This is a genomic window from Sphaerisporangium sp. B11E5, assembly GCF_039871875.1.
GTDB lineage: Bacteria > Actinomycetota > Actinomycetes > Streptosporangiales > Streptosporangiaceae > Sphaerisporangium.
Genome location: NZ_JBDPMD010000063.1, coordinates 1 through 49,486, shown reverse-complemented (window position 1 = coordinate 49,486; position 49,486 = coordinate 1). Strand labels below are relative to the sequence as shown.

34 protein-coding genes and 2 pseudogenes are annotated in these 49,486 nt (G+C 71.3%); 16 read left to right on the top strand and 20 right to left on the bottom strand.

Going from position 1 to position 49,486, the window contains the following annotated elements:
- Positions 1–198, bottom strand: a pseudogene (locus ABGB17_RS35005) (LacI family transcriptional regulator); the annotation flags it as partial.
- A 556-nt stretch (positions 199–754) separates the two neighbouring features.
- Here ABGB17_RS35005 and ABGB17_RS35000 point away from each other — a divergent pair.
- The gene (locus tag ABGB17_RS35000; protein WP_347637932.1) at positions 755–3,499 is read left to right on the top strand and encodes a beta-L-arabinofuranosidase domain-containing protein; all 2,745 of its coding nucleotides are present in this window, start codon (positions 755–757) and stop codon (positions 3,497–3,499) included.
- A gap of 58 nt (positions 3,500–3,557) precedes the next feature.
- Here ABGB17_RS35000 and ABGB17_RS34995 read toward each other — a convergent pair whose 3' ends face one another.
- Positions 3,558–5,288, bottom strand: a complete 1,731-nt coding sequence (locus ABGB17_RS34995; protein ID WP_347637930.1) for a lectin — start codon at positions 5,286–5,288, stop codon at positions 3,558–3,560.
- A gap of 1,045 nt (positions 5,289–6,333) precedes the next feature.
- Between ABGB17_RS34995 and ABGB17_RS34990 the strand changes: the two genes are divergently transcribed.
- The 3 genes from ABGB17_RS34990 (at position 6,334) to ABGB17_RS34980 (ending at position 11,219) form a co-directional block, all read left to right on the top strand.
- Positions 6,334–7,428 carry a cellulose binding domain-containing protein gene (locus ABGB17_RS34990; protein ID WP_347637928.1) on the top strand — a complete coding sequence of 365 codons (1,095 nt, stop codon included), beginning with the start codon at positions 6,334–6,336 and terminating at the stop codon, positions 7,426–7,428.
- Between the two features lie 27 nt (positions 7,429–7,455).
- Positions 7,456–9,492 (top strand): family 43 glycosylhydrolase, encoded by a 2,037-nt coding sequence (locus ABGB17_RS34985; protein ID WP_347637926.1) that lies wholly within the window; start codon positions 7,456–7,458, stop codon positions 9,490–9,492.
- 302 nt (positions 9,493–9,794) lie between these two features.
- Positions 9,795–11,219 carry a non-reducing end alpha-L-arabinofuranosidase family hydrolase gene (locus ABGB17_RS34980; protein ID WP_347637934.1) on the top strand — a complete coding sequence of 475 codons (1,425 nt, stop codon included), beginning with the start codon at positions 9,795–9,797 and terminating at the stop codon, positions 11,217–11,219.
- A gap of 142 nt (positions 11,220–11,361) precedes the next feature.
- Here ABGB17_RS34980 and ABGB17_RS34975 read toward each other — a convergent pair whose 3' ends face one another.
- On the bottom strand, positions 11,362–11,571 hold the full coding sequence (locus ABGB17_RS34975) for a hypothetical protein (protein WP_347637924.1): 210 nt from the start codon (positions 11,569–11,571) through the stop codon (positions 11,362–11,364).
- Positions 11,572–11,694: 123 nt separating this feature from the next.
- On the opposite strand from ABGB17_RS34975, the gene ABGB17_RS34970 reads away from it, so the two are divergent.
- From ABGB17_RS34970 to ABGB17_RS34960, 3 genes are all read left to right on the top strand, one after another.
- A complete protein-coding gene (locus ABGB17_RS34970) occupies positions 11,695–12,342 on the top strand; it encodes a PadR family transcriptional regulator (RefSeq protein WP_347637922.1) in 648 nt (215 codons plus the stop codon).
- A gap of 160 nt (positions 12,343–12,502) precedes the next feature.
- Positions 12,503–13,708, top strand: coding sequence for an NAD(P)/FAD-dependent oxidoreductase (locus tag ABGB17_RS34965; protein ID WP_347637920.1), 1,206 nt, complete (start codon positions 12,503–12,505; stop codon positions 13,706–13,708).
- 131 nt (positions 13,709–13,839) lie between these two features.
- Positions 13,840–14,991 carry an endo-1,4-beta-xylanase gene (locus ABGB17_RS34960; protein ID WP_347637918.1) on the top strand — a complete coding sequence of 384 codons (1,152 nt, stop codon included), beginning with the start codon at positions 13,840–13,842 and terminating at the stop codon, positions 14,989–14,991.
- Positions 14,992–14,998: 7 nt separating this feature from the next.
- Here ABGB17_RS34960 and ABGB17_RS34955 read toward each other — a convergent pair whose 3' ends face one another.
- The 4 genes from ABGB17_RS34955 to ABGB17_RS34940 all read right to left on the bottom strand — a co-directional run bounded on the left by ABGB17_RS34955 (position 14,999) and on the right by ABGB17_RS34940 (position 20,381).
- Positions 14,999–17,731, bottom strand: coding sequence for a hypothetical protein (locus tag ABGB17_RS34955; protein WP_347637916.1), 2,733 nt, complete (start codon positions 17,729–17,731; stop codon positions 14,999–15,001).
- A gap of 325 nt (positions 17,732–18,056) precedes the next feature.
- Positions 18,057–19,316: a hypothetical protein gene (locus ABGB17_RS34950; protein WP_347637914.1), complete on the bottom strand. Its 1,260-nt coding sequence runs from the start codon at positions 19,314–19,316 to the stop codon at positions 18,057–18,059.
- A gap of 110 nt (positions 19,317–19,426) precedes the next feature.
- Positions 19,427–19,591, bottom strand: coding sequence for a hypothetical protein (locus ABGB17_RS34945; protein ID WP_347637912.1), 165 nt, complete (start codon positions 19,589–19,591; stop codon positions 19,427–19,429).
- Positions 19,592–19,940: 349 nt separating this feature from the next.
- On the bottom strand, positions 19,941–20,381 hold the full coding sequence (locus tag ABGB17_RS34940; protein WP_347637910.1) for an SRPBCC domain-containing protein: 441 nt from the start codon (positions 20,379–20,381) through the stop codon (positions 19,941–19,943).
- 1,131 nt (positions 20,382–21,512) lie between these two features.
- On the opposite strand from ABGB17_RS34940, the gene ABGB17_RS34935 reads away from it, so the two are divergent.
- A complete protein-coding gene (locus ABGB17_RS34935; RefSeq protein ID WP_347637908.1) occupies positions 21,513–22,511 on the top strand; it encodes a LacI family DNA-binding transcriptional regulator in 999 nt (332 codons plus the stop codon).
- Between the two features lie 57 nt (positions 22,512–22,568).
- Here ABGB17_RS34935 and ABGB17_RS34930 read toward each other — a convergent pair whose 3' ends face one another.
- The 3 genes from ABGB17_RS34930 to ABGB17_RS34920 all read right to left on the bottom strand — a co-directional run bounded on the left by ABGB17_RS34930 (position 22,569) and on the right by ABGB17_RS34920 (position 26,562).
- Positions 22,569–23,918, bottom strand: a complete 1,350-nt coding sequence (locus tag ABGB17_RS34930) for a cellulose binding domain-containing protein (protein ID WP_347637906.1) — start codon at positions 23,916–23,918, stop codon at positions 22,569–22,571.
- A gap of 335 nt (positions 23,919–24,253) precedes the next feature.
- On the bottom strand, positions 24,254–25,705 hold the full coding sequence (gene nhaA / locus ABGB17_RS34925) for a Na+/H+ antiporter NhaA (RefSeq protein WP_347637904.1): 1,452 nt from the start codon (positions 25,703–25,705) through the stop codon (positions 24,254–24,256).
- A gap of 197 nt (positions 25,706–25,902) precedes the next feature.
- Positions 25,903–26,562 (bottom strand): hypothetical protein, encoded by a 660-nt coding sequence (locus tag ABGB17_RS34920; RefSeq protein ID WP_347637902.1) that lies wholly within the window; start codon positions 26,560–26,562, stop codon positions 25,903–25,905.
- A gap of 247 nt (positions 26,563–26,809) precedes the next feature.
- On the opposite strand from ABGB17_RS34920, the gene ABGB17_RS34915 reads away from it, so the two are divergent.
- A complete protein-coding gene (locus ABGB17_RS34915) occupies positions 26,810–28,834 on the top strand; it encodes a sensor histidine kinase (protein ID WP_347637900.1) in 2,025 nt (674 codons plus the stop codon).
- Positions 28,827–29,519, top strand: coding sequence for a response regulator transcription factor (locus ABGB17_RS34910; protein ID WP_347637898.1), 693 nt, complete (start codon positions 28,827–28,829; stop codon positions 29,517–29,519). Before ABGB17_RS34915 ends, ABGB17_RS34910 begins: the two co-directional genes overlap by 8 nt.
- Here ABGB17_RS34910 and ABGB17_RS34905 read toward each other — a convergent pair.
- The 9 genes from ABGB17_RS34905 to ABGB17_RS34865 form a co-directional block, all read right to left on the bottom strand.
- On the bottom strand, positions 29,485–30,861 hold the full coding sequence (locus ABGB17_RS34905) for a nucleotide pyrophosphatase/phosphodiesterase family protein (protein ID WP_347637896.1): 1,377 nt from the start codon (positions 30,859–30,861) through the stop codon (positions 29,485–29,487). The two genes, ABGB17_RS34910 and ABGB17_RS34905, sit on opposite strands and share 35 nt — an antisense overlap.
- The gene (eboE, locus tag ABGB17_RS34900) at positions 30,858–31,985 is read right to left on the bottom strand and encodes a metabolite traffic protein EboE (protein ID WP_347637894.1); all 1,128 of its coding nucleotides are present in this window, start codon (positions 31,983–31,985) and stop codon (positions 30,858–30,860) included. Before eboE ends, ABGB17_RS34905 begins: the two co-directional genes overlap by 4 nt.
- Positions 31,985–32,842 carry a TatD family hydrolase gene (locus tag ABGB17_RS34895; protein ID WP_347637892.1) on the bottom strand — a complete coding sequence of 286 codons (858 nt, stop codon included), beginning with the start codon at positions 32,840–32,842 and terminating at the stop codon, positions 31,985–31,987. The genes eboE and ABGB17_RS34895 overlap by 1 nt, the downstream gene beginning before the upstream one ends.
- Positions 32,842–33,441: an EboA domain-containing protein gene (locus ABGB17_RS34890; RefSeq protein WP_347637890.1), complete on the bottom strand. Its 600-nt coding sequence runs from the start codon at positions 33,439–33,441 to the stop codon at positions 32,842–32,844. Before ABGB17_RS34890 ends, ABGB17_RS34895 begins: the two co-directional genes overlap by 1 nt.
- Entirely contained in the window at positions 33,438–34,295 is an 858-nt protein-coding gene (locus ABGB17_RS34885; RefSeq protein WP_347637888.1) for a sugar phosphate isomerase/epimerase family protein, read from the bottom strand. Before ABGB17_RS34885 ends, ABGB17_RS34890 begins: the two co-directional genes overlap by 4 nt.
- Positions 34,292–35,140, bottom strand: coding sequence for an SCO3242 family prenyltransferase (locus ABGB17_RS34880; RefSeq protein ID WP_347637886.1), 849 nt, complete (start codon positions 35,138–35,140; stop codon positions 34,292–34,294). The genes ABGB17_RS34885 and ABGB17_RS34880 overlap by 4 nt, the downstream gene beginning before the upstream one ends.
- 150 nt (positions 35,141–35,290) lie before the next feature.
- Complete coding sequence (locus ABGB17_RS34875) at positions 35,291–36,442, bottom strand: inositol-3-phosphate synthase (protein ID WP_347637884.1); 1,152 nt, start codon at positions 36,440–36,442, stop codon at positions 35,291–35,293.
- Positions 36,443–36,479: 37 nt separating this feature from the next.
- The gene (locus tag ABGB17_RS34870) at positions 36,480–37,538 is read right to left on the bottom strand and encodes an ABC transporter substrate-binding protein (RefSeq protein ID WP_347637882.1); all 1,059 of its coding nucleotides are present in this window, start codon (positions 37,536–37,538) and stop codon (positions 36,480–36,482) included.
- Between the two features lie 291 nt (positions 37,539–37,829).
- Entirely contained in the window at positions 37,830–39,041 is a 1,212-nt protein-coding gene (locus tag ABGB17_RS34865) for an ROK family transcriptional regulator (protein ID WP_347637880.1), read from the bottom strand.
- Between the two features lie 307 nt (positions 39,042–39,348).
- On the opposite strand from ABGB17_RS34865, the gene ABGB17_RS34860 reads away from it, so the two are divergent.
- The 6 genes from ABGB17_RS34860 to ABGB17_RS34835 all read left to right on the top strand — a co-directional run bounded on the left by ABGB17_RS34860 (position 39,349) and on the right by ABGB17_RS34835 (position 49,310).
- Complete coding sequence (locus tag ABGB17_RS34860; protein WP_347637878.1) at positions 39,349–40,629, top strand: ROK family transcriptional regulator; 1,281 nt, start codon at positions 39,349–39,351, stop codon at positions 40,627–40,629.
- A gap of 216 nt (positions 40,630–40,845) precedes the next feature.
- A complete protein-coding gene (locus ABGB17_RS34855; RefSeq protein WP_347637876.1) occupies positions 40,846–46,056 on the top strand; it encodes a ThuA domain-containing protein in 5,211 nt (1,736 codons plus the stop codon).
- A 118-nt stretch (positions 46,057–46,174) separates the two neighbouring features.
- Positions 46,175–46,804, top strand: coding sequence for a hypothetical protein (locus ABGB17_RS34850; protein ID WP_347637874.1), 630 nt, complete (start codon positions 46,175–46,177; stop codon positions 46,802–46,804).
- 93 nt (positions 46,805–46,897) lie between these two features.
- Positions 46,898–47,935, top strand: a complete 1,038-nt coding sequence (locus tag ABGB17_RS34845) for a hypothetical protein (RefSeq protein WP_347637872.1) — start codon at positions 46,898–46,900, stop codon at positions 47,933–47,935.
- A gap of 77 nt (positions 47,936–48,012) precedes the next feature.
- Positions 48,013–48,693, top strand: a complete 681-nt coding sequence (locus ABGB17_RS34840) for a hypothetical protein (protein WP_347637870.1) — start codon at positions 48,013–48,015, stop codon at positions 48,691–48,693.
- Positions 48,690–49,310, top strand: coding sequence for a hypothetical protein (locus tag ABGB17_RS34835; protein ID WP_347637868.1), 621 nt, complete (start codon positions 48,690–48,692; stop codon positions 49,308–49,310). The genes ABGB17_RS34840 and ABGB17_RS34835 overlap by 4 nt, the downstream gene beginning before the upstream one ends.
- Here ABGB17_RS34835 and groEL read toward each other — a convergent pair.
- Positions 49,307–49,486 (bottom strand): annotated as a pseudogene (groEL, locus tag ABGB17_RS34830) (chaperonin GroEL); the annotation flags it as partial. The gene ABGB17_RS34835 and the pseudogene groEL sit on opposite strands and share 4 nt — an antisense overlap.

Genomic DNA, 49,486 nt, shown 5'->3' with positions numbered 1-49,486 from the left:
CGCCTTCGCCGACTCCTGCACCGACTTGGTGTTCGCGGTACGCCACCCGCTCTCCGCACCCACCTGGGAGAACCCCATCGTGATCGTGCCGTCACCGGACGCCGCACCACCGGCGCTCGCACCGGTGGCGCCGCCACCACCGCCCCCGCACGCGGACACGGAGGCGGCGAGCGCGCCGGCGAGGAGGAATATGGACATCTTTCGCAACATGCCGGGGGGTGTCCTTTCTTGTGACCTCTGACGAGGACCTCGGCGCTCAAAGTCGCCGTGGATGAACTGTGAGCGCTAACAGAACTGGAGGTCAAGAGGCTTTCCGTCACAACAGAGTCACGAGATCCTCTCGGGGGAGTCGCACTGTTAGCGATAACGTCACTCGGCGGCAGATGGTGAAACTTTCATCGAAATGCGGGCGAGGCGGGGGCCGGCACAACTACGGAGACCAGCGGATCCGCGGATGGCCCGAGGGATGCCCTGGGCGGCAGACTTCCGGTGTCGGGACCCCCGGGGCGGGTGTCACGGCGACTCGCGATGTGGTTCGCCCGGAGAGTGGGAGGGCTCAGCGCGGGCCTTGACATGTTTCGCGGGGATTTCGAGACTGTCTCCATTCCCGCGCCGAAGCGCGGCCGGCCACACCGATCCGTGGCCGGCAGGCGCTTGATCATGCGAGCCCGATGATCAGAGTACAGAGCGATCTTCGACGGCGCTGAATGTTAGCGCTAACAATAGATCCTGCCTTCCCGTCTCAGGAGGTCAAGTGCCGTCCTCACCCCTCAGCCGCCGTCAACTCTTCCAAGCCGCTGGTGTCGCCGTGGTCGCCACCACGGCCGCCCAGGCCATCGGCACCCCCGCGGCCCAGGCGGCGGTCGTCCCCCCTGCCCGCTCCGACATCGGTGTCTCGGCGTACGGGTTCGACCCCGGCCAGGTGCGGCTGACGGCCAGCCGCTGGATGGACAACCAGAACCGCACGCTCGCGTACCTGCGGTTCGTGGACGTCAACCGGCTGCTGTACGTCTTCCGGTCCAACCACAGGCTGTCCACCAACGGCGCCGCGGCCAACGGCGGGTGGGACGCCCCGTCGTTCCCCTTCCGCAGCCACATGCAGGGGCACTTCCTGACCGCGTGGGCCCAGGCTTACGCCGTGCTCGGCGACACGACGTGCCTGGACAAGGCCAACTACATGGTCGCCGAGATGGCCAAGTGCCAGGCCAACAACGGCGCCGCGGGGTTCAACACCGGGTACCTGTCCGGTTTCCCCGAGTCCGAGTTCACCGCGCTGGAGGCGCGCACACTGAGCAACGGCAACGTGCCGTACTACGCCATCCACAAGACGCTCGCCGGCCTGCTCGACGTGTGGCGCTACACAGGGAACACCCAGGCCAGGACCGTGCTCCTCGCGCTCGCCGGCTGGGTGGACTGGCGCACCGCCCGGCTCAGCTCCAGCCAGATGCAGTCGATGCTCGGCACCGAGTTCGGCGGCATGAACGCGGTGCTGACCGACATCTATCAGCAGACCGGTGACGGCCGGTGGCTCACCACGGCGCAGCGGTTCGACCACGCCGCGGTGTTCAACCCGCTGGCGTCCGGCAACGACCAGCTCAACGGCCTGCACGCCAACACCCAGGTACCCAAGTGGATCGGCGCGGCGCGGGAGTACAAGGCCACCGGCACGACCCGCTACCGCGACATCGCCACCAACGCCTGGAACATCACCGTAGGCGCGCACACCTACGTCATCGGCGGCAACAGCCAGGCCGAGCACTTCCGGGCCCCCAACGCGATCGCCGGGTACCTCACCAACGACACCTGCGAGCACTGCAACACCTACAACATGCTCAAGCTGACCCGCGAGTTGTGGCTGCTCAACCCCGACCGGGTGGCGTACGTGGACTTCTTCGAGCAGGCGCTGCTCAACCACGTCATCGGCGCGCAGAACCCCGCCGACGGCCACGGGCACATCACGTACTTCACGCCGCTGCGGCCGGGCGGCCGCCGGGGCGTGGGCCCGGCGTGGGGCGGCGGCACGTGGAGCACCGACTACAACTCGTTCTGGTGCTGCCAGGGGTCGGGGGTGGAGGTCAACACGAACCTGATGGACTCCATCTACTTCCACAACGGCAACACGCTGACGGTGAACCTGTTCATGCCGTCGGTGCTGAACTGGTCGCAGCGCGGCATCACGGTCACGCAGACCACGTCCTTCCCGGTGAGCGACACCACGACCCTGCAGGTCACCGGCAACGTCAGCGGATCGTGGACGATGCGCATCCGCATCCCGGGCTGGACCAGCGGGGCGACCATCAGCGTCAACGGCACCCAGGAAAGCGTCTCCACCACCCCGGGCACCTACGCCTCCCTGACGCGCACCTGGACCTCGGGTGACACCGTGACGGTGCGCCTGCCCATGCGGGTGGTCATGAAGGCCGCCAACGACAACCCCAACGTCGCGGCGATCACCTACGGCCCGGTCGTGTTGTCGGGCAACTACGGCAACAGCTCGTTGTCGGCGCTGCCGTCCCTCAACACCGGCTCCATCACCCGGACCAGCACCTCGGCGCTCGCCTTCACCGCGACGGCCAACTCCGCCACCGTCAACCTCGGGCCGTTCTACGACGCCCACGGGCACAACTACACCGTCTACTGGAACGCCACCGGCGGGGGCGGCGGCGGGAACGCGAGCTTCCGGCTGGCGAACGGCGCCAGCGGCCTGGTGCTGGGCATCCAGAACATGTCCACCGCCGACGGCGGCCTGGCGCTGCAGTGGACCGACAACGGCACCGCCGACCACAACTGGGAACTGATCATCGACGGTAACGCGGTGCGGTTCCGCAACGTCAACAGCGGCAAGGTGCTGGGCGTGGAGAACATGTCCACCTCCGACAACGCCCGCGTCCTGCAGTGGGCCGACAACGGCACCGCCGACCACCGCTGGACCCTGGTGGACGTCGGCGACGGCTCACAGAAGATCCGCAACGTGAACAGCGGCAAGCTGCTCGGCATCCAGAACGGCTCCACGTCCAACGGGGCCCAGGCCGTCCAGGACTCCGACAACGGGAGCGCCGACAACCAGTGGCGGTTCGTCCCCAACGGCGCCCGGCGCATCCAGAACCTGGCGAGCGGCCTGGTGCTGGGCGTGCAGGACATGTCCACCGCCGACGGCGGCCTGGTGGTGCAGTGGGCCGACAGCGGCACCACCGACCACCTGTGGACCGCGGTGGTCGACACCGGCGGCTACCTGCGCCTGCGCAACTCCAACAGCAGCAAGGTCCTCGGTGTGGAGAACGCCGCCACCGCCGCCGGCTCCCGGATCGTCCAGTGGGCCGACAACGGCACCAGCGACCACCGGTGGCGCCTGCGGTACGGCTCCAACGGCTACTTCCGCATCCAGTGCGCCAACGGCGGCAGAGTACTCGGCGTCAGCGGCGGCTCCACCGCCCAGGGCGCCCAGATCGTGCTCGCCGACGACGGCACCGCGAGCGACCGCCTCTGGCGTTTCGTCTGAGGACGGTACGGCCTTCGCCGGAGCGGTCGGGGCGCTCCGGCGAAGGGGGGCCGTTGGGTCAGACGCGGGTCCAGCGCTGGTTGGCGCCGCCGTTGCAGGACCAGATGACGAGTTTGGTGCCGTTGGCGGTGGCGTTGCCCGGCACGTCCAGGCACTTGTTCGCGCCGACGGCGGTGATGGTGCCGTCGGAGTTGAGGCGCCATCGCTGGTTGGTCTGCCCGTTGCAGTCCCAGATGACGACCTGGGTGTTGTCGGCGGTGCCGCGGTTGTAGACGTCCAGGCACTTGGAGCCGTAGACACGCAGCTCGCCCGCGGCGGTCGTCGTCCAGCGCTGGTTGACCTGGCCGTTGCAATCCCAGATCTGGGCCTGCGCGCCGTTGGCCTGGGAGCCACCGCTGACGTCCAGGCACCGGCCCGACCCCACGCCCCGGAGCGCGCTCGTGGTGGGCTGCGGGGCCGAGGAGGAGGCGGTGACCAGCAGCAGCACCGCCTCACGGGCCGGCACCGTGGTCGTGTAGCTGCCGTCGAACGTGCCGGCGTCGGTGCCGGTCCACAGGTTGCGCACCGTCCCGGTGCCGGCGAGGCCGAGGTCGGACCAGCGGGCGGTGATGGACGCCGCCGAGGTGGTGCGGTTGAGCAGGAGCACGGCCCGGCGGTTGGTGCCCGACAGCACCTTGCTGTACACCTGGCGTCCGCTCTGGTCCTCGGCCACCTTGACGCCCTGCCGCGACAACTCGTCCTGGTCGACGGCCAGCACCTCACGGTTGGTGAGGATGGCCCGGGTCTCGGCGCTCATGGTGGCCAGATTGTTGCCGGCCAGCAGCGGGGCGCCGGAGATGGCCCACAACCCCAGGTGGGTGCGGTTCTGCGCGGCCGAGAAGCCGGGCATGCCGGCGATGAGCATGTCGGGGTCGTTGTAGCGTCCCGGGCTCTGGGCGCTCGGGTGCTGGGCGGAGTCGAAGTTGGCGAGCACGCGGTCCATCGACGGGGTCTGCCCCCAGTAGATGATGTCTCCGCTGGTCCGCCACATCGTGGACATGCTCGGCGCCCAGTCCCACGGCGCGTTGACGCCCCAGTTGCATATCGACAACACCATCGGCCGCCCGGTCTGCGCGGTCACCCGGGCGATGGCGTCGCTGATCGCCTGATAGGTGCTGCGCGGGTCGAGCCCCTCGGCCTGCCCGCCGCACCAGTCGACCTTGACGAAGTCGAAACCCCACCGGGAGAACTGCAGGAAGTCCTGGTCGTAATGACCCTCGCTGCCGCTCCCCGGCGCCGCCGGCCGTCCGGTGGGGTAGTAGTAACCACAACCGTCGCGGCCGGCGTCGGTGTAGATCCCCGCCTTCAGGCCCTTGCTGTGGATGTAGTCGGCGATCGCCTGCATGCCGCCCGGCCACTCGTTGGTGTCCACCGTGATGTTCCCGGCGGCGTCCCTGGTGCCCTGCCACCACCCCTCGTCGATGTTGACGTACTGGTACCCGGCGTCCCGCATGCCCGAGGACACCATCGCGTCCACCTGGGCCTTGATGACGTTGAAGTTGATCTGAGCCGCGAAGGTGTTCCAGGACGCCCAGCCCATCGGCGGCACCGTCACCGGGGACAGCGCGAGCGCGGCGGCGGCCTGGGCGGGCGCCGCCGCCGCCGAGGCGGGGCTGGTGCTTCCGAGAACCACTCCGGCGGAGGCCACCGTGAGGATCAGGAGCTGAACGGCCACGAGGAACCGCCGCCCGGGGAACGTGTCCGTGACACCTGTGAGGGTCCGCCGCCATGCGGCGCTACGTCGTGACATGTGGATTCTCCTCGTCATGTGCGTGCACGCTCAGGGGCGCTGTTGAGGACGGCGTCGTCGGCGGGTTTCTTGTCGTGGTTGCCGTCGAGGAGCAGGGGGGTGCGGCATGCCTGAGCCTCCACTGCGTTCGAAGTTCGTGAGAGAACATGCGGGGAAGACGCGCGGGGACGGCACGGCCTCGTCGCGGAGGGCGTGCGGCATTCACGGGCGTCGTGGAAGTGCGGCTCCTGCCGCTCACCACCGACCCCGGCAGGAAAGAGGCCGCTTGGGCCTCAGTGTGGAAATGTCCCAGAAACGTGTCAAGGCCATCACGGGATGGCCGCCGTCGAGCGGGCGGGACCGGCGGCCGGGCGGCGTGGCGGTGGGGAGCCTGGTCACGGGGGATCAGAGACGGCCGCGCGCCGCGGGGGATCGTCGCCGTGGATGAACGTTTCATCACCGCGCCGCTCTCGCCTCGTGCGGCCGGATCCCCGTCGGAGCAGATGAGCGTGTGCCCGGCGGGCACGGGTGCCGGGACCCGGGATCGTGGGCCTTGACGGCGGTCCGCTGCTTCGTATTAGCTCCGCGCACCACCACCTTGCCGCCGGGCGAAAAGGAGCAATCGGACAGCGAGCAAGATGTTAGCGCTAACACCTCGAAGACTCCCAAAGACCCAGGACCGGACCGTCCCGACCTCGGCCCGGTCCGGTGCCCGCAGGAGCCTCGGGACGGCACCGAGCCGCGACCTTCCCCCCTCACCCCGGGCGCAGGATCGGCCGCCGAATCGGATCGGTCACCGATCGCTGCCTTGGAGGATTTCCATGTCCACGTGGAATGTTTCACCGCCGTCCGGCGCCGGCTCGCCACGGTGTCGCGGGCGCTGCGCGTCTCCGTGCGCACATGGAGGGCAGACGGGCGCCGGCGTGCCGCGCCCGGCCCACGGGCACCGGGCCGTACGCCGCGCGCCGCGGTCCGGTGCGTCCGCCCGCACGGAGGGCCGGTACCTCATGTTAGCGCTAACGCCGGTTCTCGCCGGGTGTTCCGCGGCGCCGGGGAGGGCGTGAGCGTGCGCACATGGAGGCGATGGCCGGCCGCCGTCCTGCTGGCCCTGGCCCTGGCGGTGACCGGCACCGCGCTGGAGGCCGGCACCGCGAGCGCGGAGTCCAACGGCGGGGTGCGGGTGATGCCGCTGGGTGACTCGATCACCGAGGGCACGCAGGTGCCGGGCGGGTACCGCATCGGGTTGTGGCAGCGGCTGGTGGGGGGCCGGTACACGGTGGATTTCGTGGGGTCGCAGTTCAACGGGCCGTCCAGCCTGGGGGATCATGACCATCAGGGGCATCCGGGGTGGCGTATCGATCAGATCGACGCGAACGTCGTGGGCTGGTTGCGTACCCAGAACCCGCGGACGGTGCTGGTGCACATCGGGACCAACGACGTGCTGCAGAACTACAACGTCGGTGGGGCGCCGGGGCGGTTGTCCACGTTGATCGACCGCATCACCGCGACCGTGCCGAACGCGGACGTGTTCGTCGCGACCATCATCCCGCTGTCGAACTCCGGTCAGGCGGCGGCGGCGCGTACCTTCAACGCGGCCATTCCCGGGATCGTGCAGAGCAAGGTGAACAGCGGCAAGCGGGTGCACCTGGTCGACATGCACGCGGCGCTGACCACGGGCGACCTCATCGACGGCGTGCACCCGACCGCGGGCGGCTACGACAAGATGGCCGCCACCTGGTACCGGGCCCTGCAGTCGGTGCCCGGCAGCATCGGCCAGCCCGGCGGGAGCACCCCGACGCCGACCCCCACGCCGACCCCGACCCCCACGCCGACGCCGACCCCGACCCCCACGCCCGGCGGGAGATCGTGCACCGCCACGTACGCGATCACCGGTCAGTGGGGAGGCGGCTTCCAGGCCGCGGTGACCGTCACCGCCGGCGGCGCTCCCATCTCCTCCTGGACGGTGACCTGGCGGTTCGCCGACGGCCAGACCGTCGCTCAGTCCTGGAACGCCGCGATCAGCAGCAGCGGGGCCGCCGTCACCGCGCGCAACGTCGACTACAACGGCGCGCTCGGCGCCGGCACGAGCACACAGTTCGGCTTCCTCGGCGCATGGAACGGCACCAACAGCGCGCCGGTGCCGTCCTGTACCGCGGCCTGACCCCGACCCATCCGCTGGAGGATCACAATGCGCCTCACTCGATACCGCCGCAGGCTCGCGGCCGTGGTCGCGGCCGCGCTGATCGCGCTCGGAGTCGTGAACGCGGTCTCGGCGAACGCCGCCGCCGGATGCCGGGTCACCTACACGGTGACCAACCAGTGGCAGGGCGGTTTCGGCGCGAACGTCGTCATCGACAACCTCGGTGACCCGATCAGCGGCTGGCAGCTGACGTGGGCGTTCGCCGCCGGGCAGACCGTCACCCAGTTGTGGAACGGGACCGTCGCCCAGTCAGGTACCCAGGTCACCGTCACCGCCGCCTCCTACAACGCGAGCATCCCCACGAACGGCAACGTCTCGTTCGGCTTCAACGGCTCCTGGACCGGCAGCAACCCCGTGCCGTCGAGGTTCGCGCTCAACGGCACGACCTGCACCGGCACCACCGACCCGTCCCCGACCCCGACGGTCAGCCCGACCCCGACGGTCAGCCCCACGCCGACGGTCACCCCCACCCCGACGCCGACGCCGACGCCGACCCCGACGGGCCAGGGGCCGTGGCCGCCGTCGTCGCAGTTCTCCAACCCGGTGTTGTGGGAGGACCTCGCCGACATCGACATCTTCCGGGTGGACGACACCTTCTACTACTCCGCCTCGACGATGCACTACTCGCCGGGCGCTCCCGTCCTGCGCTCCTACGACCTGGTCAACTGGGAGTTCGCCGGCCACTCGGTGCCCAAGCTGGACTTCGGGTCCAAGTACGACCTGAACGGCGGCCGCGGCTACGTGCGGGGCATCTGGGCGTCGTTCCTGAACTACCGCAAGAGCAACCGGACGTTCTACTGGGGCGGCTGCATCGACTTCGACAAGACCTACATCTACACCGCGTCGTCCGTCGAAGGCCCCTGGAACAGGCTCACCACCATCAACGGCTGCTACTTCGACGCCGGTCTGCTCATCGACGACAACGACAAGATGTACGTCGCCTACGGCAACACCACCATCAACGTGGCGGAGCTGTCGGCGGACGGCCGCACGCAGGTCCGCAGCCAGCAGGTGTTCCAGACCCCGTCGAACATCGGCACGCTTGAGGGCTCACGCTTCTACAAGATCAACGGCAACTACTACATCTTCCTCACCCGCCCCGCCAACGGCCAGTACATCCTGAAGTCCACCAACGGCCCCTTCGGCCCGTACACCCTGCGGCAGGTCCTGCTCGACCTGCCAGGCCCGATCTCCGGTGGCGGCGTGCCGCACCAGGGCGGCCTGGTGCAGACCCAGAACGGCGCCTGGTACTACATGGGCTTCATCGACGCCTACCCCGGCGGCCGTGTGCCGGCGCTGGCGCCGGTCACCTGGACGTCCGACGGCTGGCCGGTGCTGCAGACCGTCAACGGCAGGTGGGGGGCGCAGTACCCCTACCCCAACGTGCCGCGACCGCCACGCCAGGTGAAGGCCCCCACCGGGGTGGACACCTTCGCCGGCACGCAACTCGGCCCGGAGTGGGAGTGGAACCACAACCCCGACACGTCCAGGTTCTCGGTGAACAACGGCCTGACCCTGCAGACCGCCACCGTCACCAATGACCTGTACAACGCACGCAACACCCTCACCCACCGGATACTCGGCCCGAGCTCGACCGCGACCATCGAGCTCGACTTCTCCGGCATGCGGGACGGCGACCGGGCCGGGCTGGCGATGCTGCGCGACTCCTCCGCCTGGATCGGGCTGAGACGCGACGGCACCACGACCCGGGTGGTGATGACGAACGGTCTCACCATGGACGGCAACTGGAACACCACAGGCACGGGCACCGAGGCGGCGAGCGCCTCGATCTCCGGCACCCGGATCTGGTTGCGCGTCAACGCCGACATCCGTCCGGGGACCGGCAGGCAGGCACGCTTCTCCTACAGCACCGACGGGGTGAACTTCACCACCCTCGGCCCCGCCTTCACGATGGGCAACGCCTGGCAGTTCTTCATGGGCTACCGCTACGCGATCTTCAACTACGCCACGCGCTCGCTCGGCGGCGCCGTCAACGTCAGCCGGTTCACGCTGACCACCCCCTAGCCCCATTTTCCGCACATCGCCCTCGACGACCTGCACGGATCGCTCACCGCACCGAATATCACAGAACACCTGACCAGGGACATTCGGGCTCGTGCGGAAAACAGGCCCAGCCCCGCAACAGGAGCCGGCCGGCAGGCCCGGCCGGCTCCGCCGCAACCCGCCGTGCTCGCACGACGGGCTGTTCGTCCCCGATAGAAGGAGAAGGAATGATCAACCTGGGCAACGTCCCGCGGGTACTCCCGCGGCGGCGTGGCCGGCGGTCGTTGATCGCCGTCCTCGTGACGGCGATCCTCACCGCCACCATGCTCACCCTCGGCACGCAGTCGTCGTCGGCGGCGACCGTCGACACCAACGCCTGGTACGTGCTGGTCAACCGCAACAGCGGCAAGGCCCTGGACGTGTACAACCTGTCCACGGCCGACGGTGCTCGTATCACTCAGTGGACGCGTAACGACGGCACCAACCAGCAGTGGCAGTTCGTCGACTCCGGTGGCGGCTACTACCGGCTGAAGTCCCGTCTGTCGGGCAAGGTGCTCGACGTCTACAACTTCTCCACCGCCAACGGCGCGGCCATCGTGCAGTGGAGCGACCTCAACGGCACCAACCAGCAGTTCCGCCTGGCCGACTCGGCCGGCGGGTACGTGCGGCTGATCAACCGCAACAGCAACAGGGTGATGGAGGTCCAGGGCGCCTCCACCGCCGACGGCGGCAACATCGTGCAGTACGACGACTGGGGCGGCAACAACCAGCAGTGGCAGCTCGTCCAGGTCGGCGGCGGCACCCCCAACCCGACGCCGACACCGACGCCGACCGGCACGTGCCCGCTTCCGTCGTCGTACCGCTGGACCTCCACGGGCCCGCTGGCGCAGCCGAGGTCGGGCTGGGTCTCGCTGAAGGACTTCACCGTCGCGCCGTACAACGGCAGGCAGCTGGTCTACGCGACCACGCACGACTTCGGGACGAGATGGGGTTCGATGAACTTCAGCCCTGTCTCGAACCTGACCGAACTGGGCACGGCCAGCCAGAACGCCATGAACACCGGCACCGTCGCCCCCACCCTGTTCTACTTCGCCCCCAGGAACATCTGGGTGCTGGCCTACCAGTGGGGTTCGAGCAAGTTCTCCTACCGCACCTCGAGCGACCCCACCAACCCCAACGGGTGGTCGGCCGAGCAGCCGCTGTTCACCGGCAACATCTCCAACTCCAGCACCGGACCCATCGACCAGACCCTGATCGCCGACGGCCAGAACATGTACCTGTTCTTCAACGGCGACAACGGCCGGGTCTACCGGGCCAGCATGCCGATCGGCAACTTCCCCGGCAACTTCGGCTCCAACTACACCACGATCATGACCGACACCACCAACAACCTGTTCGAGGCGGTCCAGGTCTACAAGATCCAGGGCCAGAACCTCTACCTCATGCTCGTGGAGGCCATCGGCTCGCAGGGCCGCTACTTCCGCTCGTTCACCGCCACCAGCCTCGGCGGCACGTGGACCCCGAACGCCGCGACCGAGAGCAACCCGTTCGCCGGCAAGGCCAACAGCGGCGCCACCTGGACCAACGACATCAGCCACGGTGAGCTGATCCGCGTCAGCGCCGACCAGACCTTCACCGTCGACCCCTGCAACCTGCAACTGCTCTACCAGGGCCGCAGCCCCAGCTCCGACGGCGTCGACTACGGCCTCCTGCCCTACCGGCCGGGCCTGCTGACCCGTCAACGCTGACGGCGTGACACCGGTCCGGCCCGGGACGTACGCGAGTCCCTGCCGGACCCGTTCCACCGGCTGACACGGCTCCCCGGTGCTCCCGTCGCGAAGGCGGGGGCACCGCGGGACCCGTGCTCGGCCGCGCCCATCCGGCCGCCGCTCATCGCGGCGGCTTTCGTATGTCCTGCCACTGCTCCACGACCTTCCGGAAGGCCTCGCTCAGCAGGTGAAGAAGCTCGGCGGAGGACGCGAAGCGGGCGCCCGCCGGGGTCGCGACCCCGAGGATCTCGGCTCCGCGTTGCGACGCGGCCGCCGGCGCGTCGTTCCATGCCCCAGCCGACGTGCTGCCCAGGCGATCGACGGCTGACACCCGGGTCACGCCCCGGCGGAGCCGGCGGTGACCCCGGGACGTCCGCGGACGCTCTGTTGCCAACGGAATAGTCGTCTACGTATACTCGTCCACAAGTAGTCGTGGACGAGGCAGGTGAGGGCGATGGCGAAACGGCGGAAGGTCGGCAACCTGCTGGCGCTGGCCGTGTTGTCGGCCCTCGTCCAGCGGCCCATGCACCCCTACGAAATCGCCGCGGCACTGCGGGGGTGGGGCAAGGACCAGGACATGGACCTCAAGTGGGGGTCGTTCTACACAGTCGTCCGGAACATGGACAAGCACGGTCTGATCGCGGCGGTGGAGAGCGTGCGGGAAGGCCGGCGGCCCGAGCGCACCGTCTACCGCATCACGGACGCCGGGCACGCGGAGATGGTGGACTGGGCGGCCGAGCTGGTCTCCACCCCCGCGCGGGAGCACCCGCACTTCCGCGCGGGGTTGTCGGTGCTCGCGGTGCTGCATCCGGACGAGGTGACGCGGTTGTTGCGGCGGCGGCTGGAGCTGCTGGAGCACGACGTCACGGCCGCGCGTGACACGCTCGCGGAGCACCTGAAGACCCTGCCGCGGCTGTTCCTGGTGGAGCTGGAGTACGACCTCGCCATGCGGGAGGCGGAAGCGGCATGGGTGCGTTCGCTGGTCGCGGAGCTGACCTCGGGCGAGTACCCGGGGCTGGACCTGTGGCGGAGCGCGCACGAGACCGGTGAGATGCCGGCGGAGCTGACCGAGCTCGCGGAAAGGACGCGCGCCACGGAATGACGTACGCGGCCCCGGCGCGGTGCGCCAACACCCCGCCGGGGCCCTTACCTCGAACCGCGCCCGGGAAGGCATCTCGGCGCGAGGCGGCAACCTGAGGATATCCGGGTTCCCTCCCAGGGCCGGTTCGGTCACACGAGAACCGATCATCAGGGAGAGCACCATGACCACAGTCAGGACGGCCCTCGTCATCGGCGGCGGCATCGCCGGCCCGGTGGCGGCACTGGCGTTGCGCAAGGCGGGCATCGCGGCCACCGTGTACGAGGCGTACCCGAGCGCCGCGGACGGCGTCGGCGGCACCTTCGCGCTGGCGCCGAACGGCCTCGCGGCCCTGCGTGTCCTCGGCCTGGACGAGGCCGTACGCGCGATCGCCACCCCCATCACCCGGAACGTCCTGGCCGTCGGCTCCAGGCGCTTCGACCTGCCCGTCGTGCCCGGCCTGCCGCCGCTGCAGGTGGTGCACCGCGGCGCGCTGCACCGCGTGCTGCACGACCACGCCACCGCCGGCGGCGTGGCCGTCGAGTACGGCAGGCGCCTGGCCGACGTGCGCGAGACCTCCGACGGCATCACCGCGATCTTCGACGACGGCACCACCGCGACCGCCGACGTCCTCGTCGGCGCCGACGGCATCCGCTCCACCGTCCGCGGGCTCATCGACCCCGGCGCCCCCGGCCCCGACTTCACCGGCCTGCTCGGCTTCGAGGCCGTGGCACGCCACGAGACCGGCGCCGACCCCGGCACCATGACCTTCACGTTCGGCAAGGGTGGCTACTACCTGTACTGGCCCGAGCCGGGCGGCGGCACCCGCTGGGGCGTCAACCTGCCGCAGGAACACCCGATGACCCTCACCGAGGCGCGTGCCGTCCCGTCGTCCGAATGGATGCGGAAGCTGCGCGCCGCCTACGCCGCCGACACCCCCGGCCGCGACCTCATGCTGACCAGCGACCCCGCCGCTCTCCAGGTGGTCGGCTCACTGCAGATCATGCCCCCCGTGCGCCACTGGCACCGCGGCCGCATGGTCCTCGCCGGCGACTCGGCCCACGCCCCCTCCAACAGCTCCGGCCAAGGCGCCTCCCTGGCCCTGGAGAGCGGCATCCAACTGGCCCGCTGCCTGCGCGACCTCCCCGACATCCCCTCCGCCTTCACCACGTACGAACGCCTCCGCCGCCCCCGGGTGGAGAGGATCGCCGCCCGCGCCGCCCGCATCAACCACGCCAAGGCCCCCGGCCCCGTGACCAGGACCCTGGTCCCCCTCCTGATGCCCCTCATGCTGAGGACCGTCATGAAGCCGGAGAAGACCCTCGCCCCCGAACAGCGCTACGTCATCGACTGGGACGCCCCGGTGTCGTCCGGCCCGGCGCCGCGCTGACCTCTGCTGTCGTCGGCGGCGAGCGCGAAGCTTGACGGTCATGGATGTGGTACGTAGCTTCGCAGTGATGTTCAGGCACCGCTGGTAGCCGCTGACGGCACCTCCCCGTCCCCCTCGTGAAGGAGTCAGCGATGAAGGTGACACGCCTGGCGGCGGTCTTCGTGAGCGTGTCGGCGCTGCTCGTGTCGGGCGCGTCGCAGGCCACGGCCACGACGCCGCGCAGTGGTGAGCCCTCTGACGAGACGATCAGCGCGCAGTGGCACGGATGGGCGAAGGCGCCGCTGCGGCGGGTGGCGCCGAAGGGGTTCCGGGTCGGGGCGGCGGCCGCGGGAGGCGGGCACCACCTGGAGCAGGACTATCCGGACCCGTTCACCTTCGACCGTGTGTACCGGCGGGCACTCGACACCCATTTCAGCTCCCTCACGCCGGAGAACCAGCTCAAATGGGAGTTCGTGCACCCGGAGCGCGATCGGTACGAGTTCGGGGCGGCGGACGCCATCGTGCGGTTCGCGCGCGAGCACGGCCAAGCGGTGCGCGGGCACACGCTGCTCTGGCACAGCCAGAACCCGGCGTGGCTGAACGAGGGGAACTTCGGCGCCGACGAGTTGCGCGCGATCCTGCGCGACCACATCCGCACGGTCGTCGGGCGGTACAAGGGCAAGATCCACCAGTGGGACGTCGCCAACGAGATCTTCGACGGCAACGGCAACCTGCGCACGGCCGAGAACATCTGGCTGCGCGTCCTCGGTCCGGGCGTCATCGCCGACGCCTTCCGCTGGGCCCACCAGGCCGACCCCAAGGCGAAGCTGTTCCTGAACGACTTCGGCGCCGAGAACATCAACGCGCGAAGCGACGCCTATCTGAAACTCGCCCAGGAACTGAGAGCCGCCGGCGTGCCCGTCCACGGCTTCGCCGTCCAGGCCCACCTGAGCCTGCCGAGCCCGTTCCCCGCCACCATGGCCGCCAACCTGAAGCGGTTCGAGGACGCCGGCTTCGAGACCGCCGTCACCGAGCTCGACGTGAGGATGCCGCTCCCGGGCGGCGCCGGCCCGACCCCCGAGCAACTGGCCACCCAGGCCGACTACTTCCGTCAGGCCCTGGAGGCGTGCCTGAGCGTCGAGCGCTGCAACTCCTTCACCGTCTGGGGCACCATCGAGAAGTACTCCTGGGTCCCCATCTTCTTCCCCGAACAGGGCCAGGCCACCATCCTGTGGGACGACTACCGGCCCAAGCCCGCCTACCACGCCCTCCAGTCCACCCTGGCCGCCGCCCGGCGGCGGTGACGGGAGTTCACCAGGCCCGGTGGTGGGCGGCGACGACCACGTAGTTGTCGCCGGTGCTGGTGACCTGGAGGTCCCACGCCTGCCGGGTGCTCTGGACCCGGCAGTAGAGGAAGGGGTGGCCGGCGCGGGGGACGCGGGCGGCGCAGGCGGCGGGGGCACGCGCGGCCTCGGAAAGAGCGGCGGGGGCCGCGCGGAGCAGGGTCCACACGCCGAGGGTGTAGCCGGGGAAGGCGGGCACGGGTCGTGTGCCGCCGAGGAAGGCCGCGCCACGGGTCGCGCGTCCCGCGTTCGCGGCGTCGAACAGCGCGTCGACCGCACGCGCGGCCTCCTCCTCGTGGTGGAGCGGGCCGCCGCTGTCCCTGGCCATCCCGCCGGGGACCGTGGCCGCCGGGACCTGCCGCTTCGCGCAGTCGTCCCCTTCGAACCCACCGGGCGACGCGGAGTAGCCGCCGCCGTAGCCGACGAGCCGCAGGGTCATGTCGCGCACACGCAGGGCGTAGTAGAAGGACGCCGAGCGCACCCCGTACGGCTCGGCCGTGACGAGCGTGGTCACCAGCAGGCGGCCGGTTCCCGTCGAGACGCAGCCGGCGTGATGCCCGGCGCCTCCCGGCGTGACGAGGAACATCCTGCCCGCGTTGTGGCCGTTGCCGTACCGGATCGTCTGGAGAGTGCCCTCGTCGCTGAGCCCCGCCGGCATCGACGTGCCGCCCACGGTGACGGCGAACTGCTGCCGCGGCGAATCGCCGAGCCGGTCCGCCACGGCCGACAGCGCGGGCCCGCCGGGCAGGGAGGGGGTGCCGGGGTCCCAGACGCGGACGTGTCCCGTGGCGAGGTAGGCGGTACCGCGCACCGGGAGACCCGCGGCGCTCCACAGGACCAGCCGGTCGGTGGCGCGGTCGCCGTCGAGGTCGGCGTCCACGGCTGTCAGGCAGGTGAGAGGCGTGGAACCCGGCGCGTTGACGGGCGGCGTGAGACCGTACGGCGGGACGCACGCCCCGGCGGGGAGTGCCTTCGCCTGCTGTGCGGTCATGCGCGCAGGCCAGGAGACGTACGCGGGGGAGGAGCCGGTCCGCGTCAGGCGGACGAGGCTCACGACCACCTCGGCCGCGCCGGCCGCCCGCGCCGACACCTGGAAGGCCAGGTCGACGTACCCCAGTACCGGCAGCCGTTTGAGGATCCCGAGGACCCCTCGCAGCCATCTGACCGCGGCGGTCGTGCTGGTCACCGAGGAGGGCATGAACACCACGACGAGCCGCGCCAGCAGTTCCGGGTCCGCCAGGACCTTCCCCACCGCACCGGCGAGGAACCCCAGGTCGCCGCCCTGGCCAGGGAGCGGGACGGAGACGCGCGCGGCGAGCCGGTCGAGCAGGACCCGCTTCTCCGGGCTGTCCGGCGACGACAGGTCGAGGGCGAGGTCGCGGTTGAGCATCAGGCCGGCGATCGGCAGGACGGCGTGGTTGAGGAAGGTCAAGCCGCGGCTGTACGCCTTCGGCCTGCTGAGGTCGAACCCCGCGGGCACCCCGGTCTCGTCGCCCCACGCGACGGAGTAGTAGGACGGGGCGGTCCTGATCGTGGCGCCACCCGGGCGGATGATCTCGAACAGCTTCCTGATCTGGCTCTCGGTGAACGAGCCGGGGTCCTGGCAGGGCGGGAAGCTGATGTCGAAGAGGTCCAGGGCCGCGCAGCCGCCGGTCCTGGCGAGGCGCAGCAGCCCCTGGCCGGCGTCGGCGAGGACGGCCAGCACGATCTTTTCGAGGCTGGGAACGATGACCGTCTCGCCCGGTACGGCGCCGAGCGTGGCGGCCGGAGGTCTGCCGCCCTCGTAGAAGAACGCGACCGAAGGGCTGTCGTTGGTGACCTCGGTGGTCACGCCGTCCGAGCACACGGTGAACGGGGACGGCCGCGCGGAGGCCGCCGCGTCGAAACGCCACCTGGGCAGGGCGCACGACCCGGCGCCGGGCGGCGCGGGGGAGGTGGGGCGTGCGGCCCTGGCGGTGCGGGCGCCGAGCGCGAGTGCGCCGCCCCGGGGTGGCCGCCGCGCGCACGTGGCGGTCGCGCCGGGGTCGCGCGGGCGTTCCCCGGTGTCGATCGCGTGCGCGATGTCCGCCATCTGCCCCTGGAGCGCGCAGACCACGGCGGCCTGCCGGTCGAGTTCCTCCCGGTCGCCACGTGGATCGGGGGGCCGCACCCCGCCGCCGGCCCGCGGCTCCTCGGCGAGGCGTTCGCACAGCAGGTCGGAGTGCTGGGCGACGACGGACTGCGCCGCCCCCGTACGGGCGAGGGCGTCGAGGAAGCCGACCGAGAGCGCGTCCGGGCGGGTCATCCAGGGCGTGAGCAGCGTCTGCCCTATGCTCGCCGCCTCGCAGTCGGCGACGAACCTCGGCGGGGTGAAACCCGGCAGGGACCAGATCGGCACGACCGCGAGCGGCTGGTCCGATGCGTCGAGGACCACCGCGAGACCACCGGTGTTCCGGGCGATGTCGATGTCGGCCCACGGTCTCCCCGGCGGCCCGCCGGCCGGGCGCCACGAGAGATCGCGGGTCACGCCGCCTGCCGTGATTCTCGCCGCGTGTCTCGTGGCGTCGCCGAGGTCGACGAAGATCCTGCGTCGCTCGGTCTCCGTCTCCTTCCACCCGGTGACCGGGCCGGCCGGGCCGAGGGCGTTCGAGGTCCCGTCCGGGGGCCCGCCGCCACGTCCGTCCCACACCGCGACGCCGCCTCCGGCGACGACCGCGAGCACGAGCGCGACCGCGATGATTCCTCGCCGGCCGTCCCGCCGCCTGGCCGTGCCGGGCGGCGCCAGAGGGCGCGGAGTTCTCAGGTCGACGGGAACGGAGGGTGGCCGAGGGCGGCCGTCCGTGGGACGAGGCGAATCATGAGCGCCAGTGATTTGTCCGGATAATTCTGTGTGCCGCTTCAAGGGAGAAGTGTCCAGTTCCATTGGCCCGCCCCGCCTCACGAAACCCGCCATCAGCCCCGAAACGCCGATGAGCAATTGTTCCTGTGATCCGTGGCACGTGACAACGGCCCGCGTCCCGAGCGGGACGCGGGCCGGTGAGCGGGGGTCAGGCGACGAGGACGCGGTCCGGATGCGCCTTGCGCCTGCGGCGCGTCCTGGCCAGGCTGCGCATCCACATCACGACGCCGCCGCCGTTGTACAGGGTGAACAGCAGGGAGATCGACAGCATGTCGAGCACACCGAAGCCGGACTCCTGCGAGCCGGTGAAGAGGAGCGTTCCCAGCAGGCCGCCGTAGTAGATCATCAGGGGGATGGTGATGAAGACCAGCGACGCGACCGCGGCCAGGCGGCCCACCACCCACAACACCGCGTACAGGCGGATGGCCCACATCTCCTTGCGCTTGACACCGGACTGGTCGATCCGCACGGGGGACCGGCGGATCCTGCGCCACAGGTTCAGCAGGTACGCCTCGGTGTCGGCCATCAGGCTCCGGGTGTTGAGTGCGATGGCGACGGCGTAGTACAGGTCCGTGCGGACGAACATGTAGCACTGCACGATGAAGCGGATCAGGTAGCTGAACACCAGGGCGTTCAGGATGACGCGCACCGGTTCGGGCAACGGGGCGATGCCGGTGAGGTCGAGCCACAACACGATGAGCAGTGTGGACATGGCCGTCAGATCGAACAGCACGCCGGCCACCACGGCGAGCAGGCGTTTGCGTCTCGGCAGCAGCCAGACACCGGACATGTCGGTCTGCCCGACGATCAGGTAGAGCTGGTTGCCGATCTCGATGCGGGCCTTCACCCCCAGGCTGCGGGTGGCGAGCACGTGCGCGAGTTCGTGCAGGAACACCGTCGCCATCGACACCACCGACAGCGCCACGATGTACATCCAGTAGTGGTCCTTGAACTGCAGGGCGGTCTGGTCGGGCATCAGCCCCGGGGTGGTGGCCGCCAGCCAGACGCCCGTCAGGATGACGGCCCCGCCGAGCAGCAGGACGGGCGCGTTCACCAGGCGCCGGGCGGCCTTCTGCGACACCCAGTCCAGGTTCCACCACCTCTGGCGCTCCTGCGTCACCGGGGCGGGGACGTCGCCGGCGGCCTCGGCCGGGTTCACGAACCCCTCCTCGGCCAGGGCGTCGAGGAACGGCTCGATGTCGGGGGACTCCTGGTGCTTGTCCTCGTACCGGCGGACGGTCTCGCCGACGGTGCGGCCCTGCGCCAGCGAATCCAGGATGTCCAGGCCCTCGACGGGGATGGAGAGGTACACACCGCGCCGGTCGTCCCCGATCACGGCCGTGTCGCCGTCCCGTCGCGACTGATAGGGACGCACCTCGACCGGCGCGTCAGGTGGGAAACGGTTCATGGCTGTGCCCTTCGGGAGGCGGGCCGAGTGAGCGGACGGCGAGGAGCGGGCGACTGGCAGGAGGCGGGAGCCCTGGTCCGGGCTCCCGCCCGCTTGAGTGGAACGTTCCGTCAGGTCGTGGGCTGGACGACGCAGACGTCCACCGGAGAGCTGGCCTTGACCGACTCCAGCCGGCGCACGGGCAGGCTCTTCTTCTTGATCATCTTGTACACCTCCTCCACCTTGTCGTGCGCGAACACCGGCCGGTAGCCGGACGGTGGCGCCGGACCGCCCACGACCCGGAAGTGAACCGCGAACGCACATTTCCATTTCTCATCTGGTTTCTCCTTCCCGTTCGCCGTGGCGCGGTGAGATCAGATTGCCGGGTAGGGGGATACCCCTACATCTTTGAAAATGCTGGACGGCCTTTGTCAGGCTGCAGTAAATAGGGCCGGTCGTCCACGCGGGCGACAAAAGCCTTAGTCCTGACCGGTCTTTTTTGATTTGACGGGACAATGCGTCACGCGGCGGCTTTCGCCGTTGTACACTCACGCGCCGTGCGCCGCCGAAACAGCAAGCGATCTCCGCACACGTGAAAGGCCCGTGGGATGACTCATCCCACGGGCTCTTTGTGCGTCTCGGTGGCTACGAGGCGGGGCGGTGCCCCTCCGCTCTCTCCTTGAGTGCCTGGTTGAGCTGGGCGAAGCCCTTCTCCGACTGGTCCAGTGTCCGCTTGAGGGGGAGGACCAGCAGGCCGGTGAACGTCTCGCTGTGACGGAGGCGGGTGCCCGTGCCGGCCGGTTCGAGGACGAAGTCGTGCCGTGCGGACAGGAGCCAGGGCTTGCCGGCGGTGCCCAGCCAGCGAAGGTGGCGTCCTGGTTCGGCGATCCGCACCGTCGGGTGGTGGGTCGACGCCGTGCCGCCGGGTGGGCGGATGTCCAGTGTCAGGGTGGTGCCCACGGTGGCCTCGCCCTCGGCGCGGATGACGAAGGGGTTCCACTCCTCGTATCGGCTGAAGTCGGTGAGGACGGCCCAGACCTCCTCGGGGGCGGCCGCGATCTCGATCGAGGAGTCGATGACTCGCATGTGATCTCGCCTTCCGGTCCGTGCCCGCCGCGTCTCACACATGATCGGGCGGACCGGTCAAGGACGGCAACCGCCGGGTGCCGGGGCGGTCATGGACAGCCGCTGGTCGTAGCCGGGTGTTGGCGCTAACACGCGCGGTGTCCGACAGGGGAGGCGCGGGTTGCGGACGTGTGCGCCCGCGGTGGGCCCGGTCTGCCGCGGACGGGTGGGGCGCGCCGGCGTCCCGCCGTGCGTGCGCCCGGGGGCGCGCCGCCGGGCGCCGGTGAAACACTCCACGTGAGCACGGAGAACCTCCACATCGAAGATCCGTGACCGCATCCGGTTCCGGCGGACGGGCCGCGCCCTGGTGAGAGGGGTGGTCGCGGCACGGTGCCGGTCCGGGGCTCCGCTGGGGCGTCCGGCCGGCCGGCGTGGTCCGGACGTCTTCGCGAGAGACAATTTGTTAGCGCTAACAAACAGGTCGTCGGATAGCTGCTCCTCTCCTTCGCCGGAAGGTGGTGGTGCGCGGAGCCAATCCGACACGGCCGACCCCCGTCAAGGCGCCGCTCCCGGCCCGCCTCCCGGGGTGCCGCCTCCCGGCACGGCCTCATCTGGCCTTACAGGCGTTCGAACGCGCCGCGTGGGTGCGGCACGGCGGTGAAACATTCATGGACGGCGACGATCTCCTGTGCCCGCCGGCCGGGTCGCCGTGGATCACCTGTGACCAGCCTCGCCACCGCCGCCGCGTCCGGCCGGGGCCCGGACCGGATCCGCCGCGACCGTGTGAGGACGGCCTTGACATGTCCCGGCCGGATTTTCACACTGAGTCCCCAAGCGGCCTCCTCCTGCCGGGTTCGGTGGTGAGCGGCAGGAGACGCACCTCCGCGACACCGGTGAACGCCGCACGCCCTCCGTGACGCGGTCATGCCGTCATCCTCGGCGCTTCCCCGCATGTTTCTCGCTCCGCTGCGGTGGAGGCGGTTCAGGCATGCCGGAAAACGCCTTGCACCCACCCCGTGACCGGACGGCCGCCGTACGGCCCGTGACCCGCGACGGCGGCGCCGGTCCGCGTCCGACCACCCCCCGTGGTGTCCTCGCCGGGACGACCGGGACCGTCCCGGCGAGGACCCGCACCCCATCAGGGAGCGCGAGATGAACATCTCCGAGATCGCCCGCCGCGCCGGAGTGGCGCCGAGCACCGTCTCCTACGCACTCAGCGGCAAGCGGTCGGTCTCCGAGGCGACCCGGCACCGCATCCTGTGCGTCATCGAGGAACTGGACTACCGGCCGGACGCCGCCGCCCGCGCGTCGAAGGAGGGCCGCACCCGTGCCCTCGGCCTGGTCCTGCCGTCCGCGGGCCCGCACCCCGCGGGCACACCACTCGGTTTCGTCGCCGGGGTGGTCGAGGCCGCGACCTATGCCGATCTCGACGTGCTGCTGTTCCCGGCCGGCGGCCACGACCGCTCCCTCGGACGGATCGCCACCGGCCGCCGCGTGGACGGCGTCATCCTGGCGGAGGTCCGCCTGGAGGACGAACGGGTCGACCACCTGCGGCAGGCCGGCCTGCCGTTCGTCGCCATCGGCCGGACCGCGGCCCCGGACGGCATCTCCTGGGTCGACCTCGACCACGCCACGGTCGTCGCCCGGTGCGTGCACCGGCTCGCCGACCTCGGACACCGCCATGTCGCGCTCATCAACCGTCCCGCCGGGGAACTCGGCGCCGGCCCGGCCGGCCGCGCCCTGGCGGGCTTCACCGAGGCGGCGCTGCGCCGGGGACTGACGGGTGTGGACCTCCACTGCGACGACGACGCGTTCGCCGGCGCGGAGTGCATGGAACGCCTGCGCGCACAGCACCCCGGCGTCACCGCCGTCGTGGTCGCGAACGAAGCCGCCCTGCCGGGTGTCCAGCGGGCCCTCGACCGGTCCGGCGTCGCCGTGCCGCGCGATCTGTCCCTCATGGGTGTCGTGCCCCGGAGTCCCGCCGAGGCCTTCCGGCCGCCGCTGACCGCCGCCGACCTCCCGGCGGACCTCGGGGCGCACGCCGTCAAGCTGCTGCTCGAACGCCTCGCCAGGCCCGAGGCCCCGCCCCGGCATCTGCTGATCAGCCCGCCGATCACGGCGCGCGCCACCACCGGCCCCGCACCCGCCTGACCGCCCGGCAGAACACGCCGGGCGGCCAGGGCGCCTGTCGATCGTGAGGAGCGCCGGTCAGACGCTGATCCGGCCGGCGCCGGCGCCGGACGTCACGATGGACTTCACCTGCGAGGGGGTGTCACAGGTGTAGGGGTAGGGGATGGAGGCGACGCTGCCGCCGGTCTGGCCGGCGCCGGAGCCGGTCATGTGGTTGTTGCGCGCCACCAGGGAACCGGGGCCGGAGTCGCCCTCGCCGAGGTGGTAGGGGTCGCCGGTGTTCTCGAAGTAGTTGCACTCGACCAGCACGCCGGCGCCCTCGGTGGAGGCGACGCCGTACCCGCCGACGTTGCGGTAGTAGTTGTTGTAGACGTGCACCGGGTTGCCGAAGCGGACTCGCGGGTGGCGCTGGTTGGTGCCGTCGAAGTAGTTGTGGTGGTAGGTCACCCGCAGGCGGCCGCGGTCCTCGCCGCCGTTGTCGTCGCTGTGGCCGAGCAGCATCGTCTTGTCGTGGCTGTGGACGTGGTTCCACGAGACGGTGACGTAGTCGCTGGCCCGCTTGACGTCGATGGCGCCGTCGTAGCCGTTGGACAGGGTGTTGTGGTCGATCCACACGCGGGTCGAGTACTGCACGTTGATGGCGTCGTCGTTCCAGTTCCGGAAGGTCAGGTTCCGGATGATGACGTTCGACGCCTCTGAGACGTTCAGGCCGCAGCCGGAGATGACCGCGCCGGAGTTGCCGACGATGGTCTTGTTGGAGCCGACGCGGATCATGCCGGAGCAGGAGATGGTGCCCGACACCCGCACGACCGCCGGGTTGGTGCCGCTCGCCGCGCTGGTCAGCGCCGAGGAGCTGGTGACGGTGGTGGCGGAGGCGTTGCCGCCGCCGGTGGTGCCGCCGCCCTGGGTGGCCCAGCCGACCAGGCCGGTGGGGGGCGGCCCGGGGGTGCTCGTCGGGGTGATGCTCGGGGTGGGGCTGGGCGAGGTGCTGGGGGAGGTGCTGGGGGAGCCGGTGACCGAGCCGGTGCAGGTCACGCCGTTGAGGGTGAAGGCGGAGGGCACGGGGTTGGAGCCGCTCCAACTCCCGTTGAAACCGATCGTGGTGGAGGCGTTGGTCGCCAGGCTCCCGTTGTAGTCGACGTTGACGGCGGTGACCGTGCTGCCGCTCTGGGAGAAGGTCGCGTTCCAGCCCTGCGTCACGGTCTGCCCGGCGGTGAACGACCACCGCAGTTGCCAGGAGCTCAGCGGGTCACCGAGGTTGGTGACGGTGATGCTGGCCCCGAACCCCCCGTTCCACTGCGAGGCCACCGCGTAGGCGACCCGGCAGCCGGCGGCGGCCGACGCCTGGACCGCGATGAGCCCCGTGACGAGGCAGAGAGCGGCGGCCGCGCCGCCGAGTACCGCCAGGATTCGTCGTCGTGCGGACATGCGTGCTCCCTTTCGATGAGGTGCCGGTCCTCCATCGCCACGAACGCGGGGACGGACCCCGATCGCGGCCTCCTGAATGCTCACGATGAATGGATGTGAGCGCTAACAAAATGACGGCAGTGGCCCTGTCGTCCAAGGCAGTCACAATTAAGCTGGGGAAATATACGATGGAAACGGCCGGCTGTCCGGCACGCGAGGCGCGATAATCACGGCGCTAACATCGCCGATTTCCCTGCACCGTACTGAACGGGCCGTCGTGAGTCAACGAAACCCTCCCCGGGGGACGGCGGATGTGGGCCCCCGGCGAGGAAGAAGCCCTGTGCCGATTGAAACGTTCAGTGCCGGTGCGGGGCGGGCGTGCCGTCCTGGCCGGGGCCGGCGGCCTCGGCCAGGTGAATGCGCCGGTAGACGCGGGCGCGCAGCCGCAGGATGACGGCGGCCAGGGCGGCGGCGGCCAGGGAGCCGGCGAGGACGGCGACCTTGACCCGGGCGTCGGCGACGCTCGCCGCGCCGAAGGCCAGCTCGCCGATCAGCAGCGAGACGGTGAAGCCGATGCCGGACAGGACGGCGAGCCCGGCCATGTCGATCCAGGCCAGCCCCTCGTCCAGGGTGGCACGGGTGTAGCGGGCCACCAGCCATGTCGCGGTGAGGATGCCGATCGGCTTGCCGACCACCAGGCCGGCCATGACGCCGAGCGCGACCGGGTCGGTCAGCGCGCCGGCCAGGCCGCCGAGGCCGCCGAGAGCGACCCCGGCCGAGAAGAAGGCGAAGACGGGAACGGCGACGCTCGCCGAGATCGGCCGGAACCGGTGCTCGAAATGCTCGGCCAGCCCCCGCTCCGCACCGCTCTCCCGCGCCCCGGGTTCCGTACCGCCCTCCTGAGCCTCAGTTTCCGCACCGTCCCCCCACGCCTCACGTTCCCCACGGCCCACGCGCTCCCCGAGGTCCGCACGGCTCTCCCCCGCCCCGGGCTCCTGTGCCTCCGCCTCGGTCTCACCCTCACGTGCCGTGGACGGCGCGGGAGGTACGGGCACGGTGAGTGCGAGGAGCACGCCGGCCACGGTGGCGTGCACGCCCGAGGCGTGCACCAGGGTCCAGGTGGCGGACGCCAGGGGGAGGAGCAGCCACCAGGACCGCACCCGCCGCTGGACCAGCAGGGCGAACACGGCCAGCGGCACGGCGGCGGCGAGCAGCGGGAGCACCGCCAGGTGGGTGGTGTAGAAGGTGGCGATGACGGCGATGGCGATCAGGTCGTCCACCACCGCCAGGGTCAGCAGGAAGGTGCGCAGCCCGGCCGGCAGGTACCGGCCGATCACCGCCAGCACGGCCAGCGCGAAGGCGATGTCGGTGGCCGTGGGGATCGCCCACCCGCGGGCGGCGCCCCCGCCGGCGATCGCCAGGTAGACCGCCGCGGGCACGAGGACCCCTCCGACGGCGGCGGCCACCGGTACCGCCGCCCGCCGCGCGTCGCGCAGGTCCCCGGCGACGAACTCCCGCTTGAGCTCCAGCCCCGCGACGAAGAAGAAGATCGCCAGCAGCCCGTCCGCCGCCCAGGTCCCGAGGTCCAGATCGAGGTGAAGCGCGGCGGGCCCGACCCGGACCGCACGCAGCGCCTCGTACGCCCACCCCCATGGCGAGTTCGCCCACACCAGCGCCACCAGCGCGGCGGCCAGCAGCAACGCCCCGCCGATGGTCTCCTTGCGCAGGATGTCGGCGATCCGCCGGCCCTCCGGCCATGTGCTCCTGGCGAGCAGACGGGGACCGCGGTCGAAGGAGGTGCGGGGCATGGAGCTCCTCTGCTCGGGATCGGGTCGTTCACCCGCCGACCAGACTTCCCGGCACCCCTGCCGACAACGTATCAGGACGCGTGAAGACGCAGGCAGCGCGGTCCCCGGAACCATTGATGACCTGGGCGGATCACTCACCGTGCCGGACGGCGCATGGCGTCTGACCCCGGACATCGGGGCTCGTGCGGGAAACAGGCCTAGACGTCGTCCCGCGCCGGCACCAGCTCCGGGCGCAGGGCGAGCAGGACGCCGAGGGTGGCGTAGCCGACGAGGAGGTGGCCGCCGCCGACCCAGGTGGCGGCGTCTTCGCCGGCGATCATCGACGCGGGGATGGTGATCACGGCCCAGGACTCGGCGACCAGCGGCCACCAGCGCAGAGCGCCGCGCCAGCGGGCGGCGAAGGCCAGCTTGATCCCGATGACCAGCATGCCGAGCATGGACAGCGGCCAGAAGAGGTCCAGGATCGCGAGAGCCAGGCTGTCCTGCGCGGGATCGGGCAGCACGCCGTGCAGGAGTGACCACACGCTCGCCAGGCCGAGGAGCACCAGCTCGACCTTGAGCATGGCCCGCGCGGCCCGTGACGTGCCCGTGGCCCGGGTGCGGATCTGCACGGTCAGCAGGGCCAGCACCCCGATCTGGAACGCGAGCCCGGCCAGGTCGCCGATGCGTTCCTCGGTGCCGTCACCGGCGACGCCGAGCATGAAGATGCTCGCCGCCCAGATGAGCGTGCCCGCGGTGAGGGTGAGGCCCAGCCCGCGCACCGTCCCCGGCGTGAGGGACGGCCTGCCGTGCGCGGGTTCCCGTGCCGGGAGGTCGGTACGGGCCGTGGCCGGGGTGGTGCTGACATGGGGGTCCATGATCACTCCTGTCGTGCCGGCGCCGTTCACAGGCCGGGATGTCGCTGTCCGGGGCCGCTTGCGGGGCTGGGTGGTCGCTGTCCGGGCCCGCCTGTGGCGCGCTGTTCGTGCCGGCGCCGGTCGTGGCGTCGGTCGTGACGCCAATGGTGCGGACGGGTGATCCCAGGCGGGCAGAGGCGGGTGTCCCTGCTCTCCGCGGGACACCGGTCCCGGGACATCGGGACATGAATCGGGTGTAATTCGTGGCGTGAGGAACAACGGCCTGGCGTGGTGGCTCGCGGCGGCAGGCGCGGCCGTCGCGGTCGTCACCGTGGCGGTGGACGTGCGCACGGCCGGGGTGGCGATTCCGGCGGCGAGCGGGCTGGAGCCGGGGTGGCCGTCGGCGCTGTGCGGTCTCGCGCAGCTCGTGCCCGGCGTCCTGCTGCTGCGGAAGTTGCCGCGCCACCCGGTGGCGTGGGTGCTGGCCGTGTTCGGGTCGTTGTGGCTGCTGGACGGGCTGGCGGTGAGCTGGGCGGCGTACGGCGTGTACGTTTCGCCCGGCCTGCCGGGGGCGTCGGCCGGGTACTGGTACTACTCGCGGTTCGGCGCGTCGCTGACGCTCGGGCTGCCGCTGCTGATCCTGCTGTTCCCTGACGGCCGGCTGCCCGCGCGGCCGGTGTGGCGCCGGCTGTCGGTCGTCAGCCTGGCGCTCACCGGCCTGATGTGGGGGCTGCTGATCGTGGCGCCCGTCGCGGTGATGGAGCGTTTCCACTCGGTGGTGCTGCCCCCGGAGATCGCCCGCCTGGACCTCGACCCGTTCTCGCTCGCGCTGCCGTACACGGTCTGGGAGCCGGCGCTGCGGATCGCGTACGGGGCCGTGCTGGTGAGCCTGGTGGTGCCGTGCGCGGTGACGGTGCACCGCTACCGGGCCGCGGACGCCGAGCGGCGCGCCCAGATCAAGTGGCTGATGTGGGCCGCGCTGATCGATCTCGTCGTGCTGCTGCCGTTCCGGGTGCCGCCGTCGATCCCGGCCGTGCTCCTCGGGCTGGCCGTCGCGCTCACCTCGGCCGCCGTGGTGGTCGCGGTCACCAAGTACCGGCTGTACGACATCGACCGCCTGCTGTCGGTCACCGTCGCCTACGGCGTGCTCGCGGCGCTGGTCGTGCTGGTGGACGTCGCGGTGTTCGCGCTCGCGGGCAGCGTGCTCGGGGAACGCGACTCCGCGCTCGCCGCGCTCGCCATCGTCGCCGTGGTGTACGCGCCGCTGCGCACGTGGCTGAGCCGCACGGCGCGGCGCCTGGTGCGCGGCTCCCGCGACGACCCGTACGCCGCGGTCTCCACACTGGCGGCGCGGCTGGAGCTGGTGACCGATCCGGACGAGCAGCTCGTCGCGGTGGCCACGACCCTCGCCGAGGCGTTCCGGCTGTCGTACGTGCGGGTGGAGATCGAACGGCCGGGTGGCGCGCGTTCTGTGGTGGAGCACGGCGCGCCGCGCGGGCCGTCGGTGTCGCTGCCGGTGGCCTACCGGGGCGAGGCCGTGGGCCGGCTGACCTTGTGCGGCGCCGACCTGACCGAACGCGACCAGCGGCTGCTCGGCGATCTCGTACGGCAGGCCGCCGCGGCGGTCCGGGCCGTCGAGCTGAGCACGAGCCTGCGGCGCATCCGCGCCGAGCTGGTGCTCGCACGCGAGGAGGAGCGCCGCAGGATCCGGCGCGACCTGCACGACGGCCTCGGCCCGAGCCTCGGCGCGGTGGCGCTGCGCATAGAGGCGGCGCGCAACCTCGCCGGCGGCGCGCCGGAACAGGCCGAACGCATCCTGGAGCAGGCGGTGTCGGAGATCGGCGGCGTGCTCGCCGACGTGCGCAGGCTCGTGCACGACCTGCGCCCGCCCGCGCTCGACGAGCTCGGCGTGCGGCGGGCCATCGAGCAGCAGGCGGGCCGGTTCCGCACGGCCGGCCTCGACGTGCGCGTCACCGGCGACGATACGCTGAACGGACTGCCCGCGGCGGTCGAGGTGGCGGCGTACCGCATCGTGTCCGAGGCGCTCGCCAACGTCGTCAAGCACGCGGGCGCGGCCCGCTGCGACATCAGGCTGGGCGTGCGGGACGGGAGGCTGGAGGTGGCGGTGCGCGACGACGGCGCCGGCATCGGCCCGGACGTGGCCGCGGGGGTCGGCATGCTCTCGATCCGTGAGCGCGCCGCGGAGCTCGGCGGGGACTGCCAGGTGAGCTGCCCGCCCGGGGGCGGCACGCTCGTCACGGCGCGGCTCCCGCTGGAGGCGGCCGGTGTCTGACGAGGTGATCCGGGTGCTGCTCGCCGACGACCACCCGGTGTACCGCGACGGCCTCGCCATGCTGCTCGGCTCCATCGCGGGCATCGAGGTGGCGGGCACCGCCGCGGACGGCGGCGAGGCCGTCGCCCGCACCGCGGAGCTGCGGCCCGACGTGGTCGTGATGGACGTGCGCATGCCCGGCCTGGACGGCATCGAGGCCACCCGGCGGATCGTCGCGGACAGCCCGCACGTCGGCGTGCTCGTGCTCACCATGTCGGAGGAGGACGCCACCCTGTTCGCCGCGATGCGCGCAGGCGCCCGGGGCTACCTGCTCAAGGGCGCCAACCAGGCCGAGATCGTGCGCGCGATCGTCGCCGTGGCCCACGGCGAGGCCATCTTCGGCCCGGCCGTCGCCCGCCGCGTCGCCGAGTTCTTCGCCGCGACGGCGACCGCGACCGCCCCGGCCGGCTCGGTGTTCCCCCAGCTCACGCCGCGCGAGCTGGAGATACTCACCCTGATCGCGGCGGGCCGCTCCAACACCCAGATCGCCTCGGCGTTGTTCCTCTCCCCGAAGACGGTGCGCAACAACGTCTCCACCATCTTCGCCAAGCTGCACGTCGCCGGTCGCGCCGAGGCCATCGTGCAGGCCCGCGAGGCGGGCCTCGGTGGCGTCACCCCCGGAGGAGCCGCAAAATCAGGTCCTTGACGTCGGTGGCCTCGAAACGGTCCCTGGCCGCCGACGGGTCGGAGCAGAGCAGCACCGGGGCGTCCGCGGTGCCGTCCGGGAGCAGGCCGTGGGAGCCGCGGACGGCGCGGGCGCCCGCGTCGAGACCGACGACGCTCATGAGGTAGCGCATGCCGAGTTTCTTGCGCAGCAGCGCCACGCCGGCGCGGCGTTTGGCGGCGGCGGGGTCGGCCGGGTCGAAGAACAGCTCGGCGGGGTCGTAGCCGGGCTTGCGGTGGATCTCGACCAGGTGGGCGAAGTCGGGGGCCCGGTCGTCGTCGAGCCAGTAGTAATAGGTGAACCACGCGTCGCGTTCGGCGAGCAGCACCAGTTCGCCGGAACGGGCGTGGTCGAGGCCGTGCGCCCGCTTGCCCTCGTCGTCGAGCACCTCGCCGACGCCGCGGATCGACGCGCAGAGCTTGGCGACGGCCGGCACGTCGGCGGGGTCGGCGACGTAGACGTGCGCCACCTGGTGGTCGGCGACGGCGAACGCACGCGAGGTCCAGGGGTCGAGGTACTCCATGCCGTCCTGGGTGTGGACGCGCAGGAACCCTTCGGCGCGCAGCGCCCGGTTGACGTCCACGGGGCGGGAGACGTCGGTGATGCCGTACTCCGACAGGGCCACGACGGTGGTGCCCCGGGCCGCCGCGGCGTCCAGCAGGGGGGCAAGCACGGTGTCGAGCTCGGCGGCGGCCGCGGCGGAGCGGGGGTCGGAGGGGCCGTAGCGCTGCAGGTCGTAGTCGAGGTGGGGGATGTAGGAGAGGGTCAGATCCGGGTTGTGGGTGGTCATGACCTGCTGGGTGGCGCGGCAGATCCAGGCCGAGGAGGCGATGCCGGCACCCGGGCCCCAGTAGGTGAACAGGGGGAAGGTGCCGAGGGCCGTGGTGAGCTCGTCGTGCAGCTCGGGCGGGTCGGTATAGCAGTCGGGGTCCTTGCGGCCGTCGGCGCGGTAGATCGGACGGGGGGTGACGGTCCAGTCGACGTCGGCGCCCATGGCGTACCACCAGCACACGTTCGCCACGGTGAGGCCGGGACGTTCGCGGCGGGCGGCCTGCCAGACCTTCTCCCCTCCGACGAGCGCGTTGTGCTGGCGCCACAGCAGCACTTCGCCGAGGTCGCGGAAGTACCAGCCGTTGCCCACGACGCCGTGCCCGGCCGGGAGCTCGCCGGTGAGGAACGTCGACTGCGCCGAGCAGGTGACGGCGGGCAGCACGGTGCCGAGCTCGGCACGGAATCCGCCCTGGGCGACGGCCTGGAGCCTCGGCATGTGGGCCAGCAGCCGCGGTGTCAGGCCCACCACGTCCAGGACCAGCAACGATGTCATGTCCGCACTCCCAGGTCGCGTAGTTCGGCACGGGCGAAGTCCAGCTCGCCCGCGATGCCCTCGGCGAGTCGCTCGGGGGTCTGCGGACGCAGCGCGGGGGGCAGCACACCCCAGGTGTAGGTCTCCACGTCGAAGTGGTCGCACAACGGCTCAGGGCCGCCGGCGAGCTCGGCGAGCGCCGCGCGCAGCACGGGGATGGTCGTGGTCAGCGGCGGTGCCGGGGCGGCGTGGAGAGGCACGTGGTAGTGGACCCGCCACGGGCCGGGCAGCTCGCGTTCGAAGGCCTCGGCGAGATCGTCGGCGGCGTCCCCCGCGTCGTTGCGCGTCTGGTGCAGGAAGCGCGGTTCGTCGTACTCGCGCAGGGCGTCGGGGTCGGCGGACTCCAGGGCCGCGGAGAGCTGGACCTTGACGATGGGCAGGCCGGCCCGGCCGTAGGCGGCCACCGCGTCGGCGGGGGTCTCCCAGCCGCAGGCCAGGTGGGCGAGGTCCAGGCAGACGCCGAGCCGTTCGCCGTCCACACCGGCGAGCTTCTCCACGGCCTGCGCGGTGGTCTCCACGACGCAACCCGGTTCGGGTTCGAACGCCACCCGCACCACCCGGCCGGTGGCGGACTCGACGGCGGTGAGGCCCTTGGACAGCTCGGCGAGCCTGTGCGCGGTGAGATCGGCCATCGCGGCGTCCCAAGGGTCGCGCCAGGCGAGCGGCAACGTGGAGATCGACCCGCGGGCCGCGTCGTCCGGCAGCAGGTCGGCGAGGACGCGCGCGAGGTCGAGGGTGTAGGCCAGGCGGTCCGGCGTCGTCCAGTCGGGATGGTAGACGGCGTGCTTGACGACCGGGGCCTGGAAGGAGCGGTAGGGGAAGCCGTTGAGCGTGACGACCTCCAGGCCGCGGGCCGCCAGCTCCCGGCGGAGCCTGGCGCGCGGCGCGGCGTCGGCGGCCAGGGCGGCGGCGACGGGAGCGGCCAGCCAGAGCCCGAGCCCGAGCACGTCGGTGCCGAGGCGGGCGCGGATGGGGACGGCGTACGTGTCGAGCTGGGCGATGATGCCGTCGAGGTCCTCGGCCGGGTGCACGTTGGTGCAGTAGCTGAGGTGCAGCGGCGTGCCCGACGGGTGGGTCAGCCGCATCAGCTCCCCCCGCGCTTGATGGAGCTGCCGGCGAAGGTCGGCTCGGCGGAGGCGGCGGCGGTGCCGGTCAGGTCCAGGCGCCCGGACTGGCTGTAGAACTCCACGGGGTTGCGCCACAACACCCGGTCCACGTCGTCCTCGCCGAACCCGGCCTCCAGCATCGCCCGGCCCGTCTCCAGGGTGAGCAACGGGTCGGAGATCCCCCAGTCGGCGGCGGAGTTGACCAGCACCCGGTCCAGGCCGTGCCGCCGCAGGATCTCCACCATGCGCGGCGGCGACATCTTGGTCTCGGGGTAGATGGAGAAGCCCATCCAGCAGCCCGAGTCGTGCACGATGCCGACGGTGACCTCGTTGAGGTGGTCGACCGCGACCCGGCCGGGGTCGATGCCGGCGGCGGCGACGACCTCAAGGGTGCGCCGGGTGCCGCGGGCCTTGTCGCGGTGGGGGGTGTGCACGAGGGCGGGCAGCTCGTGCTCGACGGCCATCGCGAGCTGCCGCTCGAAGGCGTCGTCCTCCTCCGGCGTCATCGAGTCGTAGCCGATCTCGCCGACCGCGACCACCCGGTCCTTGTCCAGGTAGCGCGGCAGCAGGTCCAGCACGGGCCGGCAGCGCGGGTCGCCGGCCTCCTTGGGGTTGAGCGCGATGGTCGCGTGGTGGGTCACGCCGAACTGCGCGGCGCGGTACGGCTCCCAGCCGAGCAGCGAGTCGAAGTAGTCGGTGAACGAGCCGGGGTTGGTGCGGGGCTGGCCCAGCCAGAAAGCGGGCTCCACGACGGCCGTGATCCCGGCGGCGGCCATCCGAGCGTAGTCGTCGGTGGTGCGCGACGTCATGTGGATGTGCGGGTCGAAGATGCGCATCAGGACTCCTGGCTGCTGAGACTGTGGAGCAGGGCGGTCGCGTCGTCGGGGACGGCGCGGCCCGCGGCGGCGCGTTCCTCGGCGAAGGCGGCGAGCATCGCGGCCAGCTCGGCGTCGGCCCGTTCGCCGAGCCGGTCCACGGCGGCCAGCCGCACGTCCATGAACACGCACTTGAGCACGGCCTGCCGCCACGCCGCCTGGTCCAGGTGGCGGGCGTACGGGCCGAGCGCGGCCGCCACCAGGCGGGTGTCGTTGGTGCGGAGCGCGTCGTGCAGCAGCGGCACCGCCGCCGTGCCGACGGGGAGCATCGGCAGGGCCTTGAGCACGGCGCGTTTCTCGTCGGCGTCGCCCTGCCAGTACACCTCGCACACCTCGGCGGCGCCCTGGTCCGCCGCGAGCAGCAGCAACGCCCGGGTGGCCTCGTCGGCGGTCCACCCGGGCACGCCGGGCAGCGGCGCCCGGCCGGCGCGCCGTCCGGCCGCGGCGAAGGACCGCCGGAACGTCCCTGGACGCTCGGCCGCCGCGGCCAGCGCGTCCTCCACCCACTCGGCGTGCGGCGTGTCCCGCAACGCCGCGCGCAGCGTCTCAGGTCCCGTCACGTCGTGCTCCTTTCACGCTCGTGCCTTCCCGCCCGCTCGGCCGCGCGGAGGAACTCGATGGACCGCTCGGCCACGGCGGGCGCGGCGTGGGAGTGGCGCGGCAGCTCGACCGCGACCAGGCCCCGGTAGCCGGTGTCGGTGAGTGCGCGCAGCACCGGGGGGAAGTCGATCTCGCCTTCGCCGAACTCCAGGTGTTCGTGCACGCCCCGCCGCATGTCGTCGATCTGGACGTTCACCAGGTGCCCGGCCACGGACGCCACACAGTCGGGCACAGGATCGGGCTCGTTGCAGCGCAGGTGCCCGATGTCCAGGGTGATGCCGAAGCCGTCCGGCGCGCCGAGCGCATGGTGCAGCGCCCGCCAGCCGGCGATCGTGTCCACGAGCATCCCCGGTTCCGGTTCGAACCCCAGAGGCACGCCGGCGCGGCGCGCGGTGTCGAGGACCTGGGCGCAGCCGTCCACGAGCCGGTCCCACGCGGCGCCGGGGGCGAGCGGGGCGGGGCGTACGCCGGACCAGAACGACACGGCCTCGGCGCCGAGGTCGGCCCCGACGGCGACGGCGCGGCGCAGGAAGTCCACCCGCACGTCCCGGTCGTCGTCGAGCAGCGTGGGGGCGTGTTTGCGCCGCGGGTCGAGCAGATACCGCGCGCCGGTCTCGACGACGACCGCCAGGCCGAGGGTGCGCAGCCGGTCGGCGGTCTCCGCCACCCGCCGTGCCAGCCCCTCGGCGTACGGGTCGAGGTGGCAGTGGTCGAGGGTCAGGGCCACCCCGGAGTAGCCGAGGCCGGCGATCACGTCGAGGGCGTCGGTCAGCCGGTGACCGGCGAATCCGTTGGTGCCGAAACCGAACCTCATGTCGCCGCGATCTTCCTGACGAGGCGCCGGGCCAGCGGGGCCGCCGCCGCGAGGGCAAGAGCGAGGCGGGGGGCGCCGCCGCGCGCGGTGAGGGCGCCCTGCAGGGCGGGCAGGCTGACGATGCCCGCGGACACCGCGTCACGCACGCGTCCCGCTGAGGGGTCGGCGACGGCGCGGGCCTGCGGCACCCCGAACTGTGCGGCGTACCAGCCGGCGAGGGCCGCGGGCGCGGTGCCCGCGCCGGCGCGCGCGGTGGTGGCGGTGAGCGCGACCGTGCCCGCCAGGGTCGCCGCGGGCAGGCGCGGGTCCGCGCCCGACACCTCACTGCGGGACAGCGTGGTGAGCAGGTAGGTGTGGGCGGCGATGGTGGCGGCCGGCGGCAGCGCGGCGGCGGTGGCGGTGCCGGGGCTGGCGCCGAGCAGCACGTCGAGGCCACGGCACAGCGCCATCGCCAGCGGCCCGGCGGGGGTGTTCTTGGCCACGACGTCGTACGCCCAGACGGCGGCGGCCAGCGGCGCGGCGACCGCCAGGGCGCGCCTGCCGCCCGCGAGCCCGGCCACGGCGACGCCGGCGGCGGTGAGCGCCACCGCCGTGCCGAGCGCCATGTTAGCGCTCACGCGGCCAGAGGGGATGGGACGCTCGGGCCGTTCCACCGCGTCGAGACGCCGGTCGGCCCAGTCGTTGGCGGCCATGCCGGCCCAGTACAGGCAGACCGAGGAACAGGCAAGCCCGGCGGTGCGAGGCCCGAGCACTCCACCTGCCGCGGCCCCGGCCACCACGTCCCCGGGCACCGACAACGCCGCCGGCGCCCGCACCAGCTCCAGCAGATCGCGCAGCTTCGTCATCGCGGCCCCCTCCCTTCGCCGGGCAACGGCACAGGGGCCGGGGCCGGCACGAGACCCGGCAGATCGCGCGGCTCGGTCATCGCGGCCCCCTCCCTCCGCCGGGTGCCGGCACGGGGGCCGGGGTCAGGTCCAGCGGGTCGCGGGGTCCGGTCATCGCTGCGCGCCTCCCGCGCCGAACGCGGCGACGGCGTCGCGCAGCAGCCGCCACTGGTCGGCCAGCGCGTGCGGCACCTGTCCTATGGGGTCCTTGAAGAAGAAGGCCAGCTCGGTGAGGGGGCCCGTCCGGCCGGCCCGGTGCGCGGCCGCCGTCAGCCGCGCCAGGTCCAGGATCAGCGGCGCGGCGAGGGCGGAGTCGCAGCCGTGCCAGGTGAACTCCATGCGCATCCGGGTGCCGAGGAAACCCTCGAAGGTGACCAGGTCCCAGGCGGTCTTGAAGTCGTCGAGGTCCTCCACGAACTCGATGCGGGTGTCCCCCTGCGGCACGTAGCCGAGCGTCTCGGCCAGCACGCGCTGCTTGCTGGTGGCCTTGGCCGCGTTGGCCGCGGGCTCGGCCAGGTTGGCGCCGTCCCCGCCGCCCAGCAGGTTGGTGCCCGACCAGGTGCGCACCTTCAGGTTGCGTTGCGCGAACATCGGGGCGAGCACCGACTTGACGAGCGTCTCGCCGGTCTTGCCGTCGTGCCCGCCGTACGGCAGCCCCATCTCACGGGCGAGCGCGTCGAGGGCGGGCAACCGGGCGCCGGTGGACGGCGTGAAGTCGACGTACGGGCAGCCCACGCTCAGGGCGGCGTACGCGGCGAGGGAACTCGGCGGCAGCACGGGCTCCGGTCCGCGCAACGCGGCCCGGAGCCCGGCCAGGTCGTCGTGGGCGGGGTGCGCGGGCGGCGCGGGCTCCGTGGACGACACGTTGATCACGACGACGCGCTCCAGGCCGTGCCGCCGGCGGAAGTGGTCCAGGTCGGCGCCGATGTCGTGCGCCACCTCGGCCTGGGTGGCGCGGGCCGGCAGCGGCCGCACGTCCCGTTCGATGTCCAGCAGACCGTCCCGCACGGCCCCGGCGAGCCGGGCGGGCACGACGCCCGCCTCGGCGAGCGCCGCGGCCTTCTTCTCCAGAGGGATCGAGGAGACGTCGTGGCCGCCGAAGACCAGGTCCCCGACACCGGGTAGGGCGTCGCTGTGCAGTTCCGGCGACTCCAGGACGCACCCGGTCGGCGCCGCGAGACCCGCCCGCACCGCCAGCGCTCCGATCACGCTGGTCACCGCGACCGATCCTCGTGCTCCGATCAGCCATACTCCGGTACTCATCAGTCTCCTCTCACGGTCGGTGCGGGGGCTGCTCAGCTCATGACTCGAACCCGAGCGGCAGGTACTCGGTGGCGTTGTCCTTGGTGACGGTCTCCGAGGTCAGCGTGATCGACTGCGGCACCTGCTGCTCCAGCAGGTCGCTCATGCCCTTGCCCTGTGCGATGAGGCGGGCCAGCTTGATCGCCGAGGAGGCCATCGTGGGGCTGTAGGTGACCGTGGCCTTGAGCACGCCGGAGTCGGCCTGGATGTCGCGCATGGCGTTGGCGGACCCGGCGCCGCCGACCATGAAGAACTCCTCGCGGCCGGCTTCCTTGATGGCGGCGAGCACGCCGATGCCCTGGTCGTCGTCGTGGTTCCAGATGGCGTCGATCTTCTTGTGCGCCTGGAGCAGGTTGCTGGCCACCTGGGTGCCGGACTCGACGGTGAACTTGGCGTCCTGCTGGGCGGTCACGCTGAAGCCGTAGGTCTTCAGCGCGTCGGCGAAGCCCTTGCTGCGGTCCTGGGTGAGCGGCAGCGTCGCGATGCCCTGGATCTCCAGGATCACCGGGTTCGTCACGCCCTTGTCCTTGAGCGTCTTGCCGATGTGGTGCCCGGCGGCCACACCCATGCCGTAGTTGTCGCCGCCGATCCAGGTGCGGTACGAGAGCTTGTCGGGGAACACCCGGTCCAGGTTGACGACCGGGATGCCGGCGTCCATCGTCTTGCGTGCCACCTGGTTGAGCTGCTCGCCGTCGTTGGGCAGGATCACCAGCACGTCGACGCCGGCCTGGATCAGCGACTCCACCGCGGAGATCTGCTGGTTGATGTCGTTGGTCGGCTCGACCGGCTTGAACTCGACATCGGGGTACTGCTTGGCCGCCTCCTGCGCGTTCTTCGTGATCGCCGCGATCCACCCGTGGTCCGCCGCGGGCGCGGAGAACCCGATGACCACCTTGTCGCCCGGCTTGTCGTTGTCCGTCCCCGCGGACGCCACCTGTGGGGCGGCGGAGGAGGGCGCCGCGGCGGGGGCGTTGCTCGTGCAGGCGCTCACCAGTGCACCGGCGCCGACGACGGCGCCGCTCACGAGGAAGCCGCGCCGGGCCAGGTTCTTGTCCATGATCGTTCTCCTTGGGTGCTGCGGGTCGCGCGCGCGGGGGCTTCGCGGAGGGGGATCCCGTTCGCCTGGCCGAGCCAGTCGGCACGACTGTGACGGCACCGAGGTCGGCGTGAACGGTACCGGCGCAGCTCTGGCTGACGGCCAGGCGAACGGGATGCTCGGAGGGGTGGCGGGCAACGGGGGTCGGGGGTCGGAAGGGGTCGTCGTTCTGTTGTTCTTCCATGCCTGACCGGGGCCCGTTGAGGGCCCGACCAGGACCTGACCAGGCCCGCCGACGGCCTGACGTGAGGTCTAGCGAATCGCGATGCTGGTGGGGTCGGACAGCACCCGCTCGATCACGACGTGCGCCGCGCCCCGCGCGGCTGCGCCGAAGCCTAGGGGGGAGGCGGCGAAATCACAACGCTCGGCCGCGATTGCCACACCGAGCCTGTCCAACTCCTTCTGTGCGACGGGGATGAGCCGGTCGGCGAGCCGGGCGAAATATCCACCCAGCACGATCAACCGCGGGTTGAACAGATTGACCAGCAGCGCGGCACCGCGCCCCAGCCACAGGCCCACCTCGGCGACGGCCGTGTCGACCAGAGGATCGCCTTCGGCCCGCCGCTGCTCGATCTCGGCGAGCCGTTCCTCCGGGTCGCGGACGAACCGCCGGTACGCGCCAGGGGAATGGCCCGGCGTCGCCATGCGTACCAGCGCCGCCAGCCCCACCTTGGTCTCCCAGCACCCGGCCCGGCCACAGCCGCAGGGCTCACCGGCCGGATCGACCACGACGTGGCCGACCTCGCCGGCGAACCCGTCGGCCCCACGGAGGGGCCGGCCGCCGGAGATGATCCCGCAGCCGACGCCGACCTCACCGGTGAGGTAGACCATGTCGGACATGCCCATCGCGACACCCGAGCTGCACTCGGCCAGTGCGGCGAGATTGGCGTCGTTGTCGATGGTGATGGGCACGTGCGGGGAGACGCCGGCGGACACCAGCCGGTCAGCCACCGGCACCCCGCGCCAGCCGAGGTTCGGGGCGACCACGACGGTACACGTGTCCGCCTCGATGAGGCCGGGGACGGCGACGGTGATGCCGGCCAGCGCGACCCCGAGCCGTTCGAGATCCGCGACGGTCCGGCAGATGACGCCGGCGAGCTTGTCGAGCGACCGCCCGGGATCGGACTCCATGGCGTCGAAGCCGATTCTCCGGTCGATGAGCACCCGGCCCGCTAGGTCGGTGGCGAAAGCGGCGATGTAATCAACGTTCACTTCCATTCCCAAAGCGCCGACACCCGAACCGTCGAGCGTCAGCACGAGGCTCGGACGCCCGACGGAACCCGCGTGCCTCGGCCCTATCTCCTTGAGCAGGCCGCGCGCCTGTAATTCATTCACCAAGCTGGTGATCGTGGTCTTGTTGAGGCCGGTCGCGACGGCGACCGCGGACCTGGAGCTTTGGCCGCGCTCGCTGACGTGCCGTAAAACGAGTGAAAGGTTGGAGCGGCGAATCGTCGTCTGGTCCACGGGAATCCCCGTCGACCTGCCGATAAGCCGCGGTTCACCGGTACGGCCGTGGTTGTGCCGATGATCCACGGCCCTCCTAATTGGTTTGCATGGCTGGCCGAATTAAAGACACACATCCCCGGGTGAGGCAAGTGTAGGGGGATGAGGATCTGTGTAACGTTCATGTAACACGACCAGATTTACCGGCTGACCTGGGACGTTGCCCTGCGATGTCAACTCGTTACCTGTCACAGGGGTGCAGAACGGACATACGCGTGTTACAACCCTCATTAGTTGATCACAGAGACAAACGGAAGGCGGTGATCGTGTGGCGCAGGAGCACCTGACCCGCGCCGCGGGTGGCACCGCCCCGCCGACGAGCCACGCCACGCTGCGCAGGGCGAACCTGTCGCTGGTGCTGCGTCAGCTCCGTGACCACGTGTCCCGCTCCCGGGCCGACATCGCGGACGTGACCGGTTTGCACCGTGCCACGGTGTCCAATCTGGTGGCCGAGCTTCTCGACCGGCGGCTGGTGCGGGAGGTCGGCACCGAGCACGTCGGCGCGGTGGGCCGTCCTCGGCGGGCGGTCGCGCTGCACGGGGCCCACGTCGGCGCGCTGGGCCTGGAGATCAACGTCGGGCACATCTCGGTACACGGCTGCGACCTCAGCGGCCGTGTCGTGGTGGAGCGCCGCGTCGGGTTCGACACCGTGGGCAGCGGCCCGGACCGTTCCCTGCGCCGGCTCGGCCTGGTGGCCGGGGAGGCCATCGAGGCGATGCAGCGGGCTGGAGCGGTCCCGGCCGGCATCGGGGTCGCGGTGCCCGCCCTGGTCGACGTGGCGCGCGGCGTCGTCGCGCTCGCGCCCAACCTGGAGTGGTACGACCTGCCCCTGGCGGACCGGCTGGCCGGCGCGCTCGGCCCGCTGAGGCTGCCGGTGACGGTGGACAACGACGCCAACCTCGCGGCCCTCGCCGAGTACACCTCGGGCGTCGCCGCCGGTACGCCGCACATGGTCTACCTCACCGGCGAGGTGGGGGTCGGCGGCGGGATCGTCGTCGAGGGCAGGCTGCTGCGCGGCGCGGACGGCTTCTCCGGCGAGGTCGGGCACCTGCCGGTGGACCCGGCGGGCGCCCGCTGCGGCTGCGGCCGGTACGGCTGCTGGGAGACCAAGGTGGGGCTGGAGGCGCTGATGCGCACGGCCCTGCCGGAACGGGCGCACGAGCGGGCCGGCCCGCCGGTGCCCGACCCCGAGGAACGTGCGGCGGAGATCGCGGCGGGCCTCGCCGCGGGCGACCCGCGCATGCTGGAGGCGGTGGCGCGGGTGGGACGGTGGCTCGGGCTCGGCGGCTCGATCGTGGCCAACCTGTTCAACCCGCGGGTGATCGTCGTCGGCGGTTACTTCGCCACCTTGGCGGAGTGGCTGCTGCCGCACGCCCAGACGGAACTGGAGCGGCTGGTCGTGGCACGCCACGCCGCCCCGTGCCGGTTCGCCGCCTCCGACCTAGGCTTCGGCGCCGCCTCCCGGGGCGCCGCGAGCATGGTGATCAACCAGCTCATCGACGACCCGACGACCCTCATGGATCCCTTACTCCGGCCCGCGACTCCCTGACGGGCCCCCCACGACCTGGAGACGGCACCCTCCAGCACCCCACCCGTCCACCGCTAGCAGATGGCAACAAGCGCGGCGGCGCGCGCCTTGCCTGACAGTCCCCCCCTGGTCAGGAAGGTAGTTCCCATGTCACCACGTTCTCGAACGTGGGCCCGGTCGCGCAGTGCGGCCACCCCTGTCAACGGCCATCGCTCTATCCGCCGTACGGCGGCGGCGATGGCACTCGCCCTCGTCCTCCCCATCCTGTCGTTCGTCGCCTCCCCGGCGGGCGCAGCGAGTGCCGCGAGCGCGACAAGCGCCGCGGCCCCCGATTTCAAGATCCTCGTCTTCTCCAAGACCACCGGCTTCCGGCACGACTCGATCCCCGAGGGCATCGCGGCCATCCAGAAGCTCGGCCAGGAGAACAACTTCACGGTCGACGCGACCGAGGACAGCTCGACGTTCACCGACGCGAACCTCGCGCAGTACCAGGCCGTCGTCTTCCTCTCCACGACCGGCGACCCGCTGAACACGCAGGACCAGAAGGACGCGTTCCAGCGCTACATCCAGGGCGGCGGCGGCTTCGCCGGCATCCACGCGGCCTCTGACAGCGGCTACAACTGGGAGTGGTACGGCAAGCTGGTCGGCGCGTACTTCAAGTCGCACCCGGCGACCCAGCAGGCCACCGTCAAGGTCGAGGACCCGGCGCACCCCTCCACGCAGGGCCTGCCCACCTCGTGGACCCGCACCGACGAGTGGTACGACTACCAGGCCAACCCCCGCGGCACCGTGCACGTGCTGGCGTCGCTGGACGAGAAGTCCTACAGCGGCGGCACCATGGGCATCGACCACCCGACGGTGTGGTGCCAGGACTACGACGGCGGCCGCTCGTGGTACACCGGGCTCGGCCACACCAAGGCGAGCTTCGTCGAGACGCACTTCCTGAGCATGCTCCTCGGCGGCATCAGGACCGCCGCGGGCGCGGCGAAGGCCGACTGCTCCGCCTCGCAGAGCGCGAGCTTCGAGAAGACCACGCTCGACGACAACACGTCCAACCCGATGATGCTGGACATCGCCAAGGACGGCCGGATCTTCTACATCGACCGGCTCGGCGACGTCAAGATCGTCAAGACCACCGGCGGCACCGTGACGGCCGGCCGCCTCAGCGTGTTCACCGCCAACGAGAGCGGCCTGCTCGGCATGGCGCTCGACCCGGCCTTCGACACCAACAAGTGGATCTACCTCTACTACTCGCCCACCGGTGAGAACGTCGACCGGCTGAGCCGGTTCACGGTCAACGGCGACACGCTGGACATGGCGAGCGAGAAGAAGATCCTCGACGTGCCGGTGCAGCGGGCCGAGTGCTGCCACCACGGTGGCGGCATGGTCATGGACCACAAGACGGGTGACCTGTGGCTCGCCACCGGCGACAACACCAACCCGTTCGCCTCCAACGGCTACACCCCGATCGACGAGCGGCAGGGCCGTTCGGCCTGGGACGCGCAGCGCACCTCGGGCAACACCAACGACCTGAGCGGCAAGCTGCTGCGCATCCACCCCGAGGCCGACGGCACCTACACCGTCCCCTCGGGCAACCTGTTCCCTCCCGGTACGGACAAGACCAGGCCCGAGATCTACGCCATGGGCCTGCGCAACCCCTTCCGGATGGGTCTCGACCCGAAGACCGGATACCCCTTGGTGGCCGACTACGGTCCTGACGCCGGGTCCGCGAGCGCCACGCGCGGTCCGGAGAACACCGTCGAGTGGAACCTCATGAGCAAGCCGGGCAACTACGGCTGGCCCTACTGTGTCGGCAACAACACGCCGTACATCGACTACGACTTCGCCACCAGCGCCTCGGGTTCGGCGTTCAACTGCGCCGCGCCGGTGAACAACTCGCCCAACAACACCGGCCTCACCAACCCGCCGGCGATGACCCGGGCGACGGTCTGGTACCACTACAACACCGACGCGCAGAACTTCCCCGAGCTGAACGGCGGCGCGCCGATGGCGGGTCCCGTCTACCGCTACGACGCCGACCTGCAGTCGGCCGTCAAGTGGCCGGCCTACTGGGACGGCAAGGCGATCATGGGCGAGTGGAACACGAACAAGATGTTCTCGTTCCAGGTCAACGAGGACACCACCTCGCTCGTCAAGATCAACCAGGTGCTCAAGTCCCTGAGCTTCAAGCGGCCCATGGACCTCAAGTTCGGTCCGGACGGCGCGCTGTACCTGATCGAATGGGGCTCCGGCTTCGGTGGTGACAACGCCGACTCCGGCATCTACCGGATCGACTACATCAAGGGCACCCGGCCTCCGGTCGCCCGCGCCTCGGCCGACAAGACCGACGGTCCCGTGCCGCTCAGTGTGCAGTTCTCCAGCCAGGGTTCGCAGGACCCGGACGGCAAGGCGCTCACCTACGCCTGGGACTTCGACGACAACGGCACGGTCGACTCGACCGACCCGAACCCGTCGCACGTCTTCACCGACGCGGGCAACTACAACGTCGTCCTGAAGATCACGAACACGGACGGCGTCACCGCCACCGCGAGCGTGCCGATCGTCGCGGGCAACACCCGCCCGACGGTCACACTGCTGCCGCCTCCGGACGGAGGGTTCTTCGAGTTCGGCGACCAGGTCAAGTACAAGATCGCGGTCACCGACCCCGAGGACAGCACGATCGACTGCGCCAAGGTCAAGATCCAGGCGTTCCTCGGTCACGACAGCCACGGCCACCCGCTCGACGAGCACCAGGGCTGTGAGGGCGTGCTCCAGACGCTCACCGACAGCGGCCACGGCACCGACGACAACCTGTTCTACATCCTCGAGGCCACCTACGCCGACGGCGGCGGCGCCGGCGGTGCCAGGTCGCTCACCGGCCGGGGGCAGGTCATCCTGCAGCCCAAGCGCAAGCAGGCCGAGCACTTCACCGAGACCGGCCGCGTCGCGGGTGGCGTGGGTACCGACGCCGCCGGTGTCACGGCGGAGACCACGACCGACCCTCTGGGTGGTGCCAGGAACATCGGGAACATCCAGGACGGCGACTGGTGGTCGTTCTCCCCGGTGAACCTCGGGAACATCACCTCGATCCGGCTGCGGGCCGCCTCGGCCACCACCGGCGGGACCGTCCAGGTCCGGGTCGGCAACCCCGAGACCGGCACGCTGATCGGCTCGGCCGACGTGGCGGGAACAGGTGGGTGGCAGACGTTCACCGACGTCACGCTCAACCTGACCGCACCGCCGGCGCAGACCGGACCGCTGTACTTCGTCGTGCGCAAGCCGGCGAGCGCGGCGGCCGACTCCTTCCTGATCAACGTCAACTGGATCGACTTCATCGGCAAGGGCGTCACGGAGAACCAGCGTCCGACGGTGACCGCGTCGGCGACCCCGGCCACGGGCACCTCACCGCTGAAGGTCGACTTCAAGGCCACGGCCACCGACCCCGACGGCGACACGCCGCTCACCTACAAGTGGAACTTCGGGGTGACCGGCGCGCCGCAGCCGACGACGGCCGACGCGAGCTACACCTACAACGCGCCGGGCACGTACACCGCCACGGTGAGCGTGACCGACGCCAGGGGTGCGGTCGCCACGGCACAGGTCTCCGTCAAGGTGGACGCGCCGACCACGCAGTGCTTCAGCGGTCGTTCCGACGACTTCCTCGGCACCTCGCTCGACCGTGACCGCTGGTCGGTCATCCGGGAGAACCAGGACCTGCGGGTCGCGGACGGCAAGCTGATCATCCCGACGTCGCTCAGCGACATCTACAGCACGGGCAACAGCGCGCTCACGCCGAACATCGTCCTGCAGCCGGCGCCGTCCGGCCCCTGGACGGCCACCACCAAGCTCACGCTGAACGCGCGCGACGCGTACCAGCAGGCGGGCCTGGTCATCTACGGCGACGACGACAACTACGCCAAGATGGTCTTGCAGGCGCGGGCGACGAACAACCACGCCAACCGTGTCTTCCAGTTCATCCGCGAGGAGAACGGCGCCCCCAACGAGGTGGCGGCGAGCAACACCGCACAGCTCGGCGACGCCTACCCCGACACGGTGTACGTCCGCTTCATCAGCGACGGCACCAACATCACCGCGCACTACTCGGCCGACGGCGTCACCTTCACCGCCATGACGCAGACCAAGTCGCTCGCCGGGATCAACAACCCGAGGATCGGCCTGATCTCGCTGGCCGCCACCGGCACCCGTCCGGTGGTGGACGCGGCGTTCGACTGGTTCGCCATCACTCCGGACGACACGGCGACCGGCCCCGCGCCGGACGACGAGTTCAACGGCACCACCCTGGACGCGTGCCGCTGGACCGCGTCGGTGCGCCCCGACCCCACGACGGCGCGGGTGGCCGACGGCGCCCTGCAGATCGACACCCAGACGGGTGACGTCTACGGGACCGACAACACCAACCCGAAGAACTTCATCATGCAGAAGGCGCCGGACGGCGACTGGACGCTGGAGACGAAGGTCGACGGGTCGGCGTTGAACGAGGCCTACCAGCAGGCCGGTCTCATCGTGTACGCCGGTGACGACGACTACGTGAAGCTCGACTACATCACCGACAACACCGCGGGTTCCGCGGTGACGCGGCGGATCGAGCTGCGCAGCGAGGTCGGCGGGGCCGTGCAGGACCCGCAGCCTCAGGTCGGCAACCTCACGGCCGGCGTGTGGTGGCTGCGCCTGGTGAAGGAAGGGGACTCGTTCCGCGGTTACTACTCCGCGGACGGCACCACCTGGACCGAGGTCGCCGCGGACACCGCGGTGAAGAACAGCGCGGTCGTGACCGGCGCGAAGGTCGGGTTGTTCGCCTTCGGCGGCAACCAGACGGCGTCCAAGACCGCCAAGTTCGACTTCTTCCACCTCAGCAAGGGTGCGGAGGACACGACCGCGCCGGTGACCACCGCGGTCACCGACCCGGCGAGCGGTCCGTTCACCGGGCCGGTCAAGGTCACGCTGACCGCCGCCGACGAGGCGAACGGCAGCGGGGTCGACCGCACCGAGTACAAGCTGGACAGTGGGGACTGGACCGCCTACACGGCGCCGGTCGAGATCTCCGGCGACGGTGAGCACACCTTCTCCTACCGCTCGGCCGACAAGGCGGGCAACGTCGAGGAGGCGAAGGTCCTCACCCTGACCATCACCACCTCGAAGGTCGCCCTGACCGTCACCGCGTCGGCACGCTGCGTGGGCGCCACGGCGCACCTCGCGGTGACCGCCGTCAACGACGGCGCCGAGACCGCGACGATCACGCTGACGACCCCGTACGGGGCCAAGACCGTGACCGGCGTGGCGACGGGCAAGCAGGCGTACCAGTCCTTCAACACGCGACTCGGGCAGGTCGACGCCGGCACGGTGACCGTGACGGGGACCGCGACGATCGGTGGCAAGCAGGTCACCACGTCGTACGACGCCGCCTACTCCGCGGTCAGCTGCCGCTGACCGCACCACCGGTGATCACGGCGCACGCCGGGACACCCTGACATGTGAACCTGGGCCGGCCGGTCGCACGACCGGCCGGCCCCGCCCCCCCATACATGGCATATACGGAGCCATCACGATGAGAACCAAGAGAACCACCCAGATACTCGCCGTGTCGGTGCTCGGCCTGGCGCTGCTCGGCCTGTCCGGCACGCCCGCGGCGGCCGACGAGCCCGACGACGGCGTCGACGTGTCGGTGAACATCACGCCGATCGTCCCCCCGGGCGAGCTGACGATGACCGTGGCGGACAACACCGGCGTCTCCCTGCAGGAGAACGGGTCCACCGGCACCGCCCGCCAGTTCGTCGGCACCCTGCCGACGGTCACGGTGAGCGACACCCGCAGTCCCGACGCCATCCCCGCCGGTGAGTACTGGGCCGTCGTCGGTCAGGCCAGCCAGTTCGTCGCGACCGGCGACGCGTCCAAGACCATCGGCCCGGAGTACCTGGGCTGGGCGCCGCGCCTGCTGACCGGTTCGCAGACCGGTGCGGTGGCGGCCGGTGAGCCGGTGTCCAGTGTCATCTCCGACGGCACCGGGGCGCCCAACGTGGGTCTCGCGGGCCAGGAGCTGCTCGTCTCGGCCGCGAACTCCGCGGACGAGATCGGCACCTGGCAGGTGAACGCCGACCTCGCGCTGCGGACCCCGGCCGACGTCGCGTCCGGCGAGTACCACTCGACCCTGACGCTTTCGCTGTTCAACCAGTCCTGAGCGCAGGTAGAACGCCACCCTTGGTGGGCGTCCGGGACGTGTGCGACTCTGGCACTCGTCCCGGACGTCCACGATGAGACAGGAGACACCTCTGTGGCCAAGAGCAGTTCGCGGTGCGCCCTGGCCGTGCTTCACGCCGCCGGTGCCATCGCCTTGGTCGCCGTGGTGGCAATCGCCGGCCCGGCACAGGCCGCAGGCGGCATCGACACCACCTGGTCGGTCGTACCGGCCGACGCCAACGGCCCCGACGGGCGCGGCGACATCGACATCGAACTCGCGGCGGGACAGGCGGTGACCGAGCACGTCGCGGTCACCAACCGTTCCGCCGTGCCGGTCGCCTTCGCGATCGACGCCAACGACGGCTACCTGACCGCCAAGGGCTACTTCGACATGCGCCCCTCCGACGCCACCCCGGTCGACGGCGGTGCGTGGGTCGAGGTCCCGGAATCGGTGACCATCGCCGCGGGAGCCACGACCGTCGTGCCGGTCAAGGTCGCGATCCCGCGGAACGCGACACCGGGGGACCACCCCGCCGGGGTCACCGCGTCCGTGGACACGATCTCCGGCCAGGTGCGGGTCCAGAACCGGGTGGGCGTCCGGCTGAACATCCGCGTGACCGGCGAGTACGAGGCCAAGCTCGAAGTGACCGGCATGAGTGCCGACTACACCTGGTCGTGGAACCCCTTCGCCGCGGGGTACGTGGACGTGACCTACACCCTCGCCAACCGCGGCAACCTCCGGCTCGCCCCCGACGCCCGGGTCCTGACGTCGGCGTTCGCCGGGGAAAGCGACTGGAAGGACACCTCGAAGGCCAAGGCGCGGGAGGTCATGCCAGGTGCCACCCGTGAGTTCACCGCACGGGTCACCGGTGTCTGGCCGCTCGGGCCGGTCACCGCGAAGCTCATGACCATCCCCTCGCCCGCCGGCGGGGCGCTCCCCGGCATCACCGCCGAGCGGGTGACGTCCGGCGTCACGGTCTGGGCACTCCCGTTGCCGCAGTTCCTGTTCCTCGTCCTGCTCGTCCTCGCCTTCCTCGGCCTGCGGTGGAACCGTTCGCGGCGCCGCAGGCGGCTCGAGAGGCTGATCGCCCTGCACAGCAGAGGCGGACCTGTCGGGCGTGAGCGGGTGTGAGGGGAGCACGCGGGCGGTGAGACATCCGTCCCTCAGCCATTCACCACCGTAAGCATCCCGAGGAGGCGAACGTCAGCATGAACAAGAAGGCGACAGTGGCCAGGAACCCCCGGCAGGTCCAGCACGCGCCGGCCCGGAGCTCGTCCACGGTGTGGAAACTCCTCGCCGCGTTCGCGCTCGGCGCGATCCTCGCGGGCGGCCTGGTCTTCGTCCTGACCCGGCCGAGCCCGGTCGACCGGATCAAGGCGGAGTACGCGCTCCGCGACAAGACGCAGATCAAGGAGCTCACCGAGCTGGCCAGATCGACACGGGACCGGCTGGCCCCCGTGCTGGAGGGACTGGCCAAGGCCATGCCGGCCGAGGACTCCGCCGGGCCCGCCGCGGTGACCACCGAGGACGTCGAGAAATGGCGGAAGGCGACCGCCGCCGCCGTCCAGGGATTCGCCGACCCGCCGTCCGGCGAGACCGCCACCAACGTGGCGAGGTCCGCCCTCACCTCGGCGGTACGCCAGCTCGCCGGCGCCGTCGAGACCTACGCGGTCTCCCGGGACCTCGGCGGGCCCGACGCCGCGCGGACGCTGCAGCTCGCCAGGAGCCAGCGCACCGAGGCACTGTTCACCTGGTCGGTCGGAGCCACGGCGCTCGACGCCGTGAACATCGACGCGGGCTTCGGCCACCAGCACGTTCACCTTCAGACAACGCCCGGTGACGGGGCGCTCGCCCCGGACGCCGAACCCGAGGGGGTCCACCACTCGTGAGCAAGACACTGAGATACGCCGTGACCGCGCTGCTGGCCGGGCTCACGCTTCTCCTCGGCGCCCCGGCGGCCTCCGCGCACGGCGGGGCGATCGAGCTGGAGGTGGTGGGGAACGGAGCCGACAACGTCAACGTGCTGGTGACCTGGAAGAAGGACCACCACCCCGTCACCGCGACCGTCATCGCGACGCTGACCGCGAAGTCCGCCGACGGGCGGACCTTCGGTCCCGTCACGCTCCGGTCGTCTCCCGAGGGCCAGAACCTGTACAACGCCGCCGAGCCGCTGCCGAGCGGCGAGTGGCGGGTCACGGTGAAGGCCACCGAGCCCTCCAAGGCCCGCAAGACGGTCACCGTGACCGCGAAGGACGCCGCCGTCGTCGCCGAGCAGGCGGCGGCCGCCGCGTCCCAGGACGGCGCGGCGGCCCCCGCTCAGGACGGCGCGGCCCCCGGCCGGAACGACGCGACGGCCCCTCGCGAGGACGGCGCGGCCGCGGCAGGAGCCGCGCAGGAGGACGGGACCCCGATCGGCACCCTGCTGATCGTCGGTGTCGCCACCCTCGCGGTCGCGGCGGGTGTGGTCACCTGGATGCGCCTCGGCCGCAGGGGCGGCCCGGTCTAGAAGTCCATGTCGCCGCCGCCGCCCGGCACGGCCGGAGCGGCGGGGCTCCTCTCGGGCTTCTCGGCGATGACGGCCTCGGTGGTGAGGAACAGCGCGGCGATGGACGCGGCGTTCTGCAGGGCCGAGCGGGTGACCTTGGCGGGGTCGATGATGCCGGCTTCGAGCATGTTGACGTA

Bases quoted from the DNA above. Each gene is read 5' to 3' on its own strand.
- ABGB17_RS34885 (WP_347637888.1), bottom strand. From the start codon at position 34,295: ATGAGGTTCGGTTTCGGCACCAACGGATTCGCCGGTCACCGGCTGACC.
- ABGB17_RS34940 (WP_347637910.1), bottom strand. From the start codon at position 20,381: ATGCGAGTCATCGACTCCTCGATCGAGATCGCGGCCGCCCCCGAGGAG.
- nhaA (WP_347637904.1), bottom strand. From the start codon at position 25,705: ATGCCCCGCACCTCCTTCGACCGCGGTCCCCGTCTGCTCGCCAGGAGC.
- ABGB17_RS34850 (WP_347637874.1), top strand. From the start codon at position 46,175: ATGAGAACCAAGAGAACCACCCAGATACTCGCCGTGTCGGTGCTCGGC.
- ABGB17_RS34950 (WP_347637914.1), bottom strand. From the start codon at position 19,316: ATGAACCGTTTCCCACCTGACGCGCCGGTCGAGGTGCGTCCCTATCAG.
- ABGB17_RS34920 (WP_347637902.1), bottom strand. From the start codon at position 26,562: ATGGACCCCCATGTCAGCACCACCCCGGCCACGGCCCGTACCGACCTC.
- ABGB17_RS34985 (WP_347637926.1), top strand. From the start codon at position 7,456: ATGCGCCTCACTCGATACCGCCGCAGGCTCGCGGCCGTGGTCGCGGCC.
- ABGB17_RS34980 (WP_347637934.1), top strand. From the start codon at position 9,795: ATGCTCACCCTCGGCACGCAGTCGTCGTCGGCGGCGACCGTCGACACC.
- ABGB17_RS34965 (WP_347637920.1), top strand. From the start codon at position 12,503: ATGACCACAGTCAGGACGGCCCTCGTCATCGGCGGCGGCATCGCCGGC.
- ABGB17_RS34930 (WP_347637906.1), bottom strand. From the start codon at position 23,918: ATGTCCGCACGACGACGAATCCTGGCGGTACTCGGCGGCGCGGCCGCC.
- ABGB17_RS34895 (WP_347637892.1), bottom strand. From the start codon at position 32,842: ATGCGCATCTTCGACCCGCACATCCACATGACGTCGCGCACCACCGAC.
- ABGB17_RS34905 (WP_347637896.1), bottom strand. From the start codon at position 30,861: ATGACATCGTTGCTGGTCCTGGACGTGGTGGGCCTGACACCGCGGCTG.
- ABGB17_RS34970 (WP_347637922.1), top strand. From the start codon at position 11,695: ATGGCGAAACGGCGGAAGGTCGGCAACCTGCTGGCGCTGGCCGTGTTG.
- ABGB17_RS34995 (WP_347637930.1), bottom strand. From the start codon at position 5,288: ATGTCACGACGTAGCGCCGCATGGCGGCGGACCCTCACAGGTGTCACG.
- ABGB17_RS34875 (WP_347637884.1), bottom strand. From the start codon at position 36,442: ATGAGTACCGGAGTATGGCTGATCGGAGCACGAGGATCGGTCGCGGTG.
- ABGB17_RS34935 (WP_347637908.1), top strand. From the start codon at position 21,513: ATGAACATCTCCGAGATCGCCCGCCGCGCCGGAGTGGCGCCGAGCACC.
- eboE (WP_347637894.1), bottom strand. From the start codon at position 31,985: ATGCGGCTGACCCACCCGTCGGGCACGCCGCTGCACCTCAGCTACTGC.
- ABGB17_RS34840 (WP_347637870.1), top strand. From the start codon at position 48,013: ATGAACAAGAAGGCGACAGTGGCCAGGAACCCCCGGCAGGTCCAGCAC.
- ABGB17_RS34870 (WP_347637882.1), bottom strand. From the start codon at position 37,538: ATGGACAAGAACCTGGCCCGGCGCGGCTTCCTCGTGAGCGGCGCCGTC.
- ABGB17_RS34960 (WP_347637918.1), top strand. From the start codon at position 13,840: ATGAAGGTGACACGCCTGGCGGCGGTCTTCGTGAGCGTGTCGGCGCTG.
- ABGB17_RS34855 (WP_347637876.1), top strand. From the start codon at position 40,846: ATGGCACTCGCCCTCGTCCTCCCCATCCTGTCGTTCGTCGCCTCCCCG.
- ABGB17_RS34880 (WP_347637886.1), bottom strand. From the start codon at position 35,140: ATGACGAAGCTGCGCGATCTGCTGGAGCTGGTGCGGGCGCCGGCGGCG.